The sequence below is a fragment of the Streptomyces physcomitrii genome (assembly GCF_012273655.1).
Taxonomy (GTDB): Bacteria; Actinomycetota; Actinomycetes; order Streptomycetales; family Streptomycetaceae; genus Streptomyces; species Streptomyces physcomitrii.
Map to the genome: position 1 here is coordinate 173,014 of NZ_JAAWWP010000008.1, position 55,522 is coordinate 228,535.

General features: G+C 74.1%; 50 protein-coding genes and 1 tRNA gene (1 of these 51 cut by a window edge). 14 read left to right on the forward strand and 37 right to left on the reverse strand.

Annotated elements, in window-relative coordinates:
* Window positions 1–352: 352 nt before the first annotated feature.
* The 3 genes from HFV08_RS15380 to HFV08_RS15390 form a co-directional block, all read right to left on the reverse strand.
* Entirely contained in the window at window positions 353–964 is a 612-nt protein-coding gene (locus tag HFV08_RS15380; protein WP_168539805.1) for a single-stranded DNA-binding protein, read from the reverse strand.
* A gap of 133 nt (window positions 965–1,097) precedes the next feature.
* Window positions 1,098–2,912, reverse strand: coding sequence for a YfjP family GTPase (locus tag HFV08_RS15385; RefSeq protein WP_246341767.1), 1,815 nt, complete (start codon window positions 2,910–2,912; stop codon window positions 1,098–1,100).
* Between the two features lie 356 nt (window positions 2,913–3,268).
* Complete coding sequence (locus HFV08_RS15390) at window positions 3,269–5,068, reverse strand: GTPase domain-containing protein (protein ID WP_246341768.1); 1,800 nt, start codon at window positions 5,066–5,068, stop codon at window positions 3,269–3,271.
* A 256-nt stretch (window positions 5,069–5,324) separates the two neighbouring features.
* On the opposite strand from HFV08_RS15390, the gene HFV08_RS15395 reads away from it, so the two are divergent.
* A tRNA-Arg gene (locus HFV08_RS15395) sits at window positions 5,325–5,400 on the forward strand.
* 297 nt (window positions 5,401–5,697) lie between these two features.
* On the opposite strand, the gene HFV08_RS15400 is transcribed toward HFV08_RS15395, so the two are convergent.
* The 3 genes from HFV08_RS15400 to HFV08_RS15410 form a co-directional block, all read right to left on the reverse strand.
* On the reverse strand, window positions 5,698–5,865 hold the full coding sequence (locus HFV08_RS15400; RefSeq protein ID WP_168539807.1) for a hypothetical protein: 168 nt from the start codon (window positions 5,863–5,865) through the stop codon (window positions 5,698–5,700).
* Window positions 5,862–6,437 (reverse strand): SH3 domain-containing protein, encoded by a 576-nt coding sequence (locus HFV08_RS15405; RefSeq protein WP_168539809.1) that lies wholly within the window; start codon window positions 6,435–6,437, stop codon window positions 5,862–5,864. The genes HFV08_RS15400 and HFV08_RS15405 overlap by 4 nt, the downstream gene beginning before the upstream one ends.
* A gap of 137 nt (window positions 6,438–6,574) precedes the next feature.
* The gene (locus HFV08_RS15410; RefSeq protein ID WP_168539811.1) at window positions 6,575–7,945 is read right to left on the reverse strand and encodes a serine/threonine-protein kinase; all 1,371 of its coding nucleotides are present in this window, start codon (window positions 7,943–7,945) and stop codon (window positions 6,575–6,577) included.
* A gap of 47 nt (window positions 7,946–7,992) precedes the next feature.
* Between HFV08_RS15410 and HFV08_RS15415 the strand changes: the two genes are divergently transcribed.
* Both HFV08_RS15415 and HFV08_RS15420 read left to right on the forward strand, forming a co-directional pair.
* Window positions 7,993–8,703, forward strand: coding sequence for a hypothetical protein (locus HFV08_RS15415; RefSeq protein WP_168539813.1), 711 nt, complete (start codon window positions 7,993–7,995; stop codon window positions 8,701–8,703).
* Window positions 8,700–9,320, forward strand: a complete 621-nt coding sequence (locus tag HFV08_RS15420) for an RNA polymerase sigma factor (protein ID WP_168539815.1) — start codon at window positions 8,700–8,702, stop codon at window positions 9,318–9,320. Before HFV08_RS15415 ends, HFV08_RS15420 begins: the two co-directional genes overlap by 4 nt.
* An 82-nt stretch (window positions 9,321–9,402) precedes the next feature.
* Here the strand turns inward: HFV08_RS15420 and HFV08_RS15425 are convergent, their stop codons facing one another.
* Window positions 9,403–10,167 (reverse strand): DUF4118 domain-containing protein, encoded by a 765-nt coding sequence (locus tag HFV08_RS15425; RefSeq protein WP_246341769.1) that lies wholly within the window; start codon window positions 10,165–10,167, stop codon window positions 9,403–9,405.
* Window positions 10,168–10,409: 242 nt separating this feature from the next.
* The gene (locus tag HFV08_RS15430) at window positions 10,410–10,823 is read right to left on the reverse strand and encodes a winged helix-turn-helix transcriptional regulator (RefSeq protein ID WP_168539817.1); all 414 of its coding nucleotides are present in this window, start codon (window positions 10,821–10,823) and stop codon (window positions 10,410–10,412) included.
* Window positions 10,824–10,941: 118 nt separating this feature from the next.
* Between HFV08_RS15430 and HFV08_RS15435 the strand changes: the two genes are divergently transcribed.
* Entirely contained in the window at window positions 10,942–11,805 is an 864-nt protein-coding gene (locus HFV08_RS15435; protein WP_168539818.1) for an NAD(P)H-binding protein, read from the forward strand.
* 108 nt (window positions 11,806–11,913) lie between these two features.
* On the opposite strand, the gene HFV08_RS15440 is transcribed toward HFV08_RS15435, so the two are convergent.
* The 4 genes from HFV08_RS15440 to HFV08_RS15455 form a co-directional block, all read right to left on the reverse strand.
* Complete coding sequence (locus HFV08_RS15440) at window positions 11,914–13,308, reverse strand: MFS transporter (RefSeq protein WP_168539819.1); 1,395 nt, start codon at window positions 13,306–13,308, stop codon at window positions 11,914–11,916.
* A complete protein-coding gene (locus tag HFV08_RS15445) occupies window positions 13,305–13,946 on the reverse strand; it encodes a glycine-rich domain-containing protein (protein ID WP_246341770.1) in 642 nt (213 codons plus the stop codon). Before HFV08_RS15445 ends, HFV08_RS15440 begins: the two co-directional genes overlap by 4 nt.
* 12 nt (window positions 13,947–13,958) lie before the next feature.
* A complete protein-coding gene (locus HFV08_RS15450; RefSeq protein ID WP_168539821.1) occupies window positions 13,959–15,197 on the reverse strand; it encodes a phenylacetate--CoA ligase family protein in 1,239 nt (412 codons plus the stop codon).
* A 129-nt stretch (window positions 15,198–15,326) separates the two neighbouring features.
* Window positions 15,327–15,482, reverse strand: coding sequence for a hypothetical protein (locus HFV08_RS15455; protein ID WP_168539823.1), 156 nt, complete (start codon window positions 15,480–15,482; stop codon window positions 15,327–15,329).
* A 405-nt stretch (window positions 15,483–15,887) separates the two neighbouring features.
* Here HFV08_RS15455 and HFV08_RS31605 point away from each other — a divergent pair, with 405 nt between their 5' ends.
* From HFV08_RS31605 to HFV08_RS15470, 4 genes are all read left to right on the forward strand, one after another.
* Window positions 15,888–16,325: a hypothetical protein gene (locus HFV08_RS31605; RefSeq protein WP_246341771.1), complete on the forward strand. Its 438-nt coding sequence runs from the start codon at window positions 15,888–15,890 to the stop codon at window positions 16,323–16,325.
* Window positions 16,322–16,654: a chymotrypsin family serine protease gene (locus HFV08_RS31610; protein ID WP_246341772.1), complete on the forward strand. Its 333-nt coding sequence runs from the start codon at window positions 16,322–16,324 to the stop codon at window positions 16,652–16,654. Before HFV08_RS31605 ends, HFV08_RS31610 begins: the two co-directional genes overlap by 4 nt.
* Window positions 16,655–16,854: 200 nt before the next feature.
* Window positions 16,855–17,865: an ArsR/SmtB family transcription factor gene (locus HFV08_RS15465; protein WP_168539825.1), complete on the forward strand. Its 1,011-nt coding sequence runs from the start codon at window positions 16,855–16,857 to the stop codon at window positions 17,863–17,865.
* A gap of 252 nt (window positions 17,866–18,117) precedes the next feature.
* On the forward strand, window positions 18,118–18,840 hold the full coding sequence (locus HFV08_RS15470) for a C39 family peptidase (RefSeq protein WP_168539827.1): 723 nt from the start codon (window positions 18,118–18,120) through the stop codon (window positions 18,838–18,840).
* 241 nt (window positions 18,841–19,081) lie between these two features.
* On the opposite strand, the gene HFV08_RS15475 is transcribed toward HFV08_RS15470, so the two are convergent.
* Window positions 19,082–20,365 (reverse strand): serine hydrolase domain-containing protein, encoded by a 1,284-nt coding sequence (locus HFV08_RS15475; RefSeq protein WP_168539829.1) that lies wholly within the window; start codon window positions 20,363–20,365, stop codon window positions 19,082–19,084.
* A 186-nt stretch (window positions 20,366–20,551) separates the two neighbouring features.
* Window positions 20,552–21,745 (reverse strand): glycoside hydrolase family 88 protein, encoded by a 1,194-nt coding sequence (locus HFV08_RS15480; RefSeq protein WP_168539840.1) that lies wholly within the window; start codon window positions 21,743–21,745, stop codon window positions 20,552–20,554.
* A gap of 446 nt (window positions 21,746–22,191) precedes the next feature.
* On the opposite strand from HFV08_RS15480, the gene HFV08_RS15485 reads away from it, so the two are divergent.
* Window positions 22,192–24,627, forward strand: coding sequence for a SpoIIE family protein phosphatase (locus HFV08_RS15485; RefSeq protein WP_168539841.1), 2,436 nt, complete (start codon window positions 22,192–22,194; stop codon window positions 24,625–24,627).
* 152 nt (window positions 24,628–24,779) lie between these two features.
* Window positions 24,780–25,457: a sensor domain-containing protein gene (locus tag HFV08_RS15490; protein WP_168539842.1), complete on the forward strand. Its 678-nt coding sequence runs from the start codon at window positions 24,780–24,782 to the stop codon at window positions 25,455–25,457.
* Window positions 25,458–25,474: 17 nt separating this feature from the next.
* On the opposite strand, the gene HFV08_RS15495 is transcribed toward HFV08_RS15490, so the two are convergent.
* The 12 genes from HFV08_RS15495 to HFV08_RS15550 all read right to left on the reverse strand — a co-directional run bounded on the left by HFV08_RS15495 (window position 25,475) and on the right by HFV08_RS15550 (window position 40,155).
* Entirely contained in the window at window positions 25,475–26,959 is a 1,485-nt protein-coding gene (locus HFV08_RS15495) for an aldehyde dehydrogenase (NADP(+)) (RefSeq protein WP_168540041.1), read from the reverse strand.
* Window positions 26,960–27,027: 68 nt separating this feature from the next.
* A complete protein-coding gene (locus HFV08_RS15500; protein ID WP_168539843.1) occupies window positions 27,028–28,029 on the reverse strand; it encodes a proline racemase family protein in 1,002 nt (333 codons plus the stop codon).
* Window positions 28,029–29,090: a dihydrodipicolinate synthase family protein gene (locus HFV08_RS15505; protein ID WP_168539845.1), complete on the reverse strand. Its 1,062-nt coding sequence runs from the start codon at window positions 29,088–29,090 to the stop codon at window positions 28,029–28,031. The genes HFV08_RS15500 and HFV08_RS15505 overlap by 1 nt, the downstream gene beginning before the upstream one ends.
* 151 nt (window positions 29,091–29,241) lie before the next feature.
* On the reverse strand, window positions 29,242–30,783 hold the full coding sequence (locus tag HFV08_RS15510; RefSeq protein WP_168539847.1) for an FAD-dependent oxidoreductase: 1,542 nt from the start codon (window positions 30,781–30,783) through the stop codon (window positions 29,242–29,244).
* Window positions 30,780–31,178, reverse strand: coding sequence for a (2Fe-2S)-binding protein (locus HFV08_RS15515; protein ID WP_168539849.1), 399 nt, complete (start codon window positions 31,176–31,178; stop codon window positions 30,780–30,782). The genes HFV08_RS15510 and HFV08_RS15515 overlap by 4 nt, the downstream gene beginning before the upstream one ends.
* Window positions 31,175–32,485, reverse strand: a complete 1,311-nt coding sequence (locus HFV08_RS15520; RefSeq protein ID WP_168539851.1) for an NAD(P)/FAD-dependent oxidoreductase — start codon at window positions 32,483–32,485, stop codon at window positions 31,175–31,177. The genes HFV08_RS15515 and HFV08_RS15520 overlap by 4 nt, the downstream gene beginning before the upstream one ends.
* A gap of 157 nt (window positions 32,486–32,642) precedes the next feature.
* Window positions 32,643–33,263, reverse strand: a complete 621-nt coding sequence (locus HFV08_RS15525) for a helix-turn-helix domain-containing protein (protein ID WP_312885630.1) — start codon at window positions 33,261–33,263, stop codon at window positions 32,643–32,645.
* Window positions 33,264–33,526: 263 nt separating this feature from the next.
* Window positions 33,527–34,930: a dihydrolipoyl dehydrogenase gene (gene lpdA / locus HFV08_RS15530; protein ID WP_168539855.1), complete on the reverse strand. Its 1,404-nt coding sequence runs from the start codon at window positions 34,928–34,930 to the stop codon at window positions 33,527–33,529.
* Window positions 34,931–35,179: 249 nt separating this feature from the next.
* A complete protein-coding gene (locus tag HFV08_RS15535; protein WP_168539857.1) occupies window positions 35,180–35,665 on the reverse strand; it encodes a phospholipase in 486 nt (161 codons plus the stop codon).
* Between the two features lie 395 nt (window positions 35,666–36,060).
* Entirely contained in the window at window positions 36,061–37,935 is a 1,875-nt protein-coding gene (locus HFV08_RS15540) for an MFS transporter (RefSeq protein ID WP_312885631.1), read from the reverse strand.
* 56 nt (window positions 37,936–37,991) lie between these two features.
* Window positions 37,992–38,576 (reverse strand): cupin domain-containing protein, encoded by a 585-nt coding sequence (locus HFV08_RS15545; protein WP_168539859.1) that lies wholly within the window; start codon window positions 38,574–38,576, stop codon window positions 37,992–37,994.
* A gap of 499 nt (window positions 38,577–39,075) precedes the next feature.
* Entirely contained in the window at window positions 39,076–40,155 is a 1,080-nt protein-coding gene (locus HFV08_RS15550; protein WP_168539861.1) for a ScyD/ScyE family protein, read from the reverse strand.
* A 466-nt stretch (window positions 40,156–40,621) separates the two neighbouring features.
* Here HFV08_RS15550 and HFV08_RS15555 point away from each other — a divergent pair, with 466 nt between their 5' ends.
* Window positions 40,622–41,710: a methyltransferase gene (locus HFV08_RS15555; protein ID WP_168539863.1), complete on the forward strand. Its 1,089-nt coding sequence runs from the start codon at window positions 40,622–40,624 to the stop codon at window positions 41,708–41,710.
* A 45-nt stretch (window positions 41,711–41,755) separates the two neighbouring features.
* Here HFV08_RS15555 and HFV08_RS15560 read toward each other — a convergent pair whose 3' ends face one another.
* Window positions 41,756–42,406, reverse strand: coding sequence for a TetR/AcrR family transcriptional regulator (locus HFV08_RS15560; protein ID WP_168539865.1), 651 nt, complete (start codon window positions 42,404–42,406; stop codon window positions 41,756–41,758).
* A 78-nt stretch (window positions 42,407–42,484) separates the two neighbouring features.
* Here HFV08_RS15560 and HFV08_RS15565 point away from each other — a divergent pair, with 78 nt between their 5' ends.
* A complete protein-coding gene (locus HFV08_RS15565; protein ID WP_168539867.1) occupies window positions 42,485–43,039 on the forward strand; it encodes a GNAT family N-acetyltransferase in 555 nt (184 codons plus the stop codon).
* Between the two features lie 4 nt (window positions 43,040–43,043).
* Here HFV08_RS15565 and HFV08_RS15570 read toward each other — a convergent pair whose 3' ends face one another.
* From HFV08_RS15570 to HFV08_RS15605, 8 genes are all read right to left on the reverse strand, one after another.
* Window positions 43,044–44,444 (reverse strand): alkaline phosphatase family protein, encoded by a 1,401-nt coding sequence (locus HFV08_RS15570; RefSeq protein ID WP_168539869.1) that lies wholly within the window; start codon window positions 44,442–44,444, stop codon window positions 43,044–43,046.
* Window positions 44,441–45,610, reverse strand: a complete 1,170-nt coding sequence (gene eboE, locus HFV08_RS15575; RefSeq protein WP_168539871.1) for a metabolite traffic protein EboE — start codon at window positions 45,608–45,610, stop codon at window positions 44,441–44,443. The genes HFV08_RS15570 and eboE overlap by 4 nt, the downstream gene beginning before the upstream one ends.
* 3 nt (window positions 45,611–45,613) lie before the next feature.
* Window positions 45,614–46,462, reverse strand: a complete 849-nt coding sequence (locus tag HFV08_RS15580; protein ID WP_168539873.1) for a TatD family hydrolase — start codon at window positions 46,460–46,462, stop codon at window positions 45,614–45,616.
* On the reverse strand, window positions 46,462–47,148 hold the full coding sequence (locus HFV08_RS15585; protein ID WP_210430342.1) for an EboA domain-containing protein: 687 nt from the start codon (window positions 47,146–47,148) through the stop codon (window positions 46,462–46,464). The genes HFV08_RS15580 and HFV08_RS15585 overlap by 1 nt, the downstream gene beginning before the upstream one ends.
* A 9-nt stretch (window positions 47,149–47,157) precedes the next feature.
* Window positions 47,158–48,102, reverse strand: coding sequence for a sugar phosphate isomerase/epimerase family protein (locus tag HFV08_RS15590; RefSeq protein WP_168539875.1), 945 nt, complete (start codon window positions 48,100–48,102; stop codon window positions 47,158–47,160).
* Window positions 48,099–49,025 (reverse strand): SCO3242 family prenyltransferase, encoded by a 927-nt coding sequence (locus HFV08_RS15595; protein WP_168539877.1) that lies wholly within the window; start codon window positions 49,023–49,025, stop codon window positions 48,099–48,101. The genes HFV08_RS15590 and HFV08_RS15595 overlap by 4 nt, the downstream gene beginning before the upstream one ends.
* On the reverse strand, window positions 49,022–50,188 hold the full coding sequence (locus HFV08_RS15600) for an inositol-3-phosphate synthase (protein WP_168539879.1): 1,167 nt from the start codon (window positions 50,186–50,188) through the stop codon (window positions 49,022–49,024). The genes HFV08_RS15595 and HFV08_RS15600 overlap by 4 nt, the downstream gene beginning before the upstream one ends.
* Window positions 50,189–50,872: 684 nt before the next feature.
* Complete coding sequence (locus tag HFV08_RS15605; RefSeq protein WP_168539881.1) at window positions 50,873–51,892, reverse strand: ParB/RepB/Spo0J family partition protein; 1,020 nt, start codon at window positions 51,890–51,892, stop codon at window positions 50,873–50,875.
* A gap of 457 nt (window positions 51,893–52,349) precedes the next feature.
* Between HFV08_RS15605 and HFV08_RS15610 the strand changes: the two genes are divergently transcribed.
* Entirely contained in the window at window positions 52,350–53,246 is an 897-nt protein-coding gene (locus HFV08_RS15610) for a sigma-70 family RNA polymerase sigma factor (protein ID WP_168539883.1), read from the forward strand.
* A gap of 234 nt (window positions 53,247–53,480) precedes the next feature.
* The gene (locus HFV08_RS15615; protein WP_168539885.1) at window positions 53,481–54,266 is read left to right on the forward strand and encodes a response regulator transcription factor; all 786 of its coding nucleotides are present in this window, start codon (window positions 53,481–53,483) and stop codon (window positions 54,264–54,266) included.
* Window positions 54,267–54,351: 85 nt separating this feature from the next.
* On the opposite strand, the gene HFV08_RS15620 is transcribed toward HFV08_RS15615, so the two are convergent.
* Both HFV08_RS15620 and purB read right to left on the reverse strand, forming a co-directional pair.
* On the reverse strand, window positions 54,352–54,756 hold the full coding sequence (locus HFV08_RS15620; RefSeq protein WP_168539887.1) for a GNAT family N-acetyltransferase: 405 nt from the start codon (window positions 54,754–54,756) through the stop codon (window positions 54,352–54,354).
* Window positions 54,740–55,522: the 3' portion of an adenylosuccinate lyase gene (gene purB / locus HFV08_RS15625; protein ID WP_168539889.1), read on the reverse strand. 504 nt of this gene lie beyond the right edge of the window; 783 of the gene's 1,287 nt are visible here — the last part of the coding sequence; the start codon falls outside the window, past its right edge; the stop codon is at window positions 54,740–54,742. Before purB ends, HFV08_RS15620 begins: the two co-directional genes overlap by 17 nt.

Consider the following 55,522-nt stretch of genomic DNA (forward strand, 5'->3'; position numbering starts at 1 on the left):
CGCGCGTACCGCCGAGAACGCAGAAAACACAGAATTCCCCTCCAGGTGGGTGCGCTTGGCGCGGGCCGACCACTCCCACCAGCAGATTCAGATGCCCCGTGAACTATCCCGGCATCCTAGGAGCGGGGCCCGAGGCGTTCGCCGATCTTGTACGGAGACCGCACATCCGAATCGGAATTGTTATCGCGGGAGGGTGTAACGAGCCGGGCTTATCGACAAATCCATGCGGCTCTCCGAACTCCCTTCACCGATAAGCCGCAGTTCGGTCACCTCGGAATTCCCTGTTCCGGAAATCCCGGCCACAGCACGCGCGTTGCCGGACCGAGACCACCGACGGCCGCGGGTCTCGTCCTCAGCCCATCACCACCTCCTGCTGCTGTTCCTGGGACTGCTGGTGCTGTTGTTGCTGCTGCTGTTGCTGTGGTTGCTGCTGCGTGGGAGGGGCCACCGTGAAGTCCGGTTCCGGCAGGCCCGGTCCGGATCGGCCCGGCGGCGAACCCGGCTGCGGCCCCACCAGAGCCGGCGCCTGCCCGTTCGCCCCCTGCCACGTCGCCATCGCCTGCTGTGCCTGCTGCGGTTGCTGTGCCTGCTGGCCGCCCGCGTACTCGGGCCGCGCCCGCCGGAAGGCCGCGGTGCCGCGCGCGAGGTCGTGGCCGATGGCGGTGGCCTCGATGTCGACCGAGGACCAGTGCTGGCCTCCGCGGTCCTCGCTGCGCACCTTGAGCCTGCCCTGCACCACCACCGGCTCGCCCAGGCCGAGCGAGGCCGCCGCGTTGACGCCGAGCGCGCGCCGGGCCCAGACCGTGTAGAAGTTGGTGTGCCCGTCGACCCAGGCGTCCTTGGCGGGGTCGTGGTACCGGGAGGTCGCCGCGATCCGGAACCTGGTCACCGGCCCCGTGGCCGTCTCCCGGTAGACCGGAGCCGTGGCGACGTTGCCGACGACGCTCACCGTGGTCTCGTTCATGTCGTGCCCTCCCTCGTCCTGCGCCGCCGAAGCACGGGGCGCGCCGCGGACGGCAACGGGCCCCTTCCCGTACGGCTCCGTCCGCGTGTGCACAGACTGCCGTGCCGAGAAGGGGCCCGCTCGGGCCTGTGGATCACCGGCGGCTTGTGGACAACTCCCTCACCCGTGAGGGTGAGTACGCCTCCCGCGAGGGCGCGTACACCTCGGTACGGACCGCCCCCGCCGCCTTCGCGTACTGCTCCCGCACCTCGCGGTACCGCAGCAGTTCCGAGGCCACCGGTTCGAGGACGCGGGCCCGGCCGCAGGCCCCGGCCGCCTCGCGCAGCCGGCGCTCGGCCTCCGCTCCATAACGCCGGGCCGGGCCGCGGGCCGCGATCCGGCAGGTCCACTCGACGAGTGGTCCGCCGAGGATGCCGAGGACCATCAGCAGGGCAGGGATGCCGAGGTTGGGCGGGCAGACCCGGGCGATCTGGGCGAGCAGCCAGAGCGCGCCGACCACCTGGAGCAGCGTCATGGCGCCCTGGGCGAGCACCGCCGCCGGCCACCAGCCGGGCTTCGGCGGCCGCCGCCCGGGCGCCAGCGAGTCGGCGCTCAACCGGTCGAGGGCTTCGGGGAGTTCCTCGGCCCCGCGGGCGGCGGCCTCCCGTACGGCCTGGGCCCAGGGCGCGGGCAGCCCCTGTGCGGCCCGGTCGGAGAGGGTGCGTACGGCCTGCTCGACCCGCTGCCGGGCGGCCGCCTCCTCCTGGGCCGGGTCCGGCCTGCTCTCCTCGGCCGCCTCCGGGCCGCGCATGTCCTTCGCCCAGCGCCAGAGCCGCAGCCAGGGGGTGCCGCAGGCCCGTCCCGCGTTCCTGCGCCAGGCCCGCTCGGCCGTCTCACCCGCGGCGAGCGCGCCCACCGAGTCCGCGAGCCGCGCGCCGAACTCCTCCCGTGCCTCCTCGCTCAGGCCCACCCCGGGCCCGGGCTCGTAGACCGGCCGGAGCCCGACCGCCGCCGCGTCCAGATCGGCCGCGATCCGCCGGGCCGCGGCCCCCCGCTCCTGTACGAACTGCCCCAGGCACTCCCGGAGTTCGCCCACCCCAGCCCCCGACAGCGCGGACACCGCGAGCACCGTCGCCCCCGGTTCGCCGTGCTCGCCGAGGGCCACCCCGTCCTCGTCGAGCAGCCGCCGCAGGTCGTCCAGGACCAGGTCGGCGCTGTCGCCGGGCAGCCGGTCGACCTGGTTGAGCACCAGGAAGGTGACCTCCGCGTGCCCCGCCATCGGCCGCAGATAGCGCTCGTGGAGCATGGCGTCCGCGTACTTCTCGGGGTCGAGGACCCAGATCACGGCGTCCACCAACTCCAGGATCCTGTCCACCTGTTCGCGGTGCTCGGGCGCCGCGGAGTCGTGGTCGGGGAGGTCCACCAGGACCATTCCCTCCAGCGCGGCGGCGTCGGGGCTCTGCACCGGCCTGCGGCGCAGCCGGGCCGGAATGCCGAGGCGGTCCAGGAGCCGTCCGCTGCCCTCTCCCCAACTGCAGGCCAGCGGCAGGGCGGTGGTCGGTCTGCGCACCCCCGTCTCCGAAATGGTCACCCCGGCAAGGGCGTTGAAGAGGGCCGACTTGCCGCTGCCGGTGGCACCCGCCACCGCGATCACGGTGTGCTCCCCGGACAGCCGCCGCCGCGCGTCCGATTCCTCCAGGACCCGCACCGCCTCGGCCAGGGTGTCCGCGTCGAGCCGGGTACGCGAGAGCCCCACGAGTTCCCGCATCGCCTCCAACCGCCCCTGCAACTCCCCCGTACAGGCGAGCACTTCACCCCGCCCGCCACGCTGCGACCCACCGGGGAAGGGGCCCGCTCCCGGCTGCTCCCCCTCCCCGTCCTCGGCGGCGCGCCGGGCGATGAGCCCGTCGTCCCAGGCGTCCAGCGGATCCGCCTCGAACTGCTGCGCCTCCGCGGGAGCGAGCCCCAATGCCGCGGCTCCGCCTGCGAGTTCAGCCTCCACGACGGCCTCGCCCGTGGCGTCGTCCGACGCCTGAGACTGCGGCTGCGGCTGCGGCTGCGGCTGCGCGGACCTCTCCGGCCGTACGGTCGCCTCGGCGTCCTCGGACCCCTCGGCCCTCGCAACTCGTTCCGCCTTCCCGAACCGCTCGGCCCCCTCAGCCCTCTCGGCCCTCTGAGGCGTGTCAGCCGTGTCGAACAGCTCGAACTGCCCCGATTTCTCAGCCGGGTTGACCTTCTCTGGCTCCTGCGGCCTCTCCGGTCCCGCCTGCGGCTCCTGCGGCTGGTCGCGCTCTTCTTCCTGCTCCTGATGATCCGTCAGGGTGGTCACGCGGATCGCCTCTCCTTCTGCAGTACGGACAGTGCGGCAATCAGTCCCGCCTGCGGCTCGGGGCGTACGTCGAGGGCGTCCAGGGGGGCGAGACGGCGTTCACGTTCGGCGTGCAGGACCTTGTCGACGTAGGTGGCGAGCAGGGTCGTGCCGCGGTCGCGCAGCCGCAACGCGCCCAGTGCGCCGATGCGTTCGGCGAGGGTCTCGCCCGCGGCACGGGCCCGCCGCCCGCCGAGCAGCCCGGTGGCGAGGAGCGCGGCCACGGTCTCCGCGTCGGGCGCGGTCCCCTTGTCCAGGAGCCGCACCTCCTCCTCGGCGTACTCCTCGATGACCCGGCGCCAGCGGCGCACGGCGAGCCCGATCCGGTGCTCGGCGCTCTCGGGGTCCGGGTCGCGGGTGCTCAACCCCGCGGCGCCCGCGGCCGGTTCGTCCTGCCAGGCCGCCGCGATCTGCTCGTCGGCGGCGGTCACCGCGCACACCAGGAGCGTGCCGAGGCTCTCCACCACCGCGTCGAGCAGTTCGCCCGCCCCGCAGTCCACCGGATAGCTCCGCCAGCGCTGCAGGGCTCCGCCCGCGAGCACCCCGCCCGCCTCCAAGCGCTCGCGCACCCGGCCGAGTTCGCGTACGTAGGCGTCCTCGACGGCGGCGGTCAGCCGCAGGGCGGCCGCGTACTGGGCGGCGACCGACCCCGCGAGCTCCGGCATCCGGGAGGCGAGCGAGGCGAGCACGCCCTGGGCGGTGCGGACGGCCGCCCGCTGCCGGGCCTCGGTGTCCTGGGCGCGGGCGGCGAGCCAGCCGCGCAGCGGGGCGACCGCCGTGGCGGGCAACAGCCCGCCGCCGCCCGCCGATTCGGGCAGTTCGGGGACGGTGAAACGGGGCACGCCCGCGAGTCCCGCCCGGTCGAGCAGGGCCCCGTACTGCCCGGAGACCTCGGTGAGCACCTGGTGCGGCACCCGGTCGAGGACGGTGACCAGGGTGGCGTCGTGCTCCTTGGCGCTGCGCAGCAGGTGCCAGGGGACGGCGTCGGCGTAGCGGGCGGCGGTGGTGACCATCACCCAGATGTCCGCCGCGCAGAGCAACTCGGCGGCGAGGACCCGGTTGTGGGCCACCAGGGAGTCGATGTCCGGCGCGTCGAGCAGGGCGAGTCCGCGCGGCAGGGTGGTGGCCGTCTCGATGCGCAGCACGTACTCGCCCTCGGCGGTGGGCACCTCGGCGCAAGGGTCGAGCCCCACAAGGCCGGTGAGCCCCTCGGCCGAGGCGTGCCCGGTGGCCGAGACCACCGGCGAGTTGCCGAACCGCCCCGGGCCGCGCTCCCCGAAGACACCGCCGCCGCGCTCCGGGGCGCCGCCCTGCTCGGCCCCGGCGGGCGCCTCCTGCTGGGGCACCCACACCCGGGTCAGCTCGGGCAGCACCCGCAGACTGCTGAACCAGTGGTGGTCGTCGGGGTGGCAGACGAGTACCGGGGTACGTGTCGTCGGCCGCAGCACGCCCGCCTCGCTGACCCGGCGCCCGACGAGCGAATTGACCAGGGTGGACTTGCCCGCCCCGGTCGAACCGCCCACGACGGCCAGCAACGGCGCCTCGGGGGCGCGGAGTCGGGGCACGAGGTAGTCGTCCAGCTGTGCGAGGAGTTCATCCCGGTTGGCGCGCGCTCTCGGCGCACCGGGGAGGGGCAGCGGAAAACGCACCGCTGCGACACGATCGCGCAGTTCGCAGAGCGCTTCGAGCAGCTGAGGCCGTACATCCAAGGTCACCACATGCGAAGAATGCCCAATTTTGCTGTCTTTCTGAAGCATATGGGCGCTCCTGCGCGCCGACGGTACGCCCGAGGCGCAAGGGTTGGCGGGGGCGGGGGCATAACGAGTGCACAACACCCGCCACGACTGGCGCGAAAAGCGATGCGCGATTCGCACCTGCCTGCGAGTATCAGGACCGCTTCACTGAACCTCCACAACGTGGCGCGGAGGCGAAGCAACCGGGAGCACGACCCTGGAGCCCTATCCTTGGTCCCCGGCAAGGCAGGACCCGACCGGCCCCGCCGACCGCACACCGGCCCCCGTAGCTCAGTGGATAGAGCAGGCGCCTTCTAAGCGCTTGGCCGCAGGTTCGAGTCCTGCCGGGGGCGCCACTGGCATCCTGTCAGATTCGACCGCTCTTGCCTGGTCGGGCGACATCTGGCCCGCACGGGCATCGGTCGTACGCCGCTTCGCCGGACGGTACGGGAGCCCGGCCGACACTCGCTGGAACCGACCTTCTACGGGCGTCTGCCCCCATGCCCCCCGGCTAACCCCTCCCCCATGCACCCGAAGAGTCCCCGCCGGGCAGCGTCGAAGGGTGGTGCGGAACCCCGCACTCCGGGGGTTCCGCACCGCCCTTGATCCCGTCCTTCCGCACCGCCCTCGGCCCCATCCGCGAAACCGCGCGGTCAACTGTCCCCCTGCGGTCCGGCCTCAAGAGACTCGGTCCGCCGCGCCGAGCGGGCGTGCTCCGCGAGCAGGAGGACGCCCAGCGCCCCGCCCGCCATGGTGAGCGAGCCGTCGGTGGCCGCCTCGACGGCGTTGGGCCGACCCCCGCGCCCCCGCCCCCGCCTCACCCCTGCTGGCAGAACTCCACCTCCCCGGAGGTCTTCAGCGCCGTGGCGGGGATCCACTGGGCCTCGGTGGTGACCAGCCAGCGGGAGGTCTTCGCGGCGGGGCCGGAGTCGGTGCAGCAGAGGATCTCGGTGGTGGTGCCCTTGGCGAGGGTGGTCTGCCTGCGGTCGGCGGTGCTCGGACCCTCGTAGGCGCCGGTGGACTTGGTGGTGGTGGCCGCGATGCTCAGGTCGGGGCCGCAGTGGCGGGGCTCGGCTTCGAGGTCCACGTAGCGGGCGGAGACCCACTTGGCGTCGCCCTCGGCCGAGATGAGGTACCAGTCGGGGTTGCCGGAGACGCGGGTGCCCTTGGTCGCGCAGTCCACCGCGACCTCGGCACCGTCCTGAAAGGTGTGGATCGAGGGCGCGTGGGTGCTCGGGGCCTGGTGGGCGACGAGGCCGCCGTCGGCCCTCACCGTTCCGTGCGGGAACGTCCTGGCCTCGGCCTGGCCGGTGAGGGTCAGCGAGAGCGCGGCGGTGCCCAGCAGGGCGGCGGTGAGCCCGGCGGCGCGCGTACGGCGGTGGTGGAACTGCATGGTGCTCCTCGGGTGCGGCGGTCCGGTCGACCGCGTTCACTCCGCAGAGAGTCCCGGGGTCCGGGGTTTGTTGCCGGGAGCCGCGAAAAACTTCGGATCCGCCGCCGGGTCACGAACCCGGCACCAAGGAGCCCGGTTCAGGAACCCAGCACCAGGGAGAGCGCCAGCCAGGTCGCCACCGCCAGGACCGCCGCGAGCCCGAGCGAGGCCAGGGCCAGGCCCCAGGCGGGCAGCCGGGCCTGGCGGGGGTGTACGGCGGGAGCCGGTTCACGTGCGGGTTCGGGGCGTACGGCCGAGGTCGGTTCGGGGCGTACGGCCGAGGTCGGTTCGGGGCGTACGGCCGAGGTCGGTTCGGGGCGTACGGCGAGGGCCGGTTCGCGTTCGAGTTGAGGTTCGAGCGCAGGCTCGGCTTCGGCCGGTGGCGTTGGTTGCGTCCGTGGCGTCGATGGGGTCGATGGCGTCGGCGCAGTCGGTGCCGCTTCCGTCGCCGAGGGAGTCTCGCGGACCTCCGTGGCGAACGGCGCCCAGCGACCTGCGACCGGAAGTCCGGCGGCGGGAACCCCGGCAACCGGAAGCCCGGCAGCGGGAAGGCCCCCCGCACCGGACCCCGTACCGTCCGCGCCCGACTCCGCACCCTCCTCACCCCCCTCGCCCCTCGCGCCGAAAGGCCTCCGCAGCCGCTGCGTGTCCTCCAACTCGGCCGCCAGGCCGCGCAGTTGAGCGGCGAGGGCGGCGGCAGTGGGCGGGCGGTGGTCCGGGGCGGCGGAGAGAGCGGAGTGGAGGAAGGCGTCCAGGGTGGGGGGCAGGCCGAGTTCCGGGGCGAGGGGAGCGGGGGTGCGGTCGGCGGGGCGGACGGCTACGTCGGCGATGCTGGTCTCGTCCTCGAAGGGGCGCCGCCCGGTGAGCAGGACGTGGACGACGGCGGCGATGCCGTAGACGTCGACGCGCTGGTCGAGCGGGAGGCGGCCGTGGGCCTGTTCGGGGGCCATGTAGCCGGGGGTGCCGACCGCCATGGTCAGGCCGGAGGCCTCGGCGAGGCGTTTGGCCATGCCGAGGTCGGCGAGGACGACGCGGGGGGCGCCGGCGAGGCCGGAGGCGAGGAGCAGGTTGGCCGGTTTGAGGTCGCGGTGGATCACGCCGTGCTGGTGGAGTACCTCGACCGCCTCGGCGATCTCGGCGCCGAGCCGCAGCGCCTCGGCGGGCGGCAGCGGGCGGGCGCAGAGGTCCTGCACGGTGCCGCGGTCGGCGTAGTCCATGACGAAGTAGGCGCGGCCGTCGGGGAGTCGGCCGATGTCGTAGACGCCGATGACCCGCGGGTCGGTGATCCGCCGCAGCAGCCGTGCCTCGTCCAGGAAGCGGCCGCAGACATCGGCGTGATCCAGCCAGTTCTCCGCGATGATCTTGATGGCGACGGGGACCGCCAGTTCGTCGTCGCTGGCCTGCCAGACAGTGCTGAAGGCGCCCGCGCCGATCCGCCGCCGCACCCGGTAACGCCCGATCGCCTCCATGGGGCACCATGATGGCAGCCCGGCAGGCAGCGACGGAAAGAGAGTCCATGAGGCGGAGTACCAGCGTCGGCACCCTGTCGGTGGCTGCCTTCGCCGGGATCGGTCTCGGAGTGGCCGGATTCCTCCTCGCGCCCTTCGATCCCGGGCGGGACGACAACGCCGCGCCCCCGAGCAACTCCCCCTCGCCCTCCGCGTCCCCCTCCCCCGGCACCACCGCGCCCGCCCCGCCCTTCACCCGGGAGGCGCTCCTGAAGCCGGAGGAACTGGTCCGCTTCGGCTGGGGCAAGGCGGAGCGCACCGCGGTCCACGACGGGGTGCCGCGGGACCTGGCACTGCTCTGCTTCCCCGGGAGCCTCGCCGCACGGGACGCCCGGGACGACCACGCGGGTACGTACCGGGGGCTGCAGACCGAGGCCGCAGAAGTGGTGGCCCGCTTCCCGGACCCCGGCGGAGCCGAGCGGGCCTTCGCACGGCTGTCCGGGCAGGTCGGGCAGTGCGCCGAGGCGGAGGGCGGACTGCCGGCCACCACGGGCACCCGGCACGAACCGCGCCTTGCCGGGGTGGACCGGGTCGTCTGGTGGAACACCGAGTCGAACCGGACGGGCTCCGGGGAGCGTCCTCGGGTACGAGGGGTGCTCGGTCTGGCCATGGTGGACGACCGGCTCCTCGCGCTCTCGCTCACCTCGACGAGCAGCGATCCGGCGAGCACAGTGGAGCTGGAGCCGCTGCTCAGCCAAGCAGCACGGAGACTCGTATGACCCAGCCGGATTCCCCGGCGACCCCCGGCCCCGACCCGCTCGACCCGCTCGACCCGCTCAAGCGTCTCGACACCCTCGACCCTCTCGACGGGCTGTACGCCGCCGCGCGGGCGGATGGCGGCGAGGCGCTCGACCGGCTGCTCGCCGAGATCCGTCCGCTGATGCTGCGGCGCTGCGCGCGGTTGCTGCCCTGTCTGGACGACGCGGAGGAGGCCTGCCAGGACGCGCTGCTCTCGGTGGCGCGGAATCTGGACTCCTTCACCGGCGCGGGTTCCTTCCGGGGCTGGGTGACCGTGATCGCCTCCAACGCGGCGCGGGCGACCTACCGGCGGCTCAAGCGGCGCGCGGAGACCGCCGCCCTCATCGCCCCGCCGGAGCCGGTGGACCCGCGGACCACCAGCGTGATCGCCGGTTCGCGGCTCGATCTGCTCGACGCCCTGGAGGAGTTGGAGGCCCGGCACCCCGAACTGGTCGAGTCCGTGGTGCTGCGCGACCTCGCCTCGCTCAGCTATGCCGAGGTCGCGCGCCGCACCGGGGTCCCGCTGGGCACCGCACAGGCGCGGATCCACCGGGCCCGCCGGTTTCTGCGCCCGCGCCTGTCGGTCGTCGAGGGCTGATCGGTTGTCGAGGAATGATCGTCGTCGGGGCCGGGTCGGTCGTCGGGGCCGGGTCGGTCGTCGAGGGCTGAGCCGAGAGCAGTCAAGCCCGGACGGCCGGCCGTCCTCCGGGCTCCAGGGCGGCGGCAGCCTGTGCCGCCAGGTCCGCGGCGACCAGGCGGGCCTCCAGGGGCGGGGGCGCGGACTCCGGCACCGGTGTCAGCAGGAAGTGGCCCGGGCGGGACCCGTGGGCCTCGGCCGCGAGCGCGATCTCGGTCTCCGGCGGCCAGCCCTGGCGGTCCAGGTCCCAGATCCAGTCGGCGACCTGCACGGTGCCGTCCGGTTCCAGGCGGGGCAGCCGTCCGCCGGGGGCTCCGGAAGCGGGGTCGCCCGGCACGAAGCGGCAGGACCGCAGTTCGAGGACCTCGGTCAGCTCCCGCTCCACCAGCCGTACGAGCCGCTCGGGCGGGGGACCGCCGCGGGCCAGCCGGATCACGGTGTGCAGGCGCTCCAGATGCGTGGCGTCGGCGAGTGCGGCCCGGCCCAGCAGCCGTGCGTGCGCGGCCAGTTGGGAGACGACCAGGCCCACCGCGAGCAGCAGTACGGCGGTCTCGATGTCCGCCCGGCCCTGGATGTGGAAGCTCTGGTACGGCTCGGTGTGGAAGAAGTCGAACCAGGCGGCGGCGGACAGCGCCGCCAGCGCGCCCGCGGAGCGGTTGCCGAGCGCGGAGACGGCCACCACCGCGACCACGAGCAGCAGCGCGAGATTGGTGTGCGTGAGGCTCGTCCGGGCGGGCACGAGCGCCAGCGCGAGCAGGAAGGGGGCGAGGAACCCGGCCGCGACGGCGAAGGGTTCCCGGAGCGACATCCGCATGAGGCACCTCGCAGGGCCGGAGCCGGAAGCTCGCCCCCGGGCAGGCCGCCCGCAGCCGTCCGGCTCCTGTCTCCAGCCTCCGCCCACCATGCCGCCGGACGGCCCCGGACACCGACTCCTTGACGCATCCCTGAGGCTGACGGATCTCTGGGCTGCCCGATCTGCTCTCTGAGCCGCCCGATCTGCGACGTCCGGTGCCGCGGATCGGGCGGCGCGAACCCCCGGGACCGCGCCGCTCAGCGGCCCCGGGCCTCGTCGTAGCGCGCCCGGGCCGCGAAGACCTCGGGGAGGCTGTCCTGGGTCCACCGGGCCAGGGTCCAGACGTGCTCGGCGGCGGTGTGTCCGAGCGGGGTCAGCGTGTAGTCGACGCGGGGCGGTACGACCGGCTTGGCGTCGCGGTGGACGAAGCCGTCGCGCTCCAGTGCCTGCAGGGTCTGGGCGAGCATCTTCTCGCTGACGCCCTCCACGGCGCGGCGCAGCTCGCTGAACCGGTAGGAGCGCTCCCGCAGGGCGACCAGGATCAGTACGCCCCAGCGGCTGGTCACATGCTCCAGGACCCCCCGCGAGGGGCAGTCCGCCGCCATCACATCGGCCTCGGCCAGCAGGGACCGCAGCTCCGCGCCGCTCTCCTTCTCCACACTCACCGTCATGCCAGTACCTTACGTCAAAGTGGGTACTTCCGAATAGTGAGTGTCCTGCTTACGGTCGTGGGGAGCCGTTCCGCAGGGGCGGAGCGGCGCCAGAAACCGGATGCGGGAGAGAGAACACATGAGCATCGTCGTCACCGGAGCGAGCGGCCGGCTGGGGCGCCTCGTCGTCGAAGGGCTGCTGGCGCGCGTACCGGCAGCGGAGATCGTCGCCGTCGTGCGCGACCGGGCGAAGGCGGCGGAGTTCGCCGCCCGGGGAGTCGAGGTACGCGTGGCCGACTACAGCGCGCCGGACTCGCTCTCCGGGGTCTTCGGACGCGGCGACCGGGTGCTGCTGATCTCCGGCAGCGAGGTCGGCCGGCGGATCGGGCAGCACCGGGCGGTGGTCGACGCGGCCGCGGCGGCGGGCGTCTCGCTCCTCGCGTACACCAGCCTGCTCGGCGCCCCGGCCACCCCCGAGGACTTCATCCTCGCCGAGGAGCACAAGGCCACCGAGGCGATGGTGCGCGACTCCGGCCTGCCGTACGTACTGCTGCGCAACGGCTGGTACCACGAGAACCACACCGCGCAGCTGGACCAGGTCCTGGCGAGCGGGGCGGTGGTCTCCAGCGCCGGGGACGGCCGGATCGCCTCCGCCTCGCGCGCCGACTACGCGGACGCGGCCGTCGCCGTGCTCACCGGTGAGGGGCATGCCGGGCGGGCCTACGAGCTGAGCGGGGACGAGGACTGGGACTTCGCCGAGTTCGCGGCCGAGGTCGCCCGGCAGTCCGGCCGCGAGGTCGCGCTGCGGCCCGTGACGCCCGAGGAGCACCGGGCCGCGCTGCTCGGCGCGGAGCTGCCGGAACCGGTCGCCGACCTCATGGTCAACATCGACTCCGCCGTCGCCCGCGGTGTCCTGGCCCGGCGCGAGAACGACCTCGCCCGGCTGATCGGCCGCCCGACCACCCCGCTCGCGGAGGCGATCGGCACCGCGCTCAAGGGCTGAACGGGCGGAGGCGCAGGGGGAGCCACCGGCGTCCGGCGGGTGCGAATAGGGCCGAACTCGCAGGCACCGAAAGGCGGTTACGGCGCGCCCCCGACTGAGCCCGCCCGTTCAGGCCTCGGACGGGCGGGCCGACACCCGGGCGATCGGCAGGCAGGCGAGGGCGAGCAGGGCGCCGCCGAGGGCGAGGGTGCCGAAACCGGTGGCAGAGACGAAGAGCCCGGAGAGCAGTCCGCCCGCGGCGCCGGAGACCGCGATCGCCGTGTCCATGGTCCCCTGCACCGCCGCCCGGCGGTCGAGCGGTGTCGCCTCGGTGACCAGGGCGGTGCCGCTGACCAGGCCGAGGTTCCAGCCGAGGCCGAGCAGGACGAGCGCGAGGGCGAGACCGGCGGTGCGGTGCGCGGGGGCGAAGGCGGCCAGGCTGCCCGCCGCCAGGAACACCGGGCCGCAGGCCGCGGCCACCCGCGCCGGTCCGAGCCGGTCGACGAGCCGCCCGGTGAGCGGGGACGGCAGGTACATGGCGCCCACATGCAGGGCGATGACCAGTCCGGTGGCCCCGCCGCCGTGGCCGTGGTGGCTCATATGGACCGGGGTCATCGTCATCACCGCGATCATGACCAGCTGGGTGAGGACCATGACACCGGCCCCGGCGGCCAGACGCCTGCCGTCCCGGGTCCCCCAACTGCCGCCCGGGGCAACCCGTCTGCCGCCCGGGGTGCCCAAGTCCGCCTGCTGCTCCGTACGTTGGTGGGCCTTCGGTGGCGGCCCCGGCTCTTCCACCTTCGGCTCCGCACCCGCACCCGCACCCGCACCCGCACCCGCACCCGCGACAAACTCCGCCTCCCGCGCCGCCAGTTGCCTCGCCCTCAGCAGCGGGTCCGGGCGCAGGGCGAGGGCCAGGGTGAGGGCGGCCGCGGTATAGGCGACGGTGGCCAGGAGGAAGGGGCCGGACAACCGGGCCAGGCCCCAGTGCGCCGCCGCGTCCCCGGTGGCCTCAAGGAGGTTGGGGCCGGTGACCGCGCCCAGGGTGGTGGCGAAGAGCACGGTGCTGACCGCCCGGCCGCGCCGTGCGGGCGAGGCGAGGTCGGCCCCCGCGTACCGGGCCTGGAGGGTGGTCGCGGTACCGGCGCCGTAGACCAGGAGGGCGCCGAAGAGCAGGGCGGCGCTGTGCACGGCGGTCGCGAGCACCACGGCGAGGCTGCCGAGGGCGGCCACCGCGTATCCGGCGGTGAGCCCCGGTCTGCGGCCCCGGCGCTGGCTGAGGCGCCCGATGCCCAGCGCGCCGAGGGCGGCGCCGCCGGTGAAGAGCGCGGCGGGCACCCCGGCGAGCCGGGCCGAGCCCAGCATCCCGTCGGCGAGCAGGGCGCCCACGGTGATCCCCGCGGCCACGCCCGCGCCGCTGAGCAGTTGGGCCACCGCGAGGACGAGCAGGATCCGGCGCTGCTCCGGCGGCTCGGCGGGGGCTGCCGCGGGCCCTGGCCGCCGACCGGTGCCGGTCTCCGTCATGCCGCGGTGCCCGCCCGGCCCCCGGTGCTCAACTCCCCTTGCCGCGCCTCCTGTTCGCCGGCCGCTTCGAGTGCGGCGATCTCCGCGAGGGAGAGTCCGAGGTTGCGGTGGAGGAAGCGGACGATGGTCCAGTGCGGCAGCGCGCCCTCGTCGTAGGGGCCGAACTCCGCGCGGTACAGGGGGATCCAGCGCAGCGCCTCCTCGGCCAGCTGCTCCCGGCCGGGCCGCTCCTGGTAGTCCTCGTAGCCGATGCTGCGGTGCTCGATGAAGAAGCCGCCGGGCAGGCGCTGTTCGCACAGGGCGCGGTACTCGCGGGTCTGCAGGATCAGGTAGTGCCAGATCTCGTCGATCTCCTGCTCCACCGGGAGGAAGAGCCCGGCGAGCCGCTCGCGGTACCGGGAGACCAGGAAGAGGTAGCGCAGGCACTCGGTGACCTGGCGTTCCACGTACGGGCGGGGGTGCTCGGTGGTGGCGGTGAAGTGGCGCACCACCTCCTCGTGCAGCTCCGGGCCGAGGAGCCCGCGCAGGGCCTCGGCGCTCGTCCCCGCCGCCCGGGGCCCGGTCGGCGGTCCTGCCGGACCCGCGGTGCCCGGTGTGGGGGATGTGCCCGGTGTGGGGGATGTGCTCGGTGCGCTCATGGTTCTCCGTCGTCAGCTGTGCGCGGCGAGCCAGGCGTACTTGCCGGACCTGCCGATCGGGATGTGGTCGCGGTGCGCCGCGCGACAGGGGCGTCCGGTCAGGCTTCCGGCCGCCTCGGCGAGTACGCGCTCCGCGGCGCCGTCCAGGGGCTCGCCGGTGAAGGTCGTATACGCCAGTTCCGCCCTCTCGCCCTCGTACAACCGGAGTTGGTGCTGGAAGACGCCGGGTGCCGCGGCGGCGACCGCCTCGTCCAGGTCGCCCTGGGAGAGGGGGCCGTGCGGGGTGGGCAGCAGTTCCTTCTCCCGGCCGGTGAAGCGGGAGATCCGGGCCGGGTCCGGGCCCCCGTCGAGGGTGCGGACGACGTCCCCGGAGCGGTAGCGGATCAACGGCATGTACGGGTTGCGCAGGCTGGTCACGATGAGCGAGTACAGGCCGCTGTCCGGCACGGTCTCCAGGAGTTCGACGCTCATCCGGTCCAGGTACGGGTGGTAGGCGCCCTCGGCGTCGCTGTAGTAGAGGTAGCCGAGTTCGGTGCTGCCGAAGAGGTCGACGATCGGGCAGTCGAAGCGGGCGCGCAGAAAGCGGCGGACGGTGGCGGGCGTGTACTCGTAGGCGTGGATGATGCTCGCGGGGCGCGGGAAGTCCGCCCACAGGCCCCAGTCGGCAGCCTTGCGGACCAGGTGCGCGAGGTGGCTGGTCGAGCAGTCCAGGTGGTAGCGGCCGCTCGGGTGGGACGCCTGGACGGAGCGGATCTCCTCGATCATGCGGCCGACCTCCGCGCGGTCCCAGAGCGCCGGATCGAGGCTGAGGTTGAGGTAGACGGTGCGGGCGTCCAGGCGCCGGTCGTCCAGGGCGGGGGTGGCCGCCGGTTCGCCGCCGCGCTTTCTCGCGTTCACCCGCGCCACGTGCTCGGTGGCCATCACGGTGGTCAGGGAAACCCGCGGGCAGCCCGCTTCCCAGGTTTCCGCGATGTCCGGGTGCTCGCTCCACAGGCGGTAGTAGGAGTGGAGCAGGAAGTAGGGCGGGCGAATTATCTGCATGCGGGCGTGATTCGTTCCCGTGGAGAGGACGAATTCGGCATCGCCGGAGTCCAGGGCGGCCGCGAGTGCCGGTGTCATCCAGTTCTCCGGGAAACCCTCGGCTATCACGGGTTTCTCCAGAACGGGAAAGTAGCCCTGGGCAAGGGAAGGTTGATAGAGGGGGATGCCCCGGATCTCTTCGATTTCCTCGGGCGTCGGCTGGCGGCTCATGCCTACCTCGGGTCCACGGCGGGGCGCCGCACGGGGCGCGCTCCGGATCGGTTCACATATGCGCAGGTGGGCACGGTCCGGTGGCCGCCGAAGACCCGCGGGCACCCGGGCGGCCACCGGTCCGGTGATTCAGGAGACGCAGCCGGACTTGGCCGGGGTCGCGCTGATGCAGCCCGACTTGGCGACGCTGATACAGCCGTCCTTGCCCGCGGCGCTCGCGGAATTGACCGCGACCCACTCGCGCCAGGTGCCGTCCTGCGCCATGCGCTTGATGAGCTTCTCCATGAGACCTCCCGAGAGACGGATGAACGGAAAAGAGAAACCTGCTCGGTTCCGCCAGGCAAACGTAAAGGGATCCCCAAGTGATCGTCAAGGGCGGCCTTTTGGGTGTGACGCAAAACAGCGGTTGGCGCGAAACACCGGGAGACGGTTCGGCAAGCGGCACGCAACACCCCGGTAATACGCGGATGTCCGGCAGGAAACCCCGCCCGGGTATCCGCGGGCGGACGGCGGGGATCCGCTTGCCGGGTGGCGCGGGACACGTGGGGAACAGCTGTGGCGGGCGCCGGGAGCATGGTAGGAACTAGAAAATAGTTCTAATCGAATCCGTGGTCGGCGCACCGCGTCCGGGCGGCAGGACACCGCCGACGCCCCGCGCCGCCGCCTACCGGAAGTGGTCGTATGCGACGCGTGTTACGTGCTCTTGGCCTCGCCGTGCTGCTGGCGGGCACCCCGCTGCTCACCGCCCCCGCCGCCTCCGCCGCGGACGGGGCGCCGAAGGCGGGACCGATTGAAGTCGGCGGCGGCACCGGGCTCATCTTCCGGATGGCGCCGAGCCCCGAGGCGCCCACCAGCCTCTACACCTGCACCATGACCGCGGTCGGCCGGGACGCCGCGGGCAACCTGGTCGGGCTGACCGACGCGCACTGCTTCATCGACGCCGAGGGCGGGAAGCTGGTCGGCGAGAAGGTCTGGGTGGACCGCTCGCCCGCCGGGACGGCCGCCGCCCCGGCCCCGGTCGAGGACAGCCGCCCCGACCTGGACACCGGCGCCATCGGCACCGTGACCTATGTCAGCACCCCCGACAACCTGCTCAACTCGGCCCCAAGGGCCTGGACTACGCGGTGATCAAGCTGGACGAGTCCCGGGTGCGGCCGACCGCCACCGTGGGCGGGGTCACCGTCAGGAAGATCGGCGCACCGCCCGCCAACGGCACCCGGATGTGCAAGCAGGGCCACCGCACCGGCCTGACCTGCGGGGTGAAGCTCGGCACCAACGGGATCTGGTTCACCCACCTGGTGTGGACGAACAGCGGTGACTCCGGCGCCCCCGTGGTGGACGGCGAGACCCTGGCGGGCAACGCCTGGGGCGTGCAGCACAGTTCGCCGATCCTGAGCATCATCGCGGAGATGAACGCCGAGGGCGGGGTCGGCGCGGGCTTCCACCTCGCGAGCTGAACCCCCGCGCACCGCAAGGCCCCGGACCCCGTGTCCGGTCACCGGACGGCGCCCCCGTCCGCTGTCCGGACGCCGGACCGGGACTTGTGGCCGCCCTCCGCCCGGGGAAAACTCACCGGACCGGGGCACCGCCCGGCGGCGATCGGGCCCGGCCGCACCGGGACCATGGGAAACACCGTGACCGTACGAGGGGAGCGAGCATGTTGCGGATCTACTTCACCTCCGAGGACCTGGCGCGGGTCCGGGTGGCCCCCGGGCCCGACTTCCTGTGGGAGATCAGCAACAGCGTGCAGACCCTGCAACGGCGGGACGGCACCCGGGTGTTCGGCCAGTGGCGGCAGTGGGCCCGGCCGCGGCTCTCGGACAGCGGACGGCTGCTGTCCTCGCTGCTGCCGCCGCACGGCTACTCCCCCGACTTCCTCACCCCCACCACCGGCGACCGCGGCAGCCTCCAGGCGGCCGTCGACACCCTGATGAGCGCGCCCCGCCGAAGACTCCGTGCCGACCTGGCGCAGCTGGCCGCATCCCGGCACCTGCCCAACTGGGCGAGCCCGCTGGCCGTGGGCGACACCGCGAGCCTGCGGCGGCTCGGCCGGGCGGTGCACACGTACCACCTGGAGGCGCTCGCCCCGTTCTGGCAGCACATCCACGCCCATATCGACGCCGACCGCACCCTGCGGCTGCACAGCCTGCGCGACGGCGGCACCGAGGGGCTGCTCTCCGGGCTCGGCCCGCAGTTCCGCTGGCGCCCGCCGGTGCTGGAGGTCGCCTACCCGATCGACCACCAACTGCGTTTGCGCGGGCGGGGGTTGACCCTTCAGCCCTCGTTCTTCTGCTGGCCCACGCCGATCACGCTGGCCGACGCGGAGCTGCCGCCGGTCCTCGTCTACCCCATCCACCACGCCCCGGACTGGGCCAGGCCCGCACGCGGCGGCGGCCGGGCCCCGGACGGCACGGGCCCGCTCGGGCCGCTGCTCGGCCACACCCGGGCGGCCCTGCTGCGCGAGGCCCGGGACGGCTGCACCACGGTGCAGGCCGCCCGGCTGCTCGAAGTGACCCACCCCGCGGTCAGCCAGCACATCAAGGTGCTGCGCGCCGCGGGCCTGGTCACCACGGTGCGCAACGGCGGGCGCTCCTTCCACGTGGCGACCGCCCAGGGCCGCGCCCTGCTCGACACCGCGGACGCGGCGGAGGGCATCGGCCTCAGGTGAACGGGTGTCCGGGGACCGACCTCGACCGACGTACCGACCCGCCCGGTCGGCCGCCGGGCAAAGGGAGTCGACCGGCCGAAAGCAGCCGTTCCCGACCGGCCACCGGTAAGTCTGGGCTTTCGCCTCTTGCGTGCGCCACCGGCCGGGAATCACCCTTGCCCTGCTCCACGGAGCATCCCGGAGACCGCGTGCTCCCCACCCAGGCAGGTGGTTTCTTCCCCGCAAGGCCCATATCCCCCCTCAGGAGCCTTCATGCGCAGAAGACTTGTGTCCACCGCGATCGCCGTCGCCGCCGTCGCCGCCGTCGGGGCCCTCGCCTCGCCCGTCGCGGCCCAGGCCTCCCCCACACCCCAGCCCGCGAGCGTCTCGGTCCTGAGCAAGGGCTCCGAGGCCGGCACCGCGGTGGTCAGCGGGCAGAACGAGCCCGGCACCCGACTCCACATCGACGGCGTGCGCACCGCCGGCGCGCACACCATCGACGTCGACTACCAGGTCCAGGAGACCGGCTGGTGGTGCGGCCCGGCCGCCACCCGGATCGCCCTCTCCGCGCGCATCGCCCCGCCGAGCCAGGGCGATCTGGCCGCGCAGCTGGGCACCACCGAGAACGGCACCGACCACATCAGCCAGGTCACCGGCGTCCTCAACGCCAACCTCGGCACCGGCTGGTACGAGACCAAGGAGATGCCGAACGATCCGCCCAGCCAGGCCCAGAAGGACCTGCTGTGGAGCGACATCGTCACGGACGTCGACAACAACTACCCGATCGTCGCCAACATCGTGGCGCCGCCCGGCAACCAGCCGCCCGGGTACCCCTCGGACCAGACGATCTACCACTACTTCACGGTCATCGGCTACGACGACGCCAACCGCACCGTCCTCATCGCCGACCCCGCCTCCTTCGGCGGCAACCAGATCTACTGGCTCTCCTTCGACCAGCTGGCCAGCCTGATCCCCCCGAAGGGCTACGCCGCCTGACGGCTCCCCCCGCTCCCTCCGGTGCCCGGCGGACGCGCGCCCGTTCCGCGCCCGCCGGGCACCGGTGCGTCGAGCCACGCTCGGTACGCGGCACGATCCGTGCGCACCACGCTCCGTACGCACCGCGCACCGCGCACCGCGCTTCTTACGACGACGCTCCGTACGACCGGGCTCCGGTACGTACGCGATGCCTGCCACCGGCTGCTGACGGCACGTCAATCAGCAGTTGGGCGCAGGGAGTTCAGTCCCGAACCGCCTCATCCGCGGCGCGTACCACGGCGTCCACCAGGCGGTGGTTCTCCGGGGCGGCGCCGGGGCCCGCGGACGAGAAGCGGCGGCGGGTGTACCCGTAGGCGAGTCCGGTGCCGGGGTCGGCGAAGCCGTCCGCGCCGACCGCGCCCGCGTGGCCGAAGGCGTCCTTGCCGAGTGCGGGGTAGCGACTGCCCTTGGCCTCGAAGCCGAGCAGGAAGCTGTCCGCCATCCCGGTCACCGCGTCGGTGCCGGTCCAGGGGGTCCGGGTGAACTCCTCCCGGGTCGCCCTGTCGAGCAGCGGCGGACGCTCCCCGTCGCCGCCGAGCGCCGCCGCGTAGAGCCCGGCGAGCCCGCGGGCGTTGCCCACGGCACCGGTGGAGGCGGGACCGAGGGCGCGCACCCGGCGGGAGTTGGCGAAGGAGAGCAGCTCGCGCGGGCTCCAGCCGCCGCCGTGCAGATTGAAGGCGACGGCGGTCAGGGCGGGCGGGCCGGAGGCGGGCCCGCGAGCGCCGGGTCCGGCGGGGCCGCCGGGCGCGGAAGGACCGCCGGGTGCGGAGGGACCGCCAGGCCCGGAGCGACCGCCGGGTGCGGAGGGACCGCCGGGTGCGGAGGGACCGCGGGTGCCGCCCGGTCCGTCCGTCGTCTCCGCCGCCTCCGCCGGGAGGAAGCGCGGTTCCTCCGTCTCCGGCAGGCCGAGGTGGAAGTCCAGTCCGTACGGGCGGCGCACCCGCTCGTCGTACAGCTCCTGGAGGCTCCGCCCGGTGGCCCGGCGGATGACCTCGCCGGTCAACGCGCCGATGACCAGGGCGTGGTAGCCGTATCGGGTGCCGGGCTCCCAGTAGGGCTTCTGGCCCGCGAGGCGGGCGGCGAGCACCCGGTCGTCGGCGAGTTCGGCCGAGCTGAGCCCGCCCTCGGCGCCGATCACCCCGGACCGGTGGGCGAGCAGTTCGCGCAGCGTCAGCCGGTCCTTGCCCTCGGCCCCGAACTCGGGCCAGTACGAGGCGACCGTACGGTCCAGTTCCAGGGTGCCGTCCGCGACGAGCAGCGCGGCCACCAGATGGGCGGCGCCCTTGGCGGCGGAGAACAGGGCGAACAGCGAGTCCCCGCGCACCCCTTCGCCGCTCCACAGGTCGACCACCGCGCGGCCGTGCCACCGGACGTGCAACTGGCGCCCGGCACCGCCCTCTTCGGCGGCCACCGCCGCGAACTCCGCGCGTACCGCCTCGAATCCGGCCGCCACCGTGCCGTGGACCCTGCCCGCGTTCCCGCCCATCCGCGCCCCCGTGGTCTTGTCGCGGCCGGGGCCCGCCGGAGCCGGACGGCGTCCCGGCGAAGTCCTCGTGCCACGGCCCGGGTCCGTCGTCCGGCCCGAAGTCGGCGTCATCGTACGGACATCGGGCGGCGCGGGGCAGGGCGGGAATCCGGAGTTGCACAGCGGCCTACCGCCCAGCAGGGCTGTCTAGCGGGCGAGTTGGTCCGCGAGGAGGGCGAGTTCGGTGCCCGCGAGGAGGAAGGCGCCGACGCCGAAGTCGGCCGTGGTGTCCGGGCCGATCGGCTGGCTGGACTCGGGACGGTCGCCCACCCCCTGCACCCAGCCGAGGAACCCGTCCGGCTGCACGGCCGTGGTGGCGAGCCCCTGCCAGGCACGGGCGGCCACCGGCAGGAAGGCCGTGCGGTCGACGAGGCCGGTGCGCAGCGCGAAGGCGGTGCCGTACGCGAGGAAGGAGGTGCCGCTGGTCTCGGGACCCGGGAGGTGGTCGGGGTCGGCGAGGTTGACGTTCCAGAAGCCGTCGGGGCGCTGGACCTCGCGGGCGGCGGTGAGCAGGGCGGCCAGGGCGGCGCGGTACTCCGGGACGTCGCGGGCGGTCGGCGGCAGGGCCTCAAGGGTCTTCACGTGGCCGCCGGCGACCCAGCCGTTCCCCCGCGACCAGCGGACGGGTTTCCCACCGGGCGAGGTGATCGCGCCGGGCAGGCCAGGGACGAACCGCTTGTCCCGGTACCACAGGCCGCTGTCCGGATCGAGCAGCCCAGGGCCGCCCTCGGTGCTCCTGGTGTGGGTGTAGAGGCGGTGCAGCTTCTCCTCGAAGGCGGCGCGGTCGGGCTGCCCCGACTGCTCGCGCAGTACGGCGATCCGGGCGAACGGCGGCATCGCCATGTGCAGCGCGTCGTCCCACCACCAGTCGTCGTCCTTCTCCGGCCGGTCCACGGCGACCATCCGGTGCAGGCACTCCTCGATCGCCGCGATCTTCCCGGGCTCGGGCTCCAGGGCGTACAGGTCGAGATAGGCCTGCCCGGCGCACTGGTTGTCCGCGTGCCGGGTGGTGACCCCGTCGAGCAGTCCGTAGTCGTGGCCCTCGGCCCAGCCCCGGGCGTGGTCGAGGTAGCGGCCCTCCCCGGTCAGCCGGTGCAGGGCCATCAGCCCGCTGAAGAAGGTGGCGCGGGCCCAGCCGTTGTCGCCGGGGTCCTGGTGGGCGCCGATCCAGTGGTCGGCGACCCGGCGCAGGACCACCGCGATCTCCTCCCGGGAGGGCAGCCGCACCGCCGTGGCGAGCGGCGGCGGGGCGGTACGGGCGGGGGCGGCCGAGGCCACCGGGGCGAGGGCGGCCGAGGCGGCAACTGCCGCCGCGCCGGAGAGGAGTTGACGCCGGTTCATGGGGAGACGCCTCCGGAACTCAAGGGGACTCTGCGGGGATGAAACGGGCTCGACGGGGAGCGACTGGACTCGGCTCGACTCGGCTCAAGGGCTCCGGAGGACTCGGCGGAATCCATGGAGAAGCCACGGCCGCGGATTCCGGATCCTGCACGGGGTTCCCGTTCTGAGCCGTATTCCTCATGCTGTACAGCATTCAGAATGCTGCACGAGATCCCCTTACCTGTCCATGGTCTGGACCAGATGGGGCGTGGCGGGTGCGCGCGACCGCTCCGCGCCTCCCCGCTCCCCCGCACCCGCCGCGCCCGCCGCGCCCGCCGCGCCCGCCGCGCCCGGAAACGACCGGCGGGGCGGTCCGGCGCACCCCTTGCCCCGAGTGGGGCACCGCGATCGCTGAGGTGCGGTTTCTGGGTGACCATGGCTCTTGGGGAAGACGGTGAAGGAGCGACGTGCCCGAACCGCAGGACCAGGGGCCCGGCGGGCGGCGCCCACCGGGGCGCGGCGCGCGGGACTCGCACGGGCCGGTGACCGCCCGGGCCCCGGGCGCGTACGGCGACCCGGCGGACCGGCAGCCGCCCCGGGAACCGCACCCGCCGCGACACCCGCGCCCTCACCCGCAGAGCACCGACACCACCGGCCGCCCCTCCGTCGCCGAGGCCATGGCGCAGCTGCTCAGCTGCCCGGATCCGCAGTCCCTGCTGGCCACCGCGATGGACGTCTGGCTGGCCGGGGTGGGGGCCTCCTCGGGGGCCGTGCATCTGCTCCAGGACGACGGGTGGATGCGGATGGCGATGGGGACGGGATACGAGGAGGAGCTGCTCGACAGGTTCCGGATGATCCCGCCGGACGCCGATCTGCCGATCGTGGAGGTGGCCCGCACCCGCGAGCCGGTGCATGTGCTCGCCGAGGCCTACCGGAGCCGGTTCCCGGACGTGGGCCCCCTGCAGCTCCAGGTCTCCTTCAGCGTGCTCCCGCTGCTCGTGGACGACCGCTGCCTGGGCACCCTCATGGTGCAGCTGGAACGCCTAGAGCCGCTCAGCGCCGAGGAGGAGCACGAGCTGACCCTGATCTCCACGGTCAGCGCGCACCGCCTCGACCATCTGCTGTCCACCGGGGCGGGCGCGGAGAGCGACGAGCGGCTCGACCAGGCCCTGCGGCTGATCCGGGGGCGTTCGCGCGCGGCGCGCCTCGAACTCGCCATGACCAACGCCGAGATCGGCTCCTTCGACTGGGACTTCGCCTCCGGCAAGCTCATCTGGGACGACCGGATCTGCCGCATCTTCGGCTTCGACCCCAAGGACTTCGACGAACGGCACGAGACCTTCCTCGACGCCATCCACCCCGAGGACCGCGAGGACGTGATCGAACTCCTGGAGCGCACCAAGGAGTCGGGGATCTACCGCGGGGAGTACCGCATCGTCTGGCCGGACGGCAGCGTGCACTGGATCGACGCGGGCGGCCGGGTCGTCTACGACACCCAGGGGCGGCCGATGGGCATGCTCGGGGTCGCCCAGGACCGTACCGAGCAGCACCGGCGGGAGGAGCAGAGCGCCTCCCGGCAGCGGTTCGTGCTCGATGTCTCGCGCGCCTTCAGCGGGGCGATGTCCACGCAGAGCGTGATCGGGCAGGTCTTCGACACGGTGCTGCCCGGGCTCGGCGGCACGGCGACCGCCGTCTTCCTGCGCGAGGCCACCGGTCTGCACCTGGTCGGCAGCCGCGGCTTCCACGGCCCGGACCTCGAACACCTCGAACGGCTCGGGCACCTCGCCGAGAGCGGCCCCGGGCACCCGCTGCTGCGCCGCCTCGGCACCGACCGGCCGGTGTTCTTCGCCGACCGCGCGGAGTACCTGCGGCACTTCGCCTCCCCGGACCCCCTGTGGGCAGAGCCGCCCGCCTCCGGCGCCGTACTGCCGCTGACCACCGGCGAGGGCCTGGTCGGCATGTGGATCGTCACCTACGCGGAGCCGCACGAGTTCACCGCGGACGTACAGGTCGCGCACACCGCCGCGGCGGGCATCCTCGGCCAATCCCTGGCCCGCGCCCAGCAGTTCGACGCCCGGCGGCGGCAGATGAACGAACTCCAGCAGCTGATGCTGCCGCGCAACCTCCCCGAGGTGCCGGGCCTGGAGACCGTGGTCCGCTATCTGCCCGGCTCCAAGGGCCTCTACGTGGGCGGCGACTGGTACGACATCCTCACCATGCCGCACGGCACGGTGATGCTGGCGATCGGCGACGTCCAGGGGCACAGCGCCGAAGCCGCCGCCGTCATGGGCCAGTTGCGCACCGCGATGTGGGCGCACGCCAAGCGGGGCCCCACCCCGAGCGCCCTGATGGCGCTCGGCAACCACACCCTCACCGACCTCGACACCGACCTCTTCGCCACCGGCTGCCTGGTCGAACTCGACCCGGAGCGGGGGACGTTCACCGCCGTGCGGGCCGGTCACCCGTACCCCCTCGTGGTCCATCCGGACGGCCGCGTCGAGGAGTTGGAGGTACCGGGCGGGCTCCCCCTCGGCACCTTCACCGGCACCGACTACCCCGCGCTCGCCGGGACGCTGCCGACCGGCGCCATCCTGCTGCTCTTCACCGACGGGCTGGTCGAACGCCCCGGCACCGACTACTCGGGCGCGGTGCACGAACTCATGCACGCCCTCGCCGAGTGGACCGCCCGCGACCGGGCCCCGGAGCACGGCGCCGGGAACGGCGCGGGCGACGGCCCGCTCGGCAGGCGCACCCTGGCGGCCCGCCCCGGGGACACGGGGCCCGCGCAGTCGGTCGCGGCCGGCCTCTCCCTGGACGCCCTCGCCGACCTGGTGGTCACCCCGGCCCTGTCCCGCAGCTCGCACGACGACATCGCGGTGGTGCTCGTCCGCCGGTCCGGCTGAGTCCCGGCCGAGGGCCCCCGGCTCGGCTGCTCGGGTACGGATGTCCCCGCGCCCGGGGGTGCCAGGGCGAGCCCCCTGGTGGGGATTTCCCCACCGCGGTCCCGGGGGCCGACCGGCTGGGCCCGGCGGACGGCCCGCGACAGGCTGAAGCCATGACGACCGAGACGACAACTCCCCCCACCGCGTACGGCACTTGGCAGCCCGCGCCGCCGCGCCCCACCCTCCGCTTCGGCTCCGGGCTGCGCTACGTCCTGCTCGGCTTCCCCCTCGCCCTCGGCGCCTTCGTGGCCGCGAGCGCCGGACTCTCCCTCGGCCTCGGCACACTCGTGGTGGTGCTCGGCGTGCCGGTGCTGGCCGGGACCCTGGCGACGGCCCGCCGGTACGCGGCCTTCGAACGCCGGCGCGCCGAGGCCGTCACCGGCGAGCCGCTGCCCGCCCCGCGCTACCGCACGGCGACCGGCGACGGCCTCCGCGGCCGGGCCCGGGCGCTCGCGGACCCGCAGTCCTGGCGCGACCTCGGCTTCATGTTCCTCGCCCTCCTCCAGCGCACCGTCACCTTCACCCTGGCGCTGACCTGGACCCTCGGCGGCCTCGGCGAACTCCTCTACGCCACCTGGTCCTGGTCCCTCCCCCGGGACGACAACAACGGCCTGCTCGACCTCGCCTTCGGCATCTCCTCGAAGGCGGCCGACCTCGGCTTCCACACCGCCGTCGGCGCGGTCCTGCTCGCCACGGCGGTGCCGGTGATCCGGGCCCTGGTGGCCCTGGAGGCCGGCCTGGTCCGGGGGCTGCTCGCGCCGCGCCCGGCAACCGCACGGTACGGGGGCTGAACAGCGGGGGCACCGGCCTACCGCACACGCCGCGGCACCCCCCAAGGGTTGGCCTCCCGCAGCGGCTCGGGCAGCAGGACCTCGGGCAGGGCCTGGTAGGCGACCGGCCGCAGGAAGCGTTCGGCCGCGGCGGTGCCGACCGAGGTGGTGGCGGGCACGGTGGCGGCCGGGAAGGGGCCGCCGTGCTGCATGGCGTGGGTGACGGAGACCCCGGTGGGCCACTGGTTGAACAGCACCCGCCCGCTGCGGTCACCCAACACCTCGGCGAGCGCGGCGAGTTCACCGTCCGCCCCGGCCTCGGTGGCTTCGGCTTCGGCGGCTTCGGCGTGCAGGCTTCCGGTGAGCTGTCCGGGCAGCTTGCGCAGCACCCCGGTCAGCTCGGCGCGGCTGCCGTAGGTGACCACCAGGCCGAGCGGTCCGAAGCACTCCGCGGTCGCCGCCCGGCCCGCCGCGGTGAAGGCCGCCAGGTCCAGGGCGAGCAGCCGGGGCGCCGGTTCCGGTGCCCCCTCCGCGGGCCAGACCAGCCGCCGGGCGCCCGGGAGCGCCGCAAGCCGCCCGGCGCCGTCCAGGTAGCCCGCGGTGAAGCGGTCGCCGAGCATCGGGGCCGCGGGGACCGCGCCCACCGCCGCGGTGAGCGCGGCCAGGAGCCCGTGGTCCTCGGCGGGCAGGAACAGCAGCCCCGGGTTGGTGCAGAACTGCCCGGCGCCCTGGGTGAGCGAGGCGGCACAGCCCTCGGCGATCTCCCGGGTGCGGGCGCGGGCCGCCGCCTCGGTGACCACCACCGGGTTGACGCTGCCGAGTTCGCCGTAGAAGGGGATGGGTTCGGGGCGGTCGGCGGCGATACGGGCGAGGGCGAGGCCGCCGCGTTCCGAGCCGGTGAAGGCGGCGGCGCGCAGGGCCGGGTGGCGCAGCGCCTCGACTCCGGCCCGCTCGCCCTCGATCAGCGCGAAGACGCCCTCGGGAGCCCCGGCCCCGGCCAGCGCCCGGCGCACGATCCCCGCGGTGAGCCGGGAGAGTTCCGGGTGCCCCGGATGCGCCTTGACCACCACGGGGCAGCCCGCGGCCCAGGCGGAGGCGGTGTCGCCGCCCGCGACGCTGAAGGCGAAGGGGAAGTTGCCCGCCGCGAAGACGAGCACCGGGCCGAGTGCGGTGCGGTAGCGGCGCAGTTCGGGGCGCGGTCCGGTGGGCCAGTCCGGGTCGGCGCGGTCGATCCGGACGTCGTAGAGGGCGCCGGTGGAGGCCTCGGTGGCGAACAGGCCCAACTGGAAGGTGGTACGGGTGAGTTCGCCGTGGAGGCGGGCGGGCCCGAGCCGGGTCTCCCGGTCGGCGGCGGCGACCAGCCGCTCCCGTTCCGCCTCCAGGGCACCGGCCACCGCGGTCAGCGCGCGGGCGCGGTCCGCCGGGCGGGAGCGGGCCCAGCCGGACGCGGCGGCGGCAGCGGCCTCAACCGCCGCGCCGACCGCGGCCGTTGAGGTGGTGGGCGAGCTCGCGGGGGCGTCCATCGTGGTCAATCCCTTTCCTTGGGTACGGAGTTGGGGTCCGGGCGACGAGGGGAGTTTGAAGACAGGGCCTAGAGGACGAAGCCCTCGGGGAAGGGATCACGAGGGTCCAGGAGGTAGTTGGCGGTGCCGGTGATCCAGGCGCGGCCGCTGACCTCGGGGACGACCGCGGGCAGGCCGCCGACCTCGGTGGTGCCGGTGAGCCGTCCGGTGAAGCGGGTACCGATGAAGGACTCGTTGACGAAGTCGGTGTGCAGGGCGAGTTCGCCGCGGGCGTGCAGCTGGGCCATCCGGGCCGAGGTGCCGGTGCCGCACGGCGAACGGTCGAACCAGCCCGGGTGGATCGCCATCGCGTTGCGCGAGTGCGCGGCGGTGGAGCCGGGCGCGAGGAACTGCACGTGCTTGCAGCCCGAGATGGCCGGGTCCACCGGGTGCACCGGACGGTCCCGCTCGTCGATCGCCCGCATCAGCGCGAGCCCGGCGGCCAGGATCTCGTCCTTGCGCGAGCGCGCGAACGGCAGCCCCAGCGCGTCCAGTTGCACCATCGCGTAGAAGTTGCCGCCATAGGCCAGGTCGTACGGGACGGTGCCGAGGCCGGGTACCGCCACCTCGGCGTCCAGGCGCAGGGCGAAGGAGTCCACATTGCGCAGGGTGACCTCCTCGGCGACCCCCTCGCGGACGGCGACCCGGGCCTCGACGAGTCCGGCCGGGGTGTCGAGCCGGACCACGGTCACCGGTTCCCGCACCTCGACCATGCCGGTCTCCACCAGCACCGTGGCCACCCCGATGGTGCCGTGCCCGCACATCGGCAGAAAGCCGCTGACCTCGATGTACAGCACTCCCCAGTCGGCGTCCTGCCGGGTGGGCGGCTGGAGAAGGGCGCCGCTCATCGCCGGGTGGCCGCGCGGCTCGTCGACCAGGAAGCGGCGCAGCCCGTCCAGGTGCGCCATGGCGTGGCGGCGGCGCTCGGCCATACTGGCACCGGGGATCGGCCCGACTCCGCCGGTGACGACCCGGGTCGGCATGCCCTCGGTGTGCGAGTCGACCGCGCTGAGGGTCCGCACGGAGCGCATCAGCGGGCCTGCCGCTGGAGACCGGTCTGCGTCCGAGGACCTGTCCCGGTTCCGGTCCCGGTCCCGGTCCGAGGATCGCCCTGCCCCTGGGGGTCGGCGTGCAGGTGGGGATCGGCCCGCGGCTGGGGATCGGCCTGCTGCCGCAGGGCGGCGAGCGCGCGGGCCATGTCCGCCTCGACCTGGGCCCGTTGGGCGGCGGAGAGGGGTCCGCGCGGGGGGCGGCAGGGCCCGCCGAAGCGGCCGACCTGCTCCATGCCGAGCTTGATGGCCTGCACGAACTCGGTGCGCGAGTCCCAGCGGAAGGCGGCGACCAGCGGCTCGTACAGGGCGCGGGCCTCGGCGAGGCGACCGGCGCGGGCCAGTTCGTACAGGCGGATCGACTCGGCGGGGAAGACATTGGGGAATCCGGCGAACCAGCCGGTGGCGCCCATCAGCAGGCTCTCCAGGACGACGTCGTCGGCGCCGCTGATCACCTCCAGACCGGGCGCGCTCTCCTTGATCTCCAGGACCCGCCGCACATCCCCGGAGAACTCCTTCACCGCGACGACGTGATCGAGCTGCGCGATCTCGGCGAGCAGCGCGGGGGTCAGGTCCACCTTGGTGTCGATCGGGTTGTTGTAGACCATCACGGGCAGCCCGACCGAGACGACCGCCTCGAAGTGGGCGAGGATCTCCCGGTCGTTGGCCCGGTACATGGTCGGCGGCAGACACAGCAGCCCGTCCGCGCCGTCCTCCGCGGCGCGCTCCGCCCAGTACCGGGCCTGGTGCGCGCCGGGCCCGTGCACCCCGACGACGACGATGCCCTCCCCGCCCACCGCCTCGATCGCGGTACGGGCGACCCGGCGCCGCTCCTCGTCGGTGAGCGAGGAGTACTCGCCCAGCGAGCCGTTGGGGCCGACACCGCGGCAGCCGTTGTCGACGAGCCAGCGGCAGTGCTCGGCATAGCGGTCGTAGTCCACCGCGAGTCCGGCGGGGGCGGCCGGGTCCTCGGAGTAGGGCAGCGCGGTGGCCACCACGACACCGCCGAGCGGTCCGTGGCTGCCGTGCGGGGTTCCGGTCATGAACGGGGCTCCTTCTGGGGGGAGTCGGGCGCTGCGGAGTCGGGTCGGGGTCGGGTGCCTTGGGCCGGGCTCGGAATCGGAATCGGAGTCGGGGTCGGGGTCGGGGTGGGAGTCGGGCGCCAGGGGCCGGAATCGGAGTCGGAGTCGGGTGCTACGGGGCCGGGTCGTCCGGAAGTTCGGGCCCGGGGTCCCGCGGAGGTACGGACCCGGGCCCGCCGTCCGCGCGATGGCCGGGCGGCGGTGGTGCGGGGGCGCGGGCGAGTTCCCCGAGGCGCAGGGGCTGGGCGAGGGGGCGGCGGTGGCTGCTGGGCGCGGCCAGGCCCTCGGCGTCCCGGGCGTCCGGGGCCGAGCCGCGCAGCCGGGCGCGGAGTTCACCGACGGTGGGGCCGCAGATCCGGGCCTGGCAGGGGCCGAGCCCGGCGCGGGTGGCGAGCCGGGCGGTGCGGGCGGCGGCGCCGGACTCCTCGCGGGCGGCCGCGCACAGGGCGGCGTAGTCGGTCTCCTCGCAGCGGCAGACCAGGGTGTCCGGGCGCAGCCAGCCGGGCCAGGCGGCGCCGATCGGGTGGGCCCGCGCGAGCCGGGCGGCGAAGTCCCGCCCCTGGTCGCGGACTTGGTGCAGCCGCGGCAGGGCGCGGGCGGTGCGGTCGCCGCCGGCCGCGTACCAGCCCGCGAGCGCGCCCTCGGCCCGGGCGGCGGGCGCCCCCGCGATACCGGTGATCTCCCCGGCCGCCCAGACGCCCTCGGCGCTGGTGCGCTGCTCGCCGTCCACGCGCACGAACTCCCCTGCCGGGGACGGGAGAAGGGCGCACCCGGCGGCCACCGGGAGTTCCAGCTGCGGGCTGAACCCATGGCTGACGCAGAGGGCGTCCACCGCGAGGGTGCGCGAACTGCCGGGCACCACCGACCAGTCGGGGCGCAGCCGGGCGGTGACCACCTCCTCGACCCGGCCGGTGCCGCGCGCCTCGACGACGGCGCGACCGGTGCGGTAGGGCACCCGGTGGCGTAGCAACTGGCCCGCGTAGTCGCGGAGTTCGCCGGTTTTGCCGAGGTGGGCGGCGAGTTGCCAGGGCCGGGAGCCCCAGCCGCGGGCGAGGGTGCGCGCCGGGTTGGCCTCCAGGACCGCCCGTACCCCCGCGCCCGCTTCGAGGAGCGAGCCCGCCACCGGCAGCAGGAAGGGTCCGCTGCCCGCCACCAGGACCCTCTCACCGACCGCGATCCGCTCCCCCTTGGCGAGCGCCTGCGCGGCACCGGCGGTGAAGACCCCGGGCAACTCCCAGCCGGGGAAGGGCAGTACGCGGTCGTGCGCGCCGGGAGCGAGGACCAGGGCGTCGGGTGCGAGGACGTGCCGGGTGCGGCCGGAGCCGTCCGCGGGGCCGTGCAGCAGGTGCACCCGGGGCGGGCCCTGCTCACCGGGGTCGCGGGGCTCCAGGGCCCAGACCGCGGTCTCGGGCCACCAGGTGCAGCGCGGGTGGGCGCGCAGCTCGCGGCGCAGGCGGGTGAAGGGGGCCCAGTGGTGCTGGAGGCGTTCGGGGTGCGCGGCGCCGAACGCGGCGGGCGGCACCCGGTGGTACTGGCCGCCCATCTCCTCCGCCGAGTCGACCAGGACCACCTCGGCACCGGCCGCGAGCGCCGACCGCGCGGCGGCGAGACCGGCGGGACCGGCACCCACGACAAGGACATGACGGGCCGTCATACGCCGTCCTCCGTATCCGAGTTGTCCTCTTCGGCGGGAGCCGGGAGCGCGGCGGAGGAGCCGGACGCACCCTCGTCCCCCGCCTCCTCGCCCCCTCCGGCGCGGGACTGGGTGAGCACGGTGTCCCCGTCGCGGGCGCGGCGGCGGCAGGCGCGTACATCGGGTTCGCCGTTGACGCGCACCAGGCAGTCGAAGCAGACGCCGATGCCGCAGAACACCCCGCGCGGGGCACCCGAGGGGCCCCTGCGCCAGGCCAGGCGGCCCGCCGCGAGCAGGACACCGGCGATGCTCTGGCCCGCGAAGCCGTCGAGCGCCTCGCCGTCCACGGTGATCCGCAGCGGCCGCTCCCGCCTGCCCGTCGCGTCGTCCGCCGCGGGCACGAGTCGCGCGGTCATGGGCCCTCCTTCCGCTCCGCCGGGGTCGCCGACTGTGCTGTTCCACCCGGGTGTTGCGGGTGCTCCGGACTGCTGCCGTGCCCCGGGGCCCCCGCGCCGTCCCGGGCGGGACCGGCCGTGCCGAGTACCGCCGGGCGGTCCACCCGGAAGGGCTCCGGGTCGAGCGGGGCCGGGGTGCCGAGGATCAGGGCGCGCAGCAGCCGGGCGGTGCCGAGGCTGAGGCCGATGCCCGCGCCCTCGTGGCCGCCCGCGTGCCAGAGGCCGGCGAGCCGGGGGTCGGCGCCGATGACCGGCAGATGGTCGGGTACGTAGGGCCGGAACCCGCCGTAGGCGCGCATCACCGGGACCGCGGCGAGGGCGGGGAAGAGGCGGATCGCCTTGGCGGCGATCGCGGCCAGGACCTCGGGCCGCAGCCGGTCGTCGAAGCCGACGCGGCGGCGTGAGGAGCCGAGCAGCAGGCTGCCCGCCCGGGTGGACTCCACCACGGCGGAGGTCTGGAGGCCGGAGTCGTCGCTGCCCACGGCGCCGACGTAGTCCGCGTCGTAGACCTTGTGGAAGACGGTGGGCGGCTGCGGGGTGGTCACCAGGACGTCGCCGCGGCGGGGGCGGACATCGACGGGGGCGCCGAGGCGGGCGGCCACCGAACCGGCCCAGGGCCCGGCGGCGTTGACGAAAAGGTCGGCTTCGAGCAGGCCCGCCGTGGTGTGCAGCGCGGTCAGCCTGCCGCCGCGGGTGCGGGCGCCGAGGACCTCGCAGCCGGTACGCAGCCGGGCCCCGGCCGCGCGGGCGTCGGCGAGCAGGGCGGTGGCCGCGGCGGCGGGCTGGACCTGGGCGTCCTCGGGGTAGTGCAGGACGGCCCGGTGCGCGCGGGTCAGGAAGGGTTCGGCGGCGGCGGTCTGCGCGGGGTCCAGGGGCTCGCAGCGGACGGCGGCGGCGCGCTGGCCCGCGGCGAAGCGGGCCAGACCGGCGGCGCCCGCCTCGGTGGTGGCGACCACGAGGCCGCCCTTGGGTTCCCACTCGACGGCGCGCACCAGAGCGGCGCCGCGGGGTGTGGACCCGGCGATCTCCGCGAGGACCGGGGGCCACAACGCGCGGGAGAGCCGGGCCAGTTCGAGTTCGGGGCCGGGGCTCTTGTCGGAGAGCAGGATGTTGCCCTCGCCGTGCGCGGTGGTCCCCGAGGCGGCGCCGCCGCGGTCCACCAGGGTGACCGCGCAGCCGGCCCGCGCCAGTTCGCGGGCGCAGGCGGCGCCGACGATTCCGGCGCCGACCACCACCGCCCGCGCCACCGGGGACCGCGTTCCACACATCGAACCCTCCCGTTCGCTTTACCGAACGAGATCGAGGCTAAGAGCACTCCCTCCGAGTGTCAACGCCCCCGACCGGCGGCGCGCGCCGAGACCTCGCGGGGCCCGGCGCCTGCCGCCGGGCGCGGCTCACGGGCGTACCGGCCTGCACCCCGTGGAATCAGCGGGCCGCCTCGCCGTCCGCCGGAGCACCCGGGTACGGCGGCAGCGGGCGCTGGTCCCTGCCGTACTGGAGCAGCAGCACCGAGCGCACCGGCCCGTCGAGCGCCGTATAGCTGTGCGGCAGCGAGGCGTCGAAGCCGACGTAGTCCCCGGGGCCGAGTTCGGCCTCCTCGCCCTCCACCCGCACGCCGAGCCGGCCGGACTGCACCACGGTGTGCTCGGTGCCGACGTGGCCCAGCGAGTCGCGGCGTGAATCCGCGCTCAACTGCTGGTCGTAGACCTCGAAGACGGTGTCGCCCGACTCGATGCGCCGCAGCGGGCGCAGATCCAGGCCCTCGCCGCTGAGCACCTCGACCTCGGCGGCGCGCACCACCCGCAGACCGCCCGTCTCGCGGGCGTCGAGCAGGTCGGAGATGGGCACTTCGAGGACCCGCGAGAGGCCGAAGACCGTCTCGATGGTCGGGTTCCCGGTGCCGGACTCCAGCTGCGAGAGGGTGGCCTTGCCGATCTTCGAGCGGCGCGACAGCTCGGAGAGCGACAGGCCCCGCCGGGTGCGCAGCCGCTTGAGGTTGACCGCCAGCATGTCCCGGATCGAGACCGGGCCGTCCTCGGCGCTCACCGCTGCCCCTTCCCTCGTCCCGCTTCTCGTCCCGCTTCTGGTCCCACGTCTCATCCCTTCTCCCCGGTGCGCCACGGAACAGAAGATCGTTCGCTTTACTGAACGGACTCGGCGGCGCCCGTTCAGTATCCCGTCCGACGACGGAGGCCCGGCACCCGGCACCCGGCACCCGGCACCCGGCACCCGGCATGGCGAAGCCCCGGCAGAGCGGACGGACACCGCTCCCCCGGGGCCTTCGCCGGGTGTCACCGCCCGACGGCGGTTCAGAGGTTGATCATGTGCCCGGCGAGCCCGTGCACTGCCTCCTTGACCGCCTCGCCCAGGGTCGGGTGGGCGTGGACGTTGCGGGCGACCTCGTGCACGGTCAGGTCCCACTGCTGGGCCAGGGTCAGCTCGGGCAGCAGCTCGGTGACATCGGGGCCGATGAGGTGGCCGCCGATCAGCTCACCGTATGTCGCGTCGCTGATGAGCTTGACGAAGCCGGCGGAGTCGCCCAGGCCGTGCGCCTTGCCGTTGGCGGTGAAGGGGAACTTGGCGACCTTGACGTCGAAGCCCTTCAGGCGGGCCTGCTCCTCGGTCCAGCCGAAGCTGGCGATCTGCGGCTGGCAGTAGGTGGCGCGCGGGATCATCACATAGTCGAGTTCCATGGTCTCGGCGCCCGCGAGGGTCTCGGCGGCGATGACGCCCATGGACTCGGCCGCGTGCGCGAGCATCAGCTTGGCGGTGACATCGCCGATGGCGTAGATGTGCGGCACATTGGTGCGGCAGTGGCCGTCCACGTCGATGGCGCCGCGCTCGGTGGTCTTCACCCCGGTGGCCTCCAGGCCGTACCCGGTGACATTGGGGGCGAAGCCGATCGCCTGGAGCACCTTGTCGGCCTCCAGGACCTGCTGGGCGCCGTCCTTGGCGGTGACGGTGACCCGCACCTTCGGGCCCGACTCGTCGATGGACTCCACCCGGGTGCCGGTGAGCACGTCGATGCCGAGCCTGCGGTAGCGCTTGGCCAGCTCGGCGGAGACCTCGGTGTCCTCCAGGGGGGCGATCCGGTCGAGGAACTCGACGACGGTGACCTTCACCCCGTAGTTGTGCAGCACATACGCGAACTCGACGCCGATCGCGCCCGCCCCGGCGATCACCACCGACTCCGGCAGCTCCTCGGTGAGGATCTGCTCCTCGTAGGTGACGACCCGCTCGGAGCGGCTGGTGCCGGGCAGCAGCCGGGGGGCGGCGCCGGTGGCGATGATGCAGTTCTCGAAGGAGATCGTCTCGGTGGAGCCGTCGGCCCCGGCCACCGTCAGGGTGTGGTCGTCGGTGAAGGTGCCCCGGCCCTCGTACTCGGTGATCGCGTTCTTCTTCATCAGGAAGTGGACGCCCTTGACCCGGCCGTCGGCGACCTTGCGGCTGCGGCGGAAGGCCTCGCCGTAGTCGAAGGTGACGGTGCCCTCGACCTTGATGCCGAAGGTCTTCTGCTCGTGGGTGAAGAGATGGGCCAGCTCCGCGTTGCGCAGCAGCGCCTTGGTGGGGATGCAGCCGACGTTCAGGCAGACGCCGCCCCAGTACTTCTCCTCGACGATCGCGACCCGCTTGCCCAGCTGGGCGGCGCGGACGGCGGCGACATAGCCGCCGGGTCCCGATCCGAGTACGACAACGTCGAAACGCTCGGCCATGGAAGATCCTCTCTCTGACTACCGGGTGCCGGCCCCTCTGCCAGTGTCCACGAACCGGGCGCCGGGCGGGCCGCCCCGCCGCCCGCGGGGCAGCCGCGGGCGGGCGCCCGGCGCGCCCCCGGCACTGGTGGACGCGCGTAGCACAACGGCCCGGGAGTCCCTGGGGACTTCCGGGCCGTACGCGGTGGGGCGGAGGAGGTGTCAGGCGGCCGTCCGGAGGCAGCGGGCGGCCTCGCCGGGCCCGACGGGTCAGGCGGCCTTGTCGAGCTGCTTGAAGCCCTTGATGCCGAAGATGTCGACGGCGTGGTAGTAGGTCCAGGCCAGCCCGTCGCAGGAGGTCTTGGTCGCGCCGGAGTAGCGGCTGCAGACCCGCTTCAGGTCCTCGTAGAGGGCGGAGTCGATCCGGGCCTTGTTGGCGCTGAAGGTGCCCATCGCCTTGTAGTTGCGGTAGCCGAAGTCGTGGCGCGCACAGGCGGTCTCGAAGGGGAAGCCGAAGGGGTTGTCGGGCGAGGTGCTGCAGTAGTCCGTGGACCAGTCGAAGCCGTAGGCGGCCCACTGCCCCTGGTTGTTGCGGGCGGAGTTCCAGGCGTTGTAGCTGGAGGCGCTGGTCTGCGTGAAGGAGCTGAGCACCTGCGGCTTGTCGGCGGGTGCGGCCGAAGCGGAACCGGCCGTGAGGAGCGCGGCGGGCATCGCCAGCGCGGCGGCGGCGAGCGGCAGGACGTGACGGCGGCGCATGGGGACCTCCGGAGGTGAGGGGGGACGTGGGGCGCCTCGCCGTACGCGGTCGAGGCGGCCCCAGCCTGCCGTCTCGCGGGCCCCGCGAACAGACCGCGGCAGCGAGCCGGAGGTGAATTCTTCGCGCCCTGTTGCCGGGCAACTGTCCGTCAGCACAAAGCCGCTGACAGAAATTCAGAGAAACGTCAGAGAACAGTCCGGACATGGTCCGGCGAAGGACAGACTTCCCCCACTCCCGGCGAATGCCCCGGCTGCCGGGTGTGCACGACTGGTGCCGGTACGGTACGGTGCGCGCCTTTGCCCCGCCGGGCGCGGCACGGGCGGGGGTACGGGGACGAGGGAGCGCGCGGCATCGGGGCGTGCCCCGGGCGCGCGGGAAACGGAATGCGTCCGGATCACCCGGCGGGGTGAGCGCCGGCGTCCTGCCCGCCTGACCGCGCGGGGGCGGAGCGCTCTTCTCCCGGATCGGAAGCCGGACCGGTGACCGGATCGATGACCGGACTGACGACAGCGCCACCGTCCGGAGCACCCGGCACGGAAGGTCCGGCCCCCGCACCCGGCCCGCCCCCGTCGAGCCCCCGGAACTCCACCCGCCTCGGCAGGGCGAAGAGGCCGAGGAAGACCAGGCCCATGCTGCCCGCGCCCCATCTGAGGGTCAGCGCGAAGGTGCGGGAGAAGTTGTCGGCGGTGGCCCGCTGCCCCGCCTCGATCACCAGCGCGCGGACCTCGGGCGAGGGCAACGGGCCCCGGCAGGAGGCGGGTTCGGCGGTCGGGTCGGTCGCGGCGGCGCGGTCCGCGAGGCAGTCGGCGAAGGCGTCGAGGATCCGCTCGCGCTCGGCGGCGGGGACCTCGGCCCGGGTGAGTTCCTGGCGCAGGTCGGGGGCGGCCCGCGCCACGGCACGCGCCGCGTCGTGGTCGAGCTGCTGGAAGAAGAGCACCCCGGCGAGGGCGGTGCCGAGCGCGATGCCGATCTGCTGCACGGTGCCGAGGACCCCGGAGGCCGAGCCCGCCTCGCGCACCGGGACCTCGGTGAGCACCGCGTCGATCATCGGCGCCACCACCAGCCCGAAGCCGACACCGGCGACGAGGAGCGGGGCGATCATCTGCCAGGGGGCGACGGCCGGTCCGTAGTGGGCGGCGACCAGGACGTAGCCGAGGAAGCCGGTGCCGCAGAGGAGGGCGCCCGCGAGCAGGGCCTTGCGACCGAAGCGCGGGGTGAAGAACTCCACCGCGGTCCCGGACCCGGCGGCGCAGCCCACCGCGAAGGCGGAACTGGTCAGTCCGGCCCGCAACGGCGGCCAGCCGAGCCCCACTTGCATGTACAGGGTCCAGATGAAGAAGAAGCCGCCGAGGGCGATCCAGAAGAGCGCCCACACCGCCATCCCCGCCGAGAAGGCGCGCGCCCGGAACAGACTCAGCGACATCAGCGGGGAGTTGTCCCGCCGGGTGCGCCCGCGCTGCTGGAGCACGAAGAGCCCGAGCACCAGGACGGCGGCGCCCATCAGCAGGAAGGTCCACGGCGGCCAGCCGAGGCCGCGCCCCTCGGTGAGCGGATGGACCAGGAGCAGGATGCCCGCGGCGGACAGCAGCGCGCCGAGCGGATCGAGCCGGGGCCGCTCGGGAGCGCGGGAGTCCGGGACGAGGAACCAGGCGGCGAGCAGGGCCGCGGCGCCGACCGGCACATTGACCAGGAAGACCGCGCGCCAGCCGAGTCCGTACGGGTCCGCCTCGGCGAGCAGTCCCCCGGCGACCAGGCCCGCGGCCGAGGCGGCGCCGAGTACGCCGCCCCAGATGCCGAGGACCTTGCCGCGCTCCTCGGCGGGGAAGGTGACATGGATGATCGCGAGGATCTGCGGCACCATCAGCCCGGCCATGGCGCCTTGCAGGAAGCGGGCCGCGATCAGCGCCCCGGGCCCGTCGGCGAGCCCGCAGAGCAGCGAGGCCGCGGTGAATCCGGCCACCCCGGCGAGGAAGACCTTGCGGCGGCCGAGGATGTCGCCGAGCCGCCCGCCGGTGATCATCAGCGCGGCGAAGCCGAGCACGTACCCGGCGACGATCCACTCCCCGTGCGTGTACGCGGCGTCCAGGTCCGTGAGGACGCTCGGCAGGACCACGTTCACGATGGTCACGTCGAGCAGGTCCATGAACCCGGCGACCAGGATCACCACCAGGGCGAACCACCGCCGGGGGTCGGGCGTCCCGGCGGCACCGGGCGGGGCGGTGCCCGGTGCGGCGGCGGTGCCCGGATCGCCGGATCCCGGCCCGTTCACGGTGCCGCCCCCACGGTGCTCCTCGCCTCCGCCGTGCCCGTTCGTCGACTCGCCCCTCAGGAAGCCGAGTTGGCGGCCTCGATGGAGGCGGCGAGGGCGCGCTCGTACTCCGCCGTGGCGAGTGCCTTGGTGGCCTCCGCCTCGGCGTCCGCCTTGCCCGCGGGGACCAGGACGCCGGTCGGGGTCAGGCGGTGCGGCTCGGGCGGGCCGGCCAGGCGCCAGTCGAAGCGGGCCGCCAGCTCGAAGAGGTCCTTCTGCTCCAGGGGGCCGCCCTTCTCGTGCTCGGCGTGCAGCGCGGTCGGGTGGTACAGCTCGTAGCCGCCCGGCAGGTGCAGGGTGAGGAAGTGGGCGCCCTCGTCGGGGCGGGTGGCCCAGGTGTGCGAGGTGTCCTTGCTGATGTGGGCGAGGCCACCGGCGCGCAGCTCGGTGAGCTTGCCGTCGATGATCATGATGAGCGCGCCGCCGAGGACGAAGTAGGTCTCGTCCGACTCCGCGTGGGTGTGCAGCGGTGGCCCGGACATCGCCTCGGAGACATGCGCCTCGACGAGCGAGGCGGCCCCGTCGGTCAAGGAGCTGGGCAGGACGATCTCGAACCCGCGGCGGCCTGCGGGGCGGTCCTCGGGAAGGATGATCTTCGTCATGAGTCCCTCTCTGGCGTGAGTTCCTGCGGTGGCGTGAAGCGGAGACGCGAAGTGGTGCGTGCGGTGCCGCGTGCCGCGAACGCCCGGAATACGAGCGGATAAGGGCGCGCGAGGGGACTTCTTCCTTCCGCGGGGGAAGGCGGGATTCCCGCGGGATCACCGGAGCGGCCACAGCGTACTCGGGCCCACCGGATTCCCTTTTGCTGTGCGACTGCGGATTCCCCGGCCGGACTCCGAGGCCGAACACGGAGCCGTAACCGATACGCACTCCGGGCCGTACTCGACGACGTACGCGACATCCGTGCACGACGTCCGTACGCGACATCCCTCCTGCATGGTCGCCCGGATTTCCGGCGGAGGGCGGATGTCGCGGAAAACCTGTCCGTTCTCTGTGCGGAACCGGAGACGGGACTGCCGGGATTTCACCCGGCGGGGGAAAGCCTGACATCGGCCGGGGCCGAAGTGCGCCCCGGCCGGTGTCAGTTCACGCGGCCGGTGGTCACCGGCGCGCGGCGGGGAACTTCAGGAGTTCGCCGGTGGTGCCCACCGTCTTGTTGGTCACGTAGATCTCGCCGCCCTTGCCGACGGCGAGGCCGAGGGAGTTGACCAGCCGGTCGGCGGTCGGGATCTCCGTCGTCTTGCCGCTCTTCAGGTCGACGCGGTTGAGGGCGCCGGGCAGCGGGCCGGTCTCCGTGTAGCCCTTGGTGAGGGTGAGGGCGATCAGCCCGCCCTTGCCGTCCAGGGCGAGGTCGGTGACGTTCGTCAGACCGGTGGCGAAGACCTTCGGGGCGCTGCCGGGGACGTAGCGCCAGATGCGGGACTTGCCCGCGGCCTGGCCGCTGAGGTCGGAGATGTAGAAGGAGCCGTCGGGGGCGGCCACGATCCCGGTGGGCACCGTCTCCAGGTCGCCGTTGTTCGGGAAGACGAACTCGGTCTTGGTGGTGCCGTCCGGGAGCACCCGGATCAGGTCGTTGCCGCCCGCGTCGGTGACCAGGTAGTCCTTGCCGTGGTGGGCGAACATCCACGCGTTGGAGTGCACGTCGTTGTTGCCGAGCGGGCCGTCCGGGTCGAGCCGGGTCTCGTGGTCGACGAGGTCGCCGAGCACCTTGCCCTTGGCTATGTGCAGGGTGCCGAGGGTCTCGCCGCCCGCGCCCAGCGCCTTGCGGTCCGCGGCGTCGCCGCCGAAGCTGCTGGAGACGGTGTAGCCGCCGGTGCTGCGGGCCTCGACCTGGTTGGGTCCGGCGACCGAGGCGCCGCCGTCCGCGCGGACCTCCAGCTTGGAGGGCAGCCCGGTGACGACGCGGCCCTTCTGGCTGCCGTTGACCCGGTAGATCGAGCCGGTGAAGCCGAGGCAGGATGTGCCCGGCGCGCAGGCCGTGGCGGGACCGCTGCCGGACTCGGCGACGAGGATCGAACCGTCCGCCTGGAGCGTGATGTCGCGCGGGTTGTTGAGGTTGGTCGCGAGGACCTGGGGGCTCACGCGGTGCGCGGCCTGGCTGGGTGCGGCGGTGGCCGTGAGCCCCGCCACCACCGCTGCCGCAAGGAGGGCCCCCGCCCAAGGCTTGTGTGCTCTTGACATGTCTCTCCCTTTTCCTGGCACACCCCCGGGAATGGGGGGCGTGCATTCGACCGGCGTCACCATAGACGTACGCGGCCGCAGCCGTCCCGGGTGAAATTGCCTGCTCTTCCCGGGATTTGGGCGGCGGTACGTGTCCGACCTCGGAAATCAAGTGTGCGACCTCGGAAATATCGCGGTTGCACACCCCGGCCGAGAACTCGGCGAGAAGGCACCCCGGGCCGCTCACCGAAAACTCCGCCGAAGTGCCGGTGCGCAATTCCCGCGCTTTCTGCACACGGTGGCGCAAGGGAAGGGGCACCCCTACAGTCGGCCCGGGACACCGCTGGTTCCGGTGAGCGGGCACCGCCCGGCGAACGCTCCGTTCGCGGCTTTCCCCTGCGCCGGGGCTCCAGTTCAGCCCCCGTGTACGCGGCGGTCCGTACGTCCCGCAGGCCCGAGTTCCGCGACACCGCCACGGAGGATTCGCATGCCCAAACTCCCCCCCGCCAAAGTCGTCCGCGCCGTGGAGGGTGTGCGCGCCGGCCTGGTGAAGCTGACCCGGCTGCTCGCCCCGCCGCCGTTCGCGCTGCTCGAACTCTCCCAGGGCTCGATGGTCACCCAAGCCCTGTACGTGGCCGCCGAGTTGAAGGTCGCCGACGAGCTGAAGGACGGTCCGCTGACCGCCGCCCAGCTGGCCCAGCGGGTCGGCGCCGACCCCGAGTCGCTGCACCGGCTGCTGCGCCTGCTCGCCACCTACTCGGTCTTCGAGGAGCGCGCCGACGGCAGCTTCAAGCTGAAGCCGATGGGGCAGGCGCTGCGCTGCGACACCCCGCAGTCGATGCGCGCCACCGTCCTGCTGATGGGGCACCCGACCCACTGGGAGGAGTGGGCGCACCTGGTCGACGCGGTGCGCACCGGCGAGGCCAGCCTGCCCAAGCTGCGCGGCATGGGCGCCTTCGAGTTCATCGACGCCAACCCGGAGTACGGGGAGATCTTCACCGCGGGCATGGGCGCGATGTCCGAGACGGAGACCCTGCCGCTGCTCGCCGCCTACGACTTCCGCCGGTTCCGCACCATCGTCGACTACGGCGCGGGGCGCGGCGGTCTGCTCGCCGCCGCGCTCCAGCAGGCGAAGGACGCCCGCGGGGTCCTCTTCGACGCGCGGATCGACACCAACGGCGCCGCCGACTACCTGCGCGAGCAGGGCGTGGCCGACCGCTGCACCCTGGAGAAGGGCGGCCTCTTCGACCCGGCCCCGGCGGGCGGGGACGCCTATCTGCTCAAGCACATCGTGCACGACTGGCCCGAGGAGCAGGTGATCGAGATCCTGCGCAATGTCCGCAAGGTCATCGACCCGGGCGGCCGGATCCTGCTCATGGAGTTCGTGACCCCCGACGACAAGCCGAACAAGCCGCACCCGGCCAAGCTGGTCGACCTGTGGCTGATGCTGCTCGTCGGCGGCAAGGAGCGCAGCGAGAAGCAGTACGCGGAGGTGCTCGCCGCCGCCGGCTTCCGCCTGGAGAAGATCACCGAGACGGCCGCCCCGATCTCGGTGATCGAGGCCCGCCCGGTCTGAGCCCCCGCGCTCCGCACCCGGCGCCCCGCGCCCGTCCGGTCCCGGTCAGGACTCCCCTGCCGGGACCGGCGGCGTTCCCGGCCCGCGGTCCGCCCCGGTGGCCGCCTTCGCCAAGTGGGCGTCGAGCAGGGCGACCTGGCGCTCGGGCGGGAACTCCCCGGGTGCGAAGAGCGCCTGCACGACCAGACCGAGGACGAAGCTCTGGGCCGCCGCCGCGATCTCCTCGGCCGCGGGGCCGGACGGCAGTTCGCCGAGCCGCTGGGCGTCCGCGACGTACCCGGTCATCCGCTCGCGTGCGCGCCGGTAGCGGGCGGCGTGCTCCTCGGCCAGCTCCGGGTCGGTGAGCGCCACGTCCCAGGAGCCGACCCAGATCCGGTTGCTGGCCGCGCTCGCGGCGTCCAGCGGCAGGATGTCGAGCAGCATCGCCCGCAGCCTCACCAGACCGGCGGCCTGTCCGGCCTGCTCGGCGGCGGGGCGCGGCCGCTCGGCCGAGCGGCGGTCCAGTACGTCCAGGGCGTGCTGGAGCAGCGCCCGCTTGCCGGGGAAGTAGTGGGTGAGGAGCCCGGTGGTGGCCCCCATCTGCGCGGCCACGGCCCGCAGGGTCAGCCCCCCGAAGCCCCGCGCGGCGAGCACCTGCCACACCGCCTCGGAGACCTCTCTCCGGCGGGCTTCATGGTCTCCACGTGCGGGCGGCATACGAGTAGGGTACATACCCAACGTTTGTTATGCACCGGGGAGCGGGCCACCCGCCCCCGCCGACCGCTGAGGACCGCCATGTACGCCGTACCGCTCGCCGAGGACGCCGCGCTGCGCCCGCTCGAACCCTGGCAGGCCGAGGAGTTCCTCGCCCACATGGACCGGGCCCGCCCGCACACCGACCCGTGGATCCCCTGGGCCTCCCGCTCCACCGACCTGGACTCGGCCCGGGCCACCCTCCAGGACTACGCGGACAAGCAGGCCGCCGACACCGGCCGCCTCTACGGGATCTGGCGGGCGGGCACCCTGGTCGGTGGGGTGATGTTCGTGCACTTCGACACCCGGCTCGGCAACTGCGAGATCGGGGTGTGGACCGAACCGGCGGGCGAGGGCCACGGCCTGATCACCGCGGCCGTGCGGCACCTGATCGACTACGCCTTCACCGAGCGGGGCATGCACCGCGTCGAGTGGTTCAGCAGCACCCGCAACGCGCGCAGCCGCGCGGTCGCCCAGCGGGTGGGCATGCAGCTCGACGGCACCCTGCGGGAGTACTTCCCCAACCGCGGCTTCCGGCACGACAAGGAGGTCTGGTCGCTGCTGGCCCCCGAGTGGCCGGGCACCGCCGCGGCCTGAGCCCTCACCCCGTGACGGGCACCTCCGCGAGACCCGCGAGCCCGAGCAGCAGCGACTTGACCTCGGTGGCGGCGACCTCCCCCGGCAGCGCGCCGGGGCGCGAGCAGAGCAGCACCGGCCCGTCCTCGGGGCGGGCCGGGAGCCTGCCGTGGCTGCCGCGCACCGGCGCCGGGTCGAGCGGGACCACCGCCATCCGGTAGCGCATCCCGAGCTTCTTGCGGGCCAGCGCACCGGCCGCCCGGAGCTTCACATAGGGGTCGAGCGGGTCCAGGAAGAGCTCGGCGGGGTCGTAGCCCGGCTTGCGGTGGATCTCCACCAACTGCGCGAAGTCCGGCGCCCGGTCGTCGTCCAGCCAGTAGTAGTACGTGAACCAGGCCTCCGGCGCCGCGAGCGCGACGAGTTCCCCGGCCCGCGGGTGGTCGAGGCCGTGCGCCTTCTTGCCCTCGTCGCCGAGGAGTTCGGCGACCCCGTCGAGCCCTTCGAGCACCTCCCGCACCCGGGCCAGGTCCTCCGGCCGCCGTACGTAGACATGGGCGAGCTGGTGGTCGGCGACCGCGAAGGCGCGGGAGGCCATCGGGTCCAGGTACTCCATGCCGTCCTGGGTGTGCACCTCCAGGAGTCCGGCGCGGCGCAGGGCGCGGTTGATGTCGACGGGGCGGGAGACCTCGGTGATGCCGTACTCGGAGAGCACCACCACGGTGCGGCCCTCCGCCTCGGCCTCGTCCAGCAACGGGCCGAGGGCGGCGTCGAGTTCGGCGGCGGCGCGCAGCGAGCGCGGGTCGCGGGGGCCGAAGCGCTGGAGGTCGTAGTCGAGGTGCGGGAGGTAGCAGAGGGTCAGGTCCGGGTGGCGGGTGCGGTTGAGGTGCCGGGTGGCGTCGATGATCCACCGGCTGGAGACCAGGTCGGCGCCGGGTCCCCAGAAGTGAAAGAGGGGGAAGGTGCCGAGGGCGTCGGTGAGTTCGTCGTGCAGCTCGACGGGGCGGGTGTAGCAGTCCGGCTCCTTGCGGCCGTCGGCGTAGTACACCGGCCGCGGGGTGACGGTCCAGTCGGTGTCCGCGCCCATCGCGTACCACCAGCAGACATTGGCGACCGTGTAGCCGGGGTGGGCGCGGCGGGCCGCGTCCCAGAGCTTGTCGCCCGCGACGAGCCCGTTGTGCTGGCGCCAGAGCAGTACCTCGCCCAGCTCGCGGAAGTACCAGCCGTTGCCGACGATCCCGTGCTCGGCGGGCGGCGCTCCGGTGAGGAAGGTGGACTGGGCGGCGCAGGTCACCGCGGGCAGCACGGTGCCTAGTCCGGCCGAAGAGCCCTTGCGGGCAAGGGACTTCAGTCGCGGCATCTGCTCCAGGAGGGCGGGCGTCAGGCCCACCACGTCGAGCACGAGCAGCGGGGTCGGGGTGGCGGTCACGGCAGCTCCTTGAGGCCGAGGTCGCGGAAGAGGTCGCGGGCGAGGGCGAGTTCGGCGGCGATGCCGTCGGCGAGCTGCGCCGCGTCGGCCGGGCGCGCCTCGGGCGGCAGGGCCTGCCAGGTGTACGTCTCCACCTCGAAGTGGCGGCTGCGCGGGGCCTCTTGGCCGAGCAGCACCTCAAGAGAGCCGCGCAGGACATCCATGGTGGAAGTGAGCGGCGGCGCGGGCGGCGCGTGCAGCGGTACGTGGAAGTGGGCGCGCCAGGGCACCGTCTCCGGCAGCGCCCCGCCCGCGAGCGCCGGGCCCAGGTCGTCCGTGCCGTGCAGCACCCCCTCGGCGAGGGCGCGGGTCTGGTGCAGGAAGCGGGGCTCGTCGAAGGCGGCGAGCGCGGCCCGTACCGCCGGGTCGGCCGGGTCCTCGGCGTGCAGGGCGGCGGAGAGCTGCACCTTGGGGACGGTGGCGCCCGCGCGCTCCAGGGCGGCGAGGGCGGCGGCCGGTTCCTCGAAGGAGGTGGCCAGGTGGCAGGTGTCCAGGCAGAGCCCGAAGCGGTGGGCGGGCAGCGCGGCGAGCGGGGCGAGCGCGTCGGCGGTCCGCTCCACCGCGCAGCCCGGCTCCGGCTCCAGGGCGATCCGGATGGAGCGGCCGGTGCGCTCCTCCAACTCGTCCAGCCGGTGGGCCAGTTCGGTGAGCTGCCGCTCGGCCGCGGCGGCGCCGGCCGCGTCGAAGTCGCTGCGCCAGGCGAGCGGCAGGGTGGAGATGGTGCCCTCGGTGACATCCGGCGGCAGCAGCTCGGCGAGCAGCCCGGCCAGCTCGGCGGTGTACTCCAGGCGCTCGGTGTCCCGCCAATCGGGCTGGTAGACGCGGTACTTGACCTTCTCGGCGCCGAAGCCGCGGTAGGGGAAGCCGTTGAGGGTGACCACTTCGAGGCCGCGCCGGTCGAGTTCGGCGCGCAGCCGGCGCCGGGCCGAGGCCTCGGTGGTCAGGGCGCGGGCGGCGTCCCGGGCCAGCCACAGGCCGACGCCGAGGCGTTCGGTGCCGAGGCGTCTGCGCACCGGCTCGCAGTAGGCGCCCAGTTGGGCGAGGACCCCGTCCAGGTCCTCGGCGGGGTGGACATTGGTGCAGTAGGCGAGGTGGACGAGGGAGCCGTCCGGGTGGCGGAAGCGCACGGCTCATTCGCCCCCGCGCAGCAGGGAGTTGCCCTCGTGCAGGGCCTCGGTGCCGGGGACCTCCAGGTCGAGGCGGCCGCTGAGCCCGTAGAAGGCGACCGGGTTCTCCCACAGCACCCGGTGCACCTCGTCCTCGCCGAAGCCCGCGGCGAGCATGGCCTCGCCGACCTTGCGGGTCTTCAGCGGGTCGCTCTTGCCCCAGTCCGCGGCGGAGTTGACCAGGACGCGTTCGGGTCCGTACTCCCTCAGCAGGGCGACCATGCGGTGCTCGTCCATCTTGGTGTCCGGGTAGACGGAGAAGCCGAGCCAACTGCCGCTCTCCCGGGCCTCCTTGACGGTGGTCTCGTTGAGGTGGTCGATCAGGACCCGCTCGGTGGGCAGCTTCGACTCGGCGACCACGTCCAGGGTGCGGCGCAGCCCGGTGAGCTTGTCGCGGTGCGGGGTGTGCACCAGGGCGGGCAGGCCGTGCTCGGCGGCGAGTTCGAGCTGCGCGGCGAGCGCGGTGTCCTCGGCCGGGGTCATCGCGTCGTAGCCGATCTCGCCGACCGCGACCACATGGTCCTTGACCAGGTAGCGCGGGAGGGCGTCGAGGACGGGCAGGCAGCGCGGGTCGTTCGCCTCCTTCGGGTTGAGCGCGATCGTGCAGTGGTGCGCGATCCCGTACTGCGCGGCCCGGAAGGGCTCCCAGCCGAGCAGCGCGTCGAAGTAGTCGAAGAAGCTCTCCGGGGAGGTGCGGGGCTGGCCGAGCCAGAAGGCGGGCTCGACCAGGGCGCGCACCCCGGCCGCGTACATCGCCTCGTAGTCGTCGGTGGTGCGCGAGGTCATATGGATGTGCGGGTCGAAGATGCGCATCAGGCGTCCTTGGCGGTCAGGGCGAGTACGTGGTCGAGGTCGGCCGGGACGGCGCGTCCGGCGGCGCTGCGTTCGGCGGCGAAGTCCCGCAGCATGCGGGCGAGTTCGGCGTCTCCGCGGGCCCGCTCGGGCAGCCGGGCCAGGGCCCGCACGGGCACCCGGGTGAACAGGCACTTGAGGACGGCGTGCCGCCAGGCGTGGTCGTCCAGGTGGGCGGCGGCGTAGGGCCCGACGGCCGCCGCGACCAGGCGGGTGTCGTTGGTGCGCAGCGCGTCCTCGACCAGCGGCAGCCCCTCCCCCGGTGCGAGCGGCAGCCGCGGCAGGGCGCGCAGCACGGCGCGGCGCTCCTCGCCGGTGCCGTGCCGGTAGAGGCGGGCGAGGGCCGCGGGGCCCGGGCGGGCGGCGCACAGCAGCAGCACCCGGGCGGATTCGGCGGCCTCGGTCCCGCAGGCGCGGCCCGCCGCCGCGAAGCGCAGCTCCCAGCCGGGCACCGCGCGGGACTCCGCGGGTGCGGGCCCGGCCGCCGCCCGGGCGGCCTCGGCGAGCGCCCCGTCCAGCCAGTCGGCGCCCTCGGCGCTCAGTCGCTCGCGCAACTCGGCTGCCTCTCGGCGCAGTTCGGCCTCGGTGCCGTCCGCCGGCTCCGGGGCGGGGCGCGGTTCCTCAGGGGTGATCGGGGTGATCGGCATGGTGCTTCCTCAGGTGTGGGACGGTGCTTCCCGCCGCGGGGACGGCCCGGTCAGCAGCGGTACGGGACGGGCGCGGCCCGGCGACGGCGCTTCGGCGGCGCGGTCCTCACGGGCGGCGGCGACCAGGGGGCGCAGGAACTCCATGGACCGGCGGGCGAGTTCGGGCCCGGCGTGCGAGTGGCGCGGCAGTTCGACCACGGTCAGGCCCCGGTAACCGACGGCCTCCAGGGCCGCGAGCACGGGCGGGAAGTCGATCTCGCCCTCGCCGAAGGGCAGATGCTCGTGCACCCCGCGCCGCATGTCCTCGATCTGCACATGCCGCAGCCAGGGCGCCGCTGCCGTCACGCACTCCGCGGGGGAGGCGGGTTCCAGGCACTGGCAGTGCCCGATGTCCAGGGTCAGGCCCAGGAGTTCGGGATCGCCGAGGAGCGCGCGCAGCCGGTGGAAGTCGGCCAGCGACTCGACCAGGTGGCCGGGTTCGGGTTCCAGGGCGAGCGGGATCCCGTCGCGCTGCGCCGCGTCGAGCACCGGGCCGAGGGAGTCGGCGAGCCGCTGCCAGGCCGTGCCCTCGTCGGTGCCCTCGGGCCGGACGCCGCTGAAGCAGTGCACGGCGTGGGCGCCGAGTTCCGCCGCGACCTCGACCGCGGTGACGAGGAGCGCCTCGCGGGCCACCCGCGCCTCCGGGTCCGGGTCGAGCAGGCTCGGCCCGTGCTTGCGGCGCGGGTCGAGGACGTAGCGGGCGCCGGTCTCCACGGTGACGTCCAGGCCGAGCGCGCCGAGGGTGCGGGCGAGCGCCTTGGTCCGGCCGCTCAACCCGCGTGCCAGCGGGTCCAGATGCATGTGATCGAGCGTCAGGCCGACGCCCTGGTAGCCGAGTTCGGCGAGCAGGGTGAGGGCCTCGCGCAGGCGCAGATCGGTGAGTCCGTTGGTGCCGTAGCCGAGTCGGATGCTCATGTCGGGCTGACCTTCCTCGCGAGGCTCCGGGCGAGCGGGACCAGCGCGCCGAGCGAGGCCGCGGTGGCGAGCGCCCCGGACCGGGCGGCGAGCGCCGCCTGCAGCGGGATCATGGCGCGGATCCCGCCGCCGACGGCCCGCTGGGTCAGCGGCGGCGAGGGGTTCAGCGCGGCGTGCAGATAGGGCCGCCCCGCGGTGGCGGCATAGGCCCCGGCCAGCGCGGCCTGGGCCAGCTCGCGCGGGGTCTCGGGGAGCCTGCGGGCCCGCTCCAGGCGCAGCGGCCGGGCCCCGGCGGGGGCGAGGAGGGTGCCGAGCGCGGCCGTCGTGCCGAGCGCGGCGAGCGGCCGGGCGGCCGAGCCGCCCTGGGTCTCGGCGCGGGAGACCGCGGTCACCGCCCAGGTGTGGGCGCCGAGCACCGCGGCGGGCGGCAGCGCTCTGCCGAGCACGCTCCCGGCCGCCTCCCCGGAGCGCGGGCCCGCGGTGGCGAGCGCGCCCAGCACCAGGTCGAGCCCGCGCGCGGCGGCCATCGCGGCGGGACCGGCCGCGGTGTGCTTCAGTCGCAGGTCGTAGGCCCAGACGGCGCCCGCGAGGGCGGTGGCGCACAGCGCGGCGGGGCGTCCGGCGCGGGCGGCGAGGCCGAGCCCGGCGGCGGTCAGCCCGGCCGCCGCGGCGAGCGCGGCGCCGGGGGCGATGCGGCCCGAGGGCAGCGGGCGGTGCGGGCGCTCCTCGGCGTCCTCCGCGTGGTCCGCCCAGTCGTTGAGCGCCATGCCCGCCTCGTAGAGGCAGAGCGAGGAGCACAGGGCGAGCGCGGTACGGGAGTTGGGGCGCCGGCGGCTGGCCGCGGCGCCCGCGAGGGCGTCGCCGGGTACGGACAACAGGGCGGAGACGCGCAGGAGTTCGGCCCAGTCGCGGGGGGTGCTCACGAGGCCTCCGCGGGACGGGCCCCGAGCCGCGCGGCGAAGGCGAGGAGCGCGGCGTACTGCTCGGCAAGCGCCGAGGAGCCGCCGTCGGGGTCCTTGAAGTAGAAGCCGAGCGCGGGGAGTTGCCCGGTGATCCCGACCTCTTGGGCGCGGGCGGCGAGCCGGGCCAAGTCCAGGACCAGGGGTGCGGCGAGCGCCGAGTCGCAGCCCTGCCAGATGGTCTGCAGGATCATCCGGGAGCCGAGGAAGCCCTCGAAGGCGACATGGTCCCAGGCGGTCTTCCACTCGCCGAGCGCCGGTACCTCGTCGATGTGCACCTCGCCCTCGGGCAGTGCTCCGAGGGTGTCCTCCAGGACCCGGTTCTTGCCCGCGTTCTTCGCCTCGGCGGCGGCCGGGTCGGCGAGGGCGGCACCGTCCCCGCCGCCCAGCAGATTGCTCCCGGACCAGGCCCGCACGTCCAGGGCGCGCTGCCGGAACATCGGCGCGAGCACCGAGCGCAGCAGGGTCTGGCCGGTCTTCCCGTCGCGGCCCGCGTACGGGACCCGGGCGCTCGCCGCGGCCTCGGCGAGGGCGGGGTGGTGCAGCCCTGCCGAGGGGGTGAAGTTGACGTAGGCGGCACCGGCGCGCAGGGCGGCCGCCGCGTACAGCGAACTGGCGGGCAGCCGGGGGCTGTTCGGTTCGGGCAGGGGCTCGGTGGAGGCGAGGTTGACGACGACGGTGCGGGCCACCCCGGTGCGGCGGGTGAAGTCCGCGATGTCGGCGGCGAAGTCGGCGATCAGCTCCTCGTCGCCGCGCCGGTCGCCGGGCAGCGGTCCGCCGGGGCGGATCTCCTCGTCGGCGGCGGCGAGTTCGCGGTGCACCGCGGCGGCGAGCCCGCGCGGCAGCACCCCGCCCTCGGCCAGCGCCTCGGCGCGCTTGGGCAGCGGCCACTCGGCGGTGTCGTGCCCGCCGAAGACGAGCGAGGACAGCGCGGGCAGCCCACTGCCCGCGAACTCCGGTGCCTCGGTGACCAGTCCGGTCGGCGGCTGGAGCCCGGCGGCGAGCGCCGCCGCGCCGGTCACCGCGGTGGTGGCGACGGAGCCCCTGGCCCCGATGAACCACACACCGGTACCGGGACCGCTCGCAGGGGCACCGGGCGGACCGGCCTTCTCGGGGTGCTGGGACACGGGATGCCTCCTGGATGACGTCGGTTCCCGCCCCGCGCCCACCGCCCCTCGGCACCGCCGACGGGTGGCCGAAAGAGGCTCAACCACCCGGGTGGGCAGAGGCGTTGGAGCGCGGAGCGGCTGGGACGGCTCCGGGGTGGGGCCCGGTAGCGGATGGGTGGGGCGGTGCTGGGGTGGGGCTTTGGCGGTGCGGGTGGTGGTACGGGTGGGTGCGGGGCGGTGCGGGATGTGCGCGGTGCGGGAGGTATGCGGTGCGGCTGTACGCGGTACGGAGCGTTGCGCGGTGCGGGTGCGGCGCGGGTGCGGGGTGCGAGGAGCCGGTGGTGCCAAGTGCGCTGCCGGGGACGGCAGTTGACGTGGTCGGTACGCGGAGCGGCGGTGCACGAGCGGCGGTGCGCGGAACGGGACCGGTGGGGCGGCGGCGCGGGAGGCGCGGTGCACGGTCCGGGAAGTGCGGAGGTGCGAGGTGCGGAGGTGCGGGAGTCGCGGGGCGGCTCGCCCGGGAGTCCGGTGCTGCGGGGTGGAGCCGGCCGGTACGGGACCGGATCGTACGAGGTGCAGCGGCGGTGCGCGGACCGGGTGACCGAGGTCCGAGGTACTGCGGGACGGTGCCGCGGGTGGCGGTGTTCCTGCCCTCTCCCGCTGCGAAGTCCAGCCGTGAAGAGCGGAGTTGCGGGAGCCCGCCTACTCGGCGCGCTGCTGGAGCTGCTCGGCGAGTTCGGCCCAGGCGGCGGCGCAGCTGCGGGCCAGGTCGGCGACGTCGGGGGCCCAGTGGCAGGGCAGCCCCTGGCCGAGGGTCTCGATGCCGTTTCCGTCCACGGAGTAGTGGTGCAGCCAGCGCAGGGCGCGCCGTCCCGCCTCGTTGAGGCGCAGCGAGGGGTCCTCGCTGAGCTTGGCGAGCAGCCGCTGCCGGTCCACCACCACGGTCCTGCGGTCCAGGCGTCCGGCGGCGGGGCGCTGCCGGGTCGCGGTGACGCCGCCGGGGCTTTCCGCCGTGCGGTAGCGGCCGGGCACCGGGTCCTCGCCCCGGTCGATGCGCTGGCGCACGTCCCGTACCGTCGCCGGGGAGAGGCCGGTGGCCCTGGCCACCTCGCGCAGTCCCGCGTCGGGGCGGTCCAGGAACATCGCAGCGGCGCGGCGGCGGCGCTGCCCGCTGTCGAGCGGGCGCAGCCGCCCGTCCCGGCCCAGGCGGGTGGCGGACTGCGCGGAGTCGGCGCCCGACTGGGAGCGGATCCGGGAGACCGTCTTGTCGGAGATCCCGGTGGCGGCGGCGACCGCCCGGTCCGACCACTGCGGATGGGTCATGATGATCCGCGCCGCGGCGGCGGCCCGCTCCTGGCGGCTGAGCGGCAGTCCATGGGTGACGTTGGCCTTGACGGACAGGACGAAGGCCGCGGCCTCGTCGCAGTCGAGCATCCGGGCCGCGATCTCGGTACGGCCGTTCAACAGGGCCGCGCGGACCCGGTGGGCGCCGTCGATGACGCGCAGGGTGGGGCGGTGCACGGTGATCGCGGGCAGGGAGTCCCCCGCTTCGGCGAGCACGCGTACGTGGTCGTGGTCCTCGCCGCCGAGACGCGGGGAGCCCTCGAAGACGAGGGAGTCGATCCGTACGCGGGTGATCGGGTGCGATTCGATCCAGATGGCCGACGACTCGATCTCGTCGAGATCGACTGCCGGATAGGTCAACTGTTCGGCCAGAGACAAGGTGCACCTCCTGACAGCGATGCGGAAGCGGAATCCAGTTCCGGTAGCGGCATTAGAGGGGACCCCGCTCAGCGGTGTCAACAGCCGTGCCAGGAGGGGAAATTGGGCAGGGGCGGATTCCGGCCAACCTGCGGCCGGTTCCGGCGGGGCGAGCCCGGGCGGCCGGCGCCCGATGCGGGGCCGCGCACCCGGACGGCGGGCCCGGGAAGCGGGGGCGGACACCGCCCGGCACCGTGATCTGCGGGGCGAGCATTCGCCAACTGCCCGGTGGATATGCCTCGTTGACTTTACCGAGGTCAGGACCGGCCCCGCACACCGGCTCACCCGGCCGGCCGCGGGCAGCCCTCAGGCCCCGCCGGGCGGCTTGCGCGCGGAACCTGCTGCGGCGGGGTCCCTTCACATACGCTGAGTGACAGCCGTCAACGCTATGACGGGAGCCGAGCGGAGGATGTGACCGGTGGACAAGGGCGAATGGCCGGCGCTGGCGGAGAAGTTCGAGTCCCAGCGGCCCCATCTGCGCGCGGTGGCCTACCGGATGCTCGGTTCCGTGGCGGAGGCGGACGACGCGGTCCAGGAGACCTGGCTGCGGCTGAGCCGGAGCGAGGCCGGGGAGATCGGCAACCTCGGCGGCTGGCTGACCACCGTGGCCGGCCGCATCTGCCTGGACATGCTGCGCTCGCGCTCCTCGCGCCGGGAGGACCCGCTCGGCGACCACCTGCCCGAGCACGGCCCGCGCGACCAGGCCGCCGCGCCGACCGACCCGGCGCACGAGGCGCAGCTGGTGGACTCCGTCGGGCTCGCCCTGCTCGTCGTCCTGGACACCCTCGACCCGGCGGAGCGGATCGCCTTCGTCCTGCACGACATGTTCTCCGTGCCCTTCGGGGAGATCGCGCCGATCGTCGGCCGCACCCCCGTCGCCGCACGTCAGCTCGCCAGCCGCGCCCGGCGCCGGGTACAGGCCGTGGACACCTCACCCGACTCCGACCTGCCGCGCCAGCGCGCGGTGGTCGACGCCTTCCTCGCGGCGGCGCGCGGCGGGGAGTTCGAGGCACTGCTCGCCCTGCTCGACCCGGATGTCGTGCTGCGGGTGGACGCGGCCGCCACCCCCGCCGGCACCCCCATGGAGATCGTCGGCGCCCAGCCCGTGGCGGCGCAGGCCGGTCTCTACTCCGGACGTGCGCATCTGGCGCGGACGGCGCTGGTCGACGGGCGTCTCGGCCTGGCCACGGCGGCGCCCAGGCAACTCTCCGTGGTCATGGACTTCACCGTTTCCGAGGGACGCATCACCGCAATGAACATCATCGCGGACCCCACCCGTCTCGCCCGTCTCGATGTAGCCATTCTCTCCGCCTGACAACTTCTGTCCGTTTCCCCTCCGCAAGCCTCACGGAATCGGGTAACGTCCGCCCTGCGGGGGTGAATCCCCGTGTTCTGGGCCGTGCGACGCCACGCGGGAGGTGTCGCAGAGTGCCTGACGACGCTCGTGTTTCTGCATTCCGATGCCGCTCGTCTTGCAGGTAAGCGCTCCGTTTCGCTTCGGATTCCCATCAGTTCACCGAACGGGGCTCATGACTCACGGGGGACAGACATGGCACAAAGCTCGACCGAGGCCGTACTGGAATCTGGTATTCCCTTTCAGCGTGCCATACCCTCGCCCCGGTTCGCGGAGGACGAGGGTTTCGGCCCCAGCACCCGCAAGGTCGCGGGACTGCCCACCGGCCAGCGGATCCTCGTGGTCGACAACGACAGCGACTACGCCGAGGCGCTGGTCTGCCGGCTGCGCCGCCACGGGCATGAGACTACGCGCGTCCAGCAGGGCGGCACCGCCTTGCAGTCCCTGGAGGACATCGATCTCGTCCTGCTCGACCTGGAGCTGCCGGACCTGGACGGACTGGAGGTCTGCGGGGCGATCCGCTCCGTCAGCTGCCTGCCGGTGATCATCGTGACCGCCCGCGGGACCGAGCTGGACCGGGTCCTCGGGCTCCAGGCCGGGGCGGACGATTTCCTCGTCAAACCCTATGGATTCCGCGAACTCCTCGCCCGGATCGACGCCGTGATGCGACGCGTCCATCAACAGCCGCAGCGGGTACGGGAAATCCAGCACGGGCCCCTCAAGATCGATGCCAGCTCCCGGGAAGTGAGCCTGGACGGACGCGAGGTCGGACTCACCAGGAAAGAATTCGATCTTCTGCACCTGCTCGCCTCGAATCCCGACACCGTGATTCCCCGCAAACGTTTACTGCAGCAGGTGTGGGGAGATTCCTGGTCGCGCCGAACCGTCGATACCCACGTAAGCAGTCTCCGCAGCAAACTCGGCGACAGCGGATGGATCATCACGGTGCGCGGCGTCGGATTCAAACTGGGCAGCGCCTGAGCCACCGTAAGGAAAGAGGGAAGACCGCGCGGCCGCCTCCCCGGGGAGACGGCCGCGCTCTGCTCGCGCTCGGTTTTCCGGCGGCTCAGGGCTGGAGCACCCAGGCGCTCTGGTGCCGGGTGAAGCCGAGGTGCGGGTAGTAGTCGACCGCCGCCGGGGCCGAGAGGAGCACGATCTTCACCCCGGGGGTCTCGGCCTGGGTCCCCGCGATCAGGGCCCGCCCGATGCCCGCGCGCTGGAAGTCGGCGCTGACCGCGATGTCGGAGAGGTAGGTGACGTAGCTGAAGTCGGAGACGCTGCGGGCGATGCCGATCAGCCGCCCCTCCTCGGTACGGCAGACGACCACCAGGTTCGCCCCGCGCAGCATCGCCGCGAAGCGCTCCCGGTCCTCGATCGGGCGGCGCTCGCCGAGCCCCGACTCCCGGTAGACGGTGAGGACTTCGTCCAGGTCCAGGCCGTCCCCCGGTACCCGCTCAATCTTCCAGGTCACGTAGCTGCTCCAATCGCTCGCGGATCACATCATGGTGGCCGAGGAAGCGCTCGGGGCCCAGTGGCCCGAGGTCGATCCCCTCCTCGGCGAGGGCGGCGGCGAAGTCCGTGCCGCCGGCCAGGGTGCGGTTCGCCGCCGCCTGCACACCCCGGTAGGCCTTCTCGCGTTCGGTGCCCGTGGCGAGCAGTTCGGCGAGGACGGCGGAGCTGTAGACGAGCCCGCCGGTCTGCTCCAGGTGCGCGCGCATCCGCTCGGGGAAGACGGCGAGATGGGTGAGCAGTTCGGTGGCCATGGTCACCTGGAAGTGGCCCACGCTCAGGCTGTCCGGGAGGATCACCCGCTCCACGGACTGGTGGGCGAGGTCCCGCTCGTGCCAGAGCGCGACGTTCTCCAGGGCGGTGCCGGCGTGCCCGCGCAGCAGCCGCGCGAGGCCGACCAGGCGTTCGCTGGTGGTCGGGTTGCGCTTGTGCGGCATCGCGCTGGAGCCCTGGTAGGCGCCGGTGCGCCGCTCCTCCACCTCGCGGACCTCGGTGCGCTGCAACAGCCGCATCTCCAGGGCGACTTGCTCGACCACGGCACCGAGTGCGGCCACCGCCTGCACCAGTTGGGCGTGCCGGTCGCGCGCCACCACCTGGCTCGGCGCCGGCTCCGCCGCGAGGCCGAGGGCGCCGAGGACGTGCCGCTCCACCGCCGGGTCGATCAGCGCGTACGTCCCCACCGAGCCGGAGACCGTGCCCACCGCGACCGCCTCGCGCGCCGCCCGCAG

What these genes read in the sequence shown, in the direction of transcription:
- HFV08_RS15505 (WP_168539845.1), bottom strand. Translation starts at nt 29,090, where the DNA reads ATGACCGGAACCCCGCACGGCAGCCACGGACCGCTCGGCGGTGTCGTG.
- HFV08_RS15550 (WP_168539861.1), bottom strand. Translation starts at nt 40,155, where the DNA reads ATGTCAAGAGCACACAAGCCTTGGGCGGGGGCCCTCCTTGCGGCAGCG.
- HFV08_RS15535 (WP_168539857.1), bottom strand. Translation starts at nt 35,665, where the DNA reads ATGCGCCGCCGTCACGTCCTGCCGCTCGCCGCCGCCGCGCTGGCGATG.
- HFV08_RS15555 (WP_168539863.1), top strand. Translation starts at nt 40,622, where the DNA reads ATGCCCAAACTCCCCCCCGCCAAAGTCGTCCGCGCCGTGGAGGGTGTG.
- HFV08_RS15580 (WP_168539873.1), bottom strand. Translation starts at nt 46,462, where the DNA reads ATGCGCATCTTCGACCCGCACATCCATATGACCTCGCGCACCACCGAC.
- HFV08_RS15490 (WP_168539842.1), top strand. Translation starts at nt 24,780, where the DNA reads ATGACGACCGAGACGACAACTCCCCCCACCGCGTACGGCACTTGGCAG.
- HFV08_RS15560 (WP_168539865.1), bottom strand. Translation starts at nt 42,406, where the DNA reads ATGCCGCCCGCACGTGGAGACCATGAAGCCCGCCGGAGAGAGGTCTCC.
- HFV08_RS15380 (WP_168539805.1), bottom strand. Translation starts at nt 964, where the DNA reads ATGAACGAGACCACGGTGAGCGTCGTCGGCAACGTCGCCACGGCTCCG.
- HFV08_RS15445 (WP_246341770.1), bottom strand. Translation starts at nt 13,946, where the DNA reads ATGAGCGCACCGAGCACATCCCCCACACCGGGCACATCCCCCACACCG.
- HFV08_RS15615 (WP_168539885.1), top strand. Translation starts at nt 53,481, where the DNA reads ATGGCACAAAGCTCGACCGAGGCCGTACTGGAATCTGGTATTCCCTTT.
- HFV08_RS15455 (WP_168539823.1), bottom strand. Translation starts at nt 15,482, where the DNA reads ATGGAGAAGCTCATCAAGCGCATGGCGCAGGACGGCACCTGGCGCGAG.
- HFV08_RS15435 (WP_168539818.1), top strand. Translation starts at nt 10,942, where the DNA reads ATGAGCATCGTCGTCACCGGAGCGAGCGGCCGGCTGGGGCGCCTCGTC.
- HFV08_RS15450 (WP_168539821.1), bottom strand. Translation starts at nt 15,197, where the DNA reads ATGAGCCGCCAGCCGACGCCCGAGGAAATCGAAGAGATCCGGGGCATC.
- HFV08_RS15565 (WP_168539867.1), top strand. Translation starts at nt 42,485, where the DNA reads ATGTACGCCGTACCGCTCGCCGAGGACGCCGCGCTGCGCCCGCTCGAA.
- HFV08_RS15440 (WP_168539819.1), bottom strand. Translation starts at nt 13,308, where the DNA reads ATGACGGAGACCGGCACCGGTCGGCGGCCAGGGCCCGCGGCAGCCCCC.
- HFV08_RS15405 (WP_168539809.1), bottom strand. Translation starts at nt 6,437, where the DNA reads ATGCAGTTCCACCACCGCCGTACGCGCGCCGCCGGGCTCACCGCCGCC.
- HFV08_RS15480 (WP_168539840.1), bottom strand. Translation starts at nt 21,745, where the DNA reads ATGAACCGGCGTCAACTCCTCTCCGGCGCGGCGGCAGTTGCCGCCTCG.
- HFV08_RS15545 (WP_168539859.1), bottom strand. Translation starts at nt 38,576, where the DNA reads ATGACGAAGATCATCCTTCCCGAGGACCGCCCCGCAGGCCGCCGCGGG.
- HFV08_RS15495 (WP_168540041.1), bottom strand. Translation starts at nt 26,959, where the DNA reads ATGGACGCCCCCGCGAGCTCGCCCACCACCTCAACGGCCGCGGTCGGC.
- HFV08_RS15590 (WP_168539875.1), bottom strand. Translation starts at nt 48,102, where the DNA reads ATGAGCATCCGACTCGGCTACGGCACCAACGGACTCACCGATCTGCGC.
- HFV08_RS15410 (WP_168539811.1), bottom strand. Translation starts at nt 7,945, where the DNA reads ATGGAGGCGATCGGGCGTTACCGGGTGCGGCGGCGGATCGGCGCGGGC.
- lpdA (WP_168539855.1), bottom strand. Translation starts at nt 34,930, where the DNA reads ATGGCCGAGCGTTTCGACGTTGTCGTACTCGGATCGGGACCCGGCGGC.
- HFV08_RS15420 (WP_168539815.1), top strand. Translation starts at nt 8,700, where the DNA reads ATGACCCAGCCGGATTCCCCGGCGACCCCCGGCCCCGACCCGCTCGAC.
- HFV08_RS15425 (WP_246341769.1), bottom strand. Translation starts at nt 10,167, where the DNA reads ATGTCGCTCCGGGAACCCTTCGCCGTCGCGGCCGGGTTCCTCGCCCCC.
- HFV08_RS15430 (WP_168539817.1), bottom strand. Translation starts at nt 10,823, where the DNA reads ATGACGGTGAGTGTGGAGAAGGAGAGCGGCGCGGAGCTGCGGTCCCTG.
- HFV08_RS15415 (WP_168539813.1), top strand. Translation starts at nt 7,993, where the DNA reads ATGAGGCGGAGTACCAGCGTCGGCACCCTGTCGGTGGCTGCCTTCGCC.
- HFV08_RS15510 (WP_168539847.1), bottom strand. Translation starts at nt 30,783, where the DNA reads ATGACGGCCCGTCATGTCCTTGTCGTGGGTGCCGGTCCCGCCGGTCTC.
- HFV08_RS15515 (WP_168539849.1), bottom strand. Translation starts at nt 31,178, where the DNA reads ATGACCGCGCGACTCGTGCCCGCGGCGGACGACGCGACGGGCAGGCGG.
- HFV08_RS15500 (WP_168539843.1), bottom strand. Translation starts at nt 28,029, where the DNA reads ATGCGCTCCGTGCGGACCCTCAGCGCGGTCGACTCGCACACCGAGGGC.
- HFV08_RS15520 (WP_168539851.1), bottom strand. Translation starts at nt 32,485, where the DNA reads ATGTGTGGAACGCGGTCCCCGGTGGCGCGGGCGGTGGTGGTCGGCGCC.
- HFV08_RS15390 (WP_246341768.1), bottom strand. Translation starts at nt 5,068, where the DNA reads ATGCTTCAGAAAGACAGCAAAATTGGGCATTCTTCGCATGTGGTGACC.
- HFV08_RS15465 (WP_168539825.1), top strand. Translation starts at nt 16,855, where the DNA reads ATGTTGCGGATCTACTTCACCTCCGAGGACCTGGCGCGGGTCCGGGTG.
- HFV08_RS15585 (WP_210430342.1), bottom strand. Translation starts at nt 47,148, where the DNA reads ATGCCGATCACCCCGATCACCCCTGAGGAACCGCGCCCCGCCCCGGAG.
- HFV08_RS15470 (WP_168539827.1), top strand. Translation starts at nt 18,118, where the DNA reads ATGCGCAGAAGACTTGTGTCCACCGCGATCGCCGTCGCCGCCGTCGCC.
- HFV08_RS15475 (WP_168539829.1), bottom strand. Translation starts at nt 20,365, where the DNA reads ATGGGCGGGAACGCGGGCAGGGTCCACGGCACGGTGGCGGCCGGATTC.